This is a genomic window from Klebsiella sp. 64 (assembly GCF_018223915.1).
Lineage (GTDB): Bacteria > Pseudomonadota > Gammaproteobacteria > Enterobacterales > Enterobacteriaceae > Klebsiella > Klebsiella pneumoniae.
Window position 1 is genome coordinate 1 of the sequence record NZ_JAGRQZ010000028.1, and the last position, 56876, is coordinate 56876.

Genomic DNA, 56876 nt, shown 5'->3' on the forward strand with positions numbered 1-56876 from the left:
ACGACAGAATAACTCGCCGGCCGCTGCGGCCGGCGAGTTATTCTGTCGTCTCGCTCTCACCCTCACCCTCACTCTCACTCTCCTCCCTGCTGGCCAGCCACGCCGGGAACGCCTCCACCGGCATCGGCCGCGCATAATAAAACCCCTGCAGCACATCGACGCCGTGGCTACGCAGGTAGCTTTCCTGCTCCAGCGTCTCCACCCCTTCGGCAACGGTAACAATATGCAGGCGGTTGGCGAGGGCGATAATAATATCTGTCACCGTCGCGTTCACGCTATCTATGCCGACCGAGCTGGTGAACGAGCGGTCGATCTTCAGGACGTCCGGGCGCAGCTTTTCCAGCCATGAGAGCGAAGTATTGCCGGTACCAAAATCATCGATCGCCAGCTGTACGCCCTTAAAGTGCAGATGTTCGGCCATATGCTGGTCGCCATCCTGCAGGACATCGCGTTCGGTTAGCTCGACCACCAGCTGCTGCACCGGATCCACGCTGAACCAGTAATTGTGCAGGTCGCGCAGCAGGAGTCCGTTAGCGAAATGGCGCGCGGCGACATTGATCACGATGTGAAAATGGCGGTCGCGAGGAAAAGCGTCCAGGCGGCGAGCGGTTTCGGCAATCACATAGCGGGTGAGAGGGATGATCAGATTATTGCCTTCGGCGATGGGGATAAATACCTCCGGCGAAATCGTCCCACGGCGGGGATTATTCCAGCGCAGCAGGATCTCCACCCCGCAGCAGCGGCCGCTGCGCGCATCCTGCAGCGGCTGGCACCAGAGGGCAAACTCCCGGGCCGAAATGCCAAGGCTTATTTCCCGCGAGAAACTCATTCTGCCGGCGGTGGCCAGCCAGGCGATGCCGGTCATTAGCAGGCTAAAAATCAGCGCCAGCGGCAGCTCGCCGGGCAGCTCCTCAAGCGCAATCGCCGAGGCGCCAGGGCCGTTAATATTGACAGTAAACGGAAACTCCGTAGAGCGCTGGCGATAAATCACCGTGCCCTGCGGGACATGCGTTTTTTCGAGAAGCCCATGGCGGCTGCTAAAATAACGATCGCCAACCTGCAGGCTGACGTCGCTGATCAGGGCCGATTTTTCATTAAGAATTAAGGTTCCCAGCAGCTCAATATTCACCACCAGCATCACGCCGTCCAGGCCGCTCTCCGCGGCTGGATACCATTGGATCAGTACCGGCGAGCCTTTGAGCAAGGAGCTGTCGTTCGAGAAGAGCAGCAGAGGGCGGGGCGCAGGAAGCGCGGGCTGCAGGCGATGTAAGTCTGCCTGTCGCGGGCCAAAAATACTGGAACAGTAAACGATACCTGACGTGACGAGGGCGACGGAACGAATGGTTTGCAACGAGGCCGCCATTTTGCGCAGCGTCAGATGGATATCAGGGCAGGGTTTGCCCACCAGAGGGAGCAGGGTGGCTCGCTGCGCGCTTAGCGGGCGCAAGATGTCATTGAGCGCCGCCACCCGTTGGGTGGCGGCCGTGCGAATATAATCTTCATTTACGCTGCGCTGCGAAATAAATCGGATGGCTAATGTGGCGCCCAGGGTCGCCAGGGCTACCAGCAGGCAGACAATAATGCGTTTGTGACGATAGGCCGTAATGACTTTTTGTGCAGTCTGCATGTGCGACACCCTGTCGACAGGACGAGTGGTTAAGCGTGGCTTATTTTATAGAGCAAGTGTAGTGGCAGAATATCGCCAGGTATAGAAAAAAGAAAATGCGCCGTTGAAGGCGCATCAGGGAGATTTCAGTCACCAGGGTTAACCCCCTGCGCGCTTTGCAGGCGCAGAGGGACACGAATAGTTTAGTCACACTGAACTTTAATCGCCAGGCCGCCGCGCGAGGTTTCGCGGTACTTGGCGTTCATGTCTTTACCGGTTTCATACATGGTCTCGATCACCTTATCGAGCGAGACGCGCGGTTCGCTGGTGCGGCGCATCGCCATTCGCGCGGCGTTGATCGCCTTGACGGAGGCGATGGCGTTACGTTCAATGCATGGCACCTGCACCTGGCCGGCGACCGGATCACAGGTCAGGCCGAGGTTGTGTTCCATGCCGATCTCCGCCGCCACGCAAACCTGTTCCGGGCTGGCGCCGAGCAGTTCAGCCAGGCCCGCCGCCGCCATCGAGCAGGCGACGCCCACCTCGCCCTGACAGCCGACTTCCGCGCCGGAAATGGACGCATTCATCTTATACAGCGCGCCGATCGCCCCGCAGGCCATAAAGTAGCGAATATAGATCTCCGGGCTGACGGACTCGATAAAGTGATCGTAATAGGCGAGTACCGCCGGAACGATGCCGCAGGCGCCGTTGGTCGGCGCGGTTACCACGCGACCGCCGGCGGCGTTCTCTTCATTGACCGCCAGCGCGAACATATTGACCCAGTCAACAACGTTCATTGGATCGCTGGAGAGCTTATCGCTGGCCACCAGCAGACGACGCAGCGCCGAGGCGCGACGCGGTACGCGCAGCGGGCCGGGCAGCACGCCCTCGGTGTTCATCCCGCGGTCGATACAGGCGCGCATGGTCTGCCAGACGTTGGCGAAATAATCCTCGATCTCTTTTTTGCTGTGCAGAGCCAACTCGTTCTGCATCACCATCCCGGAGAGCGACAGGCCAGTCTCTTTGCAGTAGGCCAGCATTTCCTGCGCCGATTTAAATGGGTAGGGCACCTGCAGTTCGTTGGCGTTTTCCTTGCCGAAGTGCTCTTCGTCGACAATAAAGCCGCCGCCGATCGAGTAGTAGGTCTTGCAGTAGATCTCTTTCTCGCCGGCCCAGGCGTGAATGGTCATGCCGTTTTCGTGCAGCGGCAGGTTGTCGCTGCGAAAACGCATGCCGTCATCCGCCGGGAAGTCGACCTCATGCTGGCCGTTGGCCAGCAGCAGACGACCGCGCGCTTCGACGTCACGGATAAAAGCCGGGATCGCGTCAATATCGACCGTATCGGGCTGATTGCCCGCCAGTCCCATGATAATGGCGATGTCCGTATGGTGGCCTTTGCCGGTTAATGACAGTGAACCGTAGACGTCAACCGCCACACGAGTCACTGCATTAAGCAATCCTTTTTCGACCAGGTCATCGACGAACTGTTTTCCGGCCTTCATCGGGCCAACAGTGTGGGAAGATGAGGGACCAATCCCCACCTTGAACATGTCGAATAGACTAATCACGATAATACTCCTGACAGGGTTACCGCGGGTGCGGTAACGATGTAATAACTGCGCATAGTGTAAGAGGGAAGCGCCCTGTCAGTTCAACTATTCACATGAATTAAACTAATGGCTAACCGCGATTTTACTAATAATGAGAGCGCCCTCTCATTATCAGTATAGCTAAGGACGTGCGCCAATTTGCAGCGCCAGCTCGCGAATGATCCCGGCGGTCATTCCCCAGACAAAATAATGCTGGTACCAGGAGAGCCAGACGCGGTGGTCGTTGCCCCGGCGGTGGATATCGAGCGGATGGTAGCGCCCAAGGCGCAGGGCTTCGGCGAGCGGCATTTCAAATACCGCGGAGACTTCGTCCTGGCTGGCGTGGTAGTGCAGATCCGGGGGAATAATGCCCACCACCGGCGTCACCTGAAAGCCGGTGACGCTGTCCACCGGCGGCAGGACGCCGATCACCTCGACCGCCTCCGGCGGGATCGCCACCTCTTCCTGAGCTTCGCGCAGGGCGGCGGCGATAAGCGTCGCGTCGGTATTATCTACTGCGCCGCCGGGAAAGGCGACCTGGCCGGCGTGCTTGCGCAGCAGCGGCGAACGCTGGGTCAGCAGCAGGCCGGGCTGCGGCCGGCGCACGATCGGCACCAGCACCGCCGCCTGCCGCTGATTGAGCGCATGGCGCGAAGGCTGCGGGCGCAGAAGCTGAAAGCGGGACAGAAAATCATCCAGATTAAGGGCGCGATCCGCCATGGTCTAGTTCTCCAGTTGCTGCAGGATACGATTAACTTTATCAAAAGTTTCCTGATATTCCGCCGCTTCCTCGCTATCCGCCACAATTCCGCCGCCGGCGGAGCAGTACAGCTGTCCCTGCCATGCCGTCAGGGTGCGAATGGTGATGCTGGTATCCATATTGCCGCAATAGCTCAGGTAGCCAATGCTCCCACACCAGGCGTTGCGACGCTGGGGCTCCAGTTCATCGATAATCTCCATCGCCCGCACTTTCGGCGCGCCGGTGATCGAGCCGCCGGGAAAGGCGGCGCGCAGCAGGTCGCTGGCGTGCAGCGTCATTGGCAGGCGGGCGGTGATGGTGCTGACCAGATGATGGACCGCCGGGAACGGCTCCACCACGAACAGCTCGGGGACCCGGACGCTACCCGGGACGGCGACGCGGCCGATGTCGTTGCGCATCAGGTCAACAATCATTAAATTCTCGGCGCGATCTTTCGGCGAATTCGCCAGCTTCTCAGCCTGCTGCGCATCTTCCGGCGGTGAATCGAGCCGCGGTAGGGTGCCTTTTATCGGCCGCGTCTGGATCTCCCCCTGGCGCAGCTGGATAAAGCGCTCCGGCGACAGGCTTAAAATCGCCCCTTCATCGAGGCGAATAAAGGCGCTAAAGGGGGCGCGGTTGACGGTGTTCAGCTGGCGGAAGGCCTGCCATTCATCACCGACGTAGCTGGCCTGAAAACGCTGGGCGAGGTTGACCTGATAGCAGTCGCCGCTGTGCAGATAGGCCTGTACCTGGCGAAATTTTTCGCCGTACTGCTGGCGGCTCATATTTGACTGCCAGGCAGAGGTCAGGGCGAAGGTTTCACCCGGCGTCGGCGTTTGCGCCTCCAGCCACTGTAGACGCTGCTGCGGGTCGTCATAGCTGAGCAGCGATATCTGTTGGCGCTGGTGGTCGACGATAAGCGCCCAGTCATAGATCCCCACCGCCATATCCGCCAGCGCGATATCGGCCTGCGCGTGCGAAGGGAGACGCTCAAAGCGACGGCCCAGGTCGTAACCGAATAATCCCAGCGCGCCGCCGAGAAACGGCAGATCGTCATGGGGTTGCGGCGTGAACGGCTGACGATCCAACTGCTGCTGCAGGAGCTGCAGCGGATCTTCAGCTGAGACAACAACGGTTTCGCCGTCGTCGACCCACGTCTGTTCATCGCGCGTCAGTAGCGTGGCGCGCGGGGCAGCCACCAGAATATCAAAGCGGTTATGCGGATGGTCGGCAAAGCCGGAATGCAGCAGCATCGCCCAGGGCAGGGCGCTTAACGGCGCAAAATAGTGTTCGGCCGCATCCGGGCGCCAGGGCAGGGTAATAATCGCGGGGGACAACATCTTTCTCGATCCTGAACGTTGCCGCCCCTCTGGCGTAGTCGGGGACGGCGTGAAATAATTACGCCCCACAATGTAGCAGGAGTAAAAGATGTTTGCAGGTTTACCTTCGCTGAGCCACGAGCAACAGCAAAAAGCGGTCGAACGTATCCATGAGCTAATGGCTCAGGGGATAAGCAGCGGCCAGGCGATTGCCCTGGTGGCGGAAGAGCTGCGCGCAACGCATACCGGCGAGCAGATCGTCGCGCGCTTTGAAGATGAGGATGAGGACGAGTAATTACACCGCGGCGATAATTTTGATCTCAACTTTATACTGCGGGTTCATCAGCGTCGCTTCCACCGTGCAGCGCACCGGGGCGTGACCAGCCACCACCCACGCGTCCCAGGCTTTATTCATCGCCGCAAAGTCGCTTTTATCGGCGAGGAAGATGGTGGCGTCAAGAATACGCGACTTGTCGCTGCCCTGTTTTTCCAGCACCGCGTCAATCTGCGCCAGGGTATTGGCGGTCTGCTCGAAAGCGTCGGCATCGAGATTTGCCGGCACGCCGGTGTAGTACAGGGTCTGGTTGTGGATCACCACGTCTGACCAACGGGCTTCGGCATCAATACGCGTAATTGTCATTGCTTTTTCCTCTTTAAGCATTCCATTCGGCTGCGGCAAGACTGCCATAATGTGCCGCTCGCGTCACTACCCGGACTGGCGAAACGCCGTCCTCCCTGACATAATCACTGTCCAAATAACCAGGGGGCAATGTGATCGACGATTTTGCAGCAGACGGCCAGCTAGCCAAAGCCATACCGGGATTTAAACCGCGCGAGCCGCAGCGCCAAATGGCGGTGGCGGTCAGCGAAGCGATTGAGGCCTCCCGGCCGCTGGTGGTGGAAGCGGGGACCGGAACCGGTAAAACCTACGCTTACCTGGCGCCTGCGCTGCGGGCGAAAAAAAAGGTGATTATCTCCACCGGCTCGAAAGCGCTGCAGGATCAGCTTTACAGCCGCGATCTGCCCACCGTCGCCAAAGCGCTCAAATTCACCGGGAAACTGGCGCTGCTCAAAGGGCGCTCCAACTACCTGTGTCTCGAACGTCTTGAGCAGCAGGCGCTGGCGGGCGGCGATCTGCCGGTGCAAACCCTCAGCGATGTGATCCTCCTGCGCTCCTGGTCGAATCAAACCCAGGATGGCGATATCAGCACCTGCGCCAGCGTCGCGGAAGACTCTCAGGCCTGGCCGCTGGTGACCAGCACCAACGATAACTGTCTCGGTAGCGACTGCCCACTGTATAAAGATTGCTTCGTGGTGAAGGCGCGTAAAAAAGCGATGGACGCCGACGTGGTGGTGGTCAACCATCACCTGTTTCTGGCCGATATGGTGGTCAAAGAGAGCGGCTTTGCCGAGCTGATCCCCGAGGCGGAAGTGATGATCTTCGATGAAGCCCATCAGCTGCCGGATATCGCCAGTCAGTACTTTGGCCAGTCGCTCTCCAGCCGCCAGCTGCTGGACCTGGCGAAAGACATCACCATTGCCTACCGCACCGAACTGAAAGACACTCAGCAGCTGCAAAAATGCGCCGACCGCCTGGCGCAAAGCGCGCAGGATTTCCGCCTGCAGCTGGGAGACCCGGGCTACCGCGGCAATCTGCGCGAGCTGCTGGCGGACAGCCACATTCAGCGAGCGCTGCTGCTGCTCGATGACGCGCTCGAGCTATGCTATGACGTCGCCAAACTTTCGCTGGGTCGCTCGGCGCTGCTCGACGCCGCTTTTGAGCGCGCCACCCTCTATCGCGGGCGCCTGAAGCTGTTGAAAGAGATCAACCAGCCGGGCTACAGCTACTGGTATGAGTGTACCTCGCGCCACTTTACTCTCGCGCTGACGCCGCTGACCGTGGCCGAGAAGTTTAAAGAGGTGATGGCGCAGAAGTCGGGGAGTTGGATCTTTACCTCGGCGACGCTGTCGGTGAACGACGATCTGCATCACTTTACCGCCCGGCTGGGGATCGACGAGGCGCAGACTCTACTGCTGCCGAGTCCCTTTGACTATCAGCACCAGGCGTTGCTCTGTGTGCCGCGCAACCTACCCCTGCCGAACCAGCCCGGCGCAGCGCGACACCTGGCGGCGATGCTCAAGCCGCTGATCGAGGCCAACGATGGTCGCTGCTTTATGTTGTGCACCTCGCACGCCATGATGCGCGATCTGGCGGAGCAGTTCCGCGCCACCATGACGCTACCGGTGCTGCTGCAGGGCGAGACCAGCAAAGGCCAGCTGCTGCAGCAGTTTGTCAGCGCCGGCAACGCGCTGCTGGTGGCTACCAGCAGCTTCTGGGAGGGAGTCGATGTGCGCGGCGACGCGCTGTCGCTGGTGATTATCGATAAGCTACCGTTCACCTCGCCGGACGATCCGCTGCTAAAAGCGCGGATGGAAGATTGCCGGCTGCGCGGCGGCGATCCCTTTGATGAAGTGCAGCTCCCGGATGCGGTGATCACCCTCAAGCAGGGGGTGGGTCGCCTGATCCGCGATATCGACGACCGCGGGGTGCTGGTGATCTGCGACAACCGGCTGGTGATGCGCCCCTACGGCGCGGTGTTCCTGGCCAGTCTGCCGCCGGCGCCGCGAACCCGCGATATCCGTCGGGCGGTGCGCTTTCTCGCCGTACCGCCGGCAAGGTAATCCGCACTAAAATGTGTTAAGCTGCGCGCCATTTTGTTAATTAGCGGTTCCCAATAGACTTCGGGCGGCATGGCGGCGGGTTGGCCGTTTGCCGGAAATCAGGCTGCCTGAAGGCCTGAACTATGTAACGAGAGCGTGACCACCCATGCGAATTTTGGCTATCGATACCGCCACAGAGGCCTGCTCCGCGGCTCTGTGGAATGATGGCACCCTTAGTGCTCATTTCGAAATTTGTCCCCGCGAACATACCCAACGTATCCTGCCGCTGGTGCAGGAGGTCCTCACCGAGAGCGGCACCACGCTGAGCGAGCTGGACGCGCTGGCCTTTGGCCGCGGTCCGGGCAGCTTTACCGGCGTGCGCATCGGCATCGGTATCGCTCAGGGGCTGGCGCTGGGCGCCGAACTGCCAATGATTGGCGTTTCCACGCTGGCCACCATGGCGCAGGGCGCCTGGCGCAAAACCGGCGCCACCCGAGTGCTGGCGGCCATTGATGCGCGTATGGGCGAAGTCTACTGGGCCGAGTACCAGCGCGACGAGCAGGGCGTCTGGCATGGCGAAGAGACGGAAGCGGTGCTCAAACCGGACGCGGTAGCCGAACGACTGGCACAGCTTTCCGGCGAATGGGCCACCGTCGGCACCGGATGGCAGGCGTGGCCGGATCTGGCGAAAGCGAGCGGACTGACCTTAAGCAGCGGCGAAATTGAATTGCCGGCGGCGGAGGATATGCTGCCGTTAGCCTGTTACCTGCTGGCGGCGGGGAAAACCGTGGCCGTGGAGAAAGCGGAGCCGGTTTATTTGCGAAACGAGGTGGCGTGGAAGAAACTTCCAGGCCGCGAGTGAATCTCAGTAACAAGAAGACTGAGAAAAGGAGTCGCATCATGGCGGGTCAAAAACAGGGCGTTCGCTGGCTGTTAGCCGCGGCGGTTGCCGTTGCGCTAAGCGGCTGCGTGTCAGTGCCGGATGCCATCAAAGGCACCAGCCCGACGCCGCAGCAGGATTTGGTGCGGGTGATGAACGCCCCGCAGCTGTACGTTGGCCAGGAAGCGCGCTTTGGCGGTAAGGTGGTCAATGTGCAAAACCAGCAGGGGAAAACCCGCTTAGAAATCGCCACCGTACCGCTGGACAGCGGCGCGCGGCCAGTGCTGGGCGAGCCGTCCCGCGGAAGGATTTTTGCTGACGTCAATGGCTTCCTCGATCCGGTGGATTTCCGCGGTCAACTAGTGACCGTGGTCGGACCGATCGCCGGGGTGGTTGACGGCAAGGTGGGCAGCACGCCGTATAAATTTATGCTGATGAACGCCACCGGCTACAAGCGCTGGAACGTAGTGCAGCAGGTGGTGATGCCTCCGCAACCTATCGACCCGTGGATGCTGGGTCCGCGCCCCTGGGGCTACGGCTATGGCGGCTGGTACAATCCCGGCCCTGCTGAGGTGAGAAACGTTGTAACCGAATGATTTTGTTGTTTATGTTAGTTCAAAGAAACAGCGGCCGGTCCGCTGTTTCTTTGTTTTCAGTCGAATAAGAAAAAAAATAGTGACGCGCTTCGCAACCTGCTCATTGCCTAATTAATAAACTGGTACGCTGAGTTAATATAATGTTAACAAAATGTATTATCCAGGGGCTGTGATGACGACGAATAACTATTTCAGAGGTGATGCAGTGAAAAAGGTTTGGCTAAACCGTTATCCCGCAGATGTTCCGGCGGAGATAAATCCTGACCGCTATCAATCCCTGGTTGAACTGTTTGAACATGCCACCACCCGTTACGCCGACCAACCGGCGTTTATCAATATGGGTGAAGTGATGACCTACCGTAAGCTGGAGGAGCGTAGTCGCGCCTTCGCCGCTTATCTTCAGGAGGGGTTGGGGTTACAGAAGGGCGATCGCGTGGCCCTGATGATGCCTAACCTGCTGCAGTATCCGGTGGCTCTGTTTGGCATCCTGCGCGCCGGGATGATCGTGGTTAACGTCAACCCCTTATATACCCCGCGCGAACTGGAGCATCAGCTCAACGACAGCGGCGCGGCGGCGATCGTCATAGTCTCCAACTTTGCCCATACCCTGGAAAAAGTGGTGGCGAAAACTCAGGTCCAGCATGTGATCCTGACGCGCATGGGCGACCAGCTTTCCACCGCCAAAGGCACGCTGGTGAACTTTGTGGTCAAGTACATTAAGCGCCTGGTGCCGAAGTACCACCTGCCGGACGCCATCTCGTTTCGCAGCGCGTTGCAGCACGGCTATCGCATGCAGTACGTCAAGCCGGAGATCGTTGCGGAAGATCTGGCGTTTCTGCAGTACACCGGGGGCACCACCGGCGTGGCCAAAGGTGCGATGCTCACCCACCGCAATATGCTGGCTAACCTCGAGCAGGTCAATGCCACCTACGGCCCGCTGCTGCATCGCGGCAAAGAGTTCGTGGTGACCGCGCTGCCGCTGTATCACATTTTCGCCCTGACCATGAACTGCCTGCTGTTTATCGAACTGGGCGGGCAAAATTTGCTGATCACCAACCCACGCGATATCCCCGGGCTGGTGAAGGAGCTGGCGAAGTATCCTTTTACCGCCATGACCGGGGTCAATACCCTGTTCAACGCCTTGCTGAACAACAAAGAGTTCCAGCAGCTTGATTTCTCCTCGCTGCATTTGTCCGCCGGCGGTGGGATGCCGGTGCAGCAGGCGGTGGCCGAGCGCTGGGTAAAACTGACCGGGCAATATCTGCTGGAGGGCTACGGCCTGACAGAGTGTTCTCCGCTGGTCAGCGTTAACCCGCACGATATTGACTACCACAGCGGCAGCATTGGCCTGCCGGTGCCCTCCACCGAAGCCAAACTGGTGGATGATGATGATAACGAAGTGGCGCCGGGTCAGCCGGGCGAGCTCTGTATTAAAGGGCCGCAGGTGATGCTGGGCTACTGGCAGCGCCCTGACGCGACGGATGAGATTATCAAAGACGGCTGGCTGCACACCGGGGATATCGCGGTGATGGATGAAGAGGGGTTCCTGCGCATCGTCGATCGCAAAAAAGATATGATCCTGGTGTCGGGTTTTAACGTCTATCCGAACGAAATCGAAGATGTGGTCATGCAGCATAGCGGGGTGCTGGAAGTGGCGGCCATCGGCGTGCCGTCCGGCAGCAGCGGCGAAGCGGTGAAGATTTTCGTAGTCAAGAAAGATGCTGCGTTAACCGAAGAGGCGCTGATTACGTTCTGCCGTCGCCATTTGACCGGATACAAGGTGCCGAAGCTGGTGGAATTCCGTGATGAACTGCCGAAATCCAACGTCGGGAAAATTTTGCGGCGAGAACTGCGTGACGAAGCGCGCGCTAAAGTGGACAATAAAGGCTAAGTAACGAATGAGTCGCCTGACGCCGGCTACGCCGGCGTTTTTTATGGGCGCAAGTTAAGAGAGTATGCTTTGAACTATCAGATGATCACCACCGACGATGGCCTGCGCGCTGTCTGCGAAGCGGCAAGCACGGCCTCCGCCGTCGCTCTGGATACGGAATTTGTCCGCACCCGCACCTATTACCCGCAGCTGGGCCTGCTGCAGCTGTTCGACGGCCAGCAGGTCTCTCTGATCGATCCCTTGACGATTAACGACTGGGCGCCGATGCGCGACCTGCTGCTCAACCAGGATGTGACTAAATACCTGCATGCCGGCAGCGAAGATTTAGAAGTCTTCCTTAATGCATTTAACCTGATGCCGCAGCCGCTGATTGACACCCAGATCCTGGCGGCCTTCTGCGGCCGCCCAATGTCCTGGGGCTTCGCCTCGATGGTGGAAGAGTATTCCGGGGTAGCGCTGGATAAAAGCGAATCCCGCACCGACTGGCTGGCGCGCCCGCTGACTGAGCGTCAGTGTGAATATGCCGCGGCCGACGTCTGGTATCTGCTGCCGATCGCCAGCCAGTTAATGGCGGAGACCGATCGCGCTGGCTGGCTGCCGGCGGCGCTCGACGAGTGCCGCGTGATGCAGCAGCGTCGTCAGGAGGTGGTCGACCCGGCCGAGGCCTGGCGCGATATCGGCAACGCCTGGCAGCTGCGTACCCGCCAGCTGGGTTGTCTGCAGCTGTTGGCGGAGTGGCGCCTGCGCAAAGCGCGCGAGCGCGACCTGGCGGTAAACTTTGTGGTGCGGGAAGAGCATCTGTGGAGCGTGGCGCGCTATATGCCCACCAGCCTGGGCGAGCTCGACAGCCTCGGGTTATCCGGTAGCGAAATTCGCTTCCACGGCAAAACGCTGATTAGCCTGGTCGAAAAAGCGCAGGCGCTGCCGGAGTCGGCCCTGCCGGCGCCGCTGCAGAACCTGATCGACATGCCGGGCTACCGCAAAGCCTTTAAAGATATTAAAGCGCTGGTGCAGGAAGTGAGCACGGAGAAGGGCGTAAGCGCGGAGCTGCTGGCGTCGCGTCGGCAGATCAACCAGCTGCTGAACTGGCACTGGCAGCTGAAAACGCAAGCCGGTGAACCTGAGCTGATTTCCGGTTGGCGCGGGGAGCTGATGGCCGAGCGGCTGAAGAGGCTGTTAAACGACTATCCGCGCTAGTTCGCGGCCAGGTTCAGACCATTAAAAAACCGGCGGCGCGTGGCGTAGCCGGTTTTTTTCGCGATGGCGCGAAAGGTCAGGATTTCGACTCTTCCGTTTCGGGTAGGGTCACGTTCAGCTCAAGAATGGATATATCCCCGTCCCGCTGCTCCAGCTGCACGCTGACCATCTCCGGGTCGATCTGTACGTATTTACAGATCACTTCCAGGATATCTTTGCGTAACTGCGGCAGGTAATGCGGCTCCGCGTCTCCGCGGCGGCGCTCGGCGACGATGATTTGCAGGCGTTCTTTCGCAATATTAGCCGTGTTCTTTTTTCGCGAGAGAAAAAAGTCGAGTAAAGCCATAATTTATCCTCCGAACAGGCGTTTGAGGAATCCTTTCTTCTCTTCTTCAATGAAGCGGAAAGGGCGTTCTTCTCCGAGCAGACGTTCAACGGTATCGGCATAGGCTTTGCCTGCGTCCGAGGCGGCATCGAGGATCACCGGCTCACCCTGGTTGGATGCGCGCAGGACTGACTGGTCTTCCGGGATCACGCCTACCAGGTTGATGCGCAGAATTTCCAGCACGTCTTCCATGCTCAGCATATCGCCTTTATTAACGCGGCCTGGATTGTAGCGGGTCAGCAGCAGATGCTCTTTGATTGGCTCTTCGCCATTTTCCGCGCGGCGGGATTTAGAGGCGAGAATGCCAAGGATACGGTCGGAGTCGCGAACGGAGGAGACTTCCGGGTTAGTGGTGATGATGGCTTCATCAGCAAAGTAAAGCGCCATCAGCGCACCGGTTTCAATGCCTGCCGGGGAATCACAGACGATGAAATCGAATTCCATTTTCTTCAGTTCTTCGAGAACCTTGTCGACGCCTTCGCGAGTCAGAGCGTCTTTATCCCGGGTCTGGGAAGCCGGGAGAATGTAGAGATTTTCCGTGCGCTTATCTTTAATCAGCGCCTGGTTCAGTGTGGCATCGCCCTGAATGACGTTGACGAAATCATAAACGACGCGACGTTCGCAGCCCATAATCAGGTCGAGGTTACGCAGGCCGATGTCGAAGTCGATAACGACGGTTTTCTTTCCCTTCTGGGCCAAACCTGTAGCGATGGCCGCGCTGGAGGTGGTCTTGCCAACGCCCCCTTTACCCGAAGTCACAACAATAATGCGTGCCATAGAAATTCCTTGTTAAAAAGGGATTAATTTAACGGTTGAATTGCCAAAGCGCTTTCACCTAAACGCAGGCGCGCCGCTTTGCCATAAAATTCGGCCGGGATGTTATCGCTCAGCCAATATTCCCCGGCGATGGAGACCAGCTCCGCCGCAAGGTGGGTACAAAATATCTGGGCGTCTCTGTCGCCACCGGCGCCTGCCAGCGCGCGTCCTCGCATCATGCCATATACATGGATATTTCCGTCAGCGATAAGTTCCGCACCGGCACTCACATGATTTGTAACAATAAGATCACAGTGTGGCGCATAAATGCGCTGACCGGAACGTACCGGCTGATCAATCAAACGCGTTTTTGTGATCTGACTAGCAACTGGCGGCGGCGGGGTGGGTTCGGACGGTGCCGGACGAGAGGCTTTTTCTTTCCCTTCGGTTAATAACGGGATGCCGGCGCGGTCGATTTCGGTTTTCAGGCGCGGAATTTTGCATCCGCTAACGCCCATAATACGTAAACCGGTCGCGGCGATAGCCTCGTTGATGGCGCGCCATTCTACCTCCTCCTCGATGCTGGCGATATTCACCACCACCGGAGCATGACGTAAAAAGGCGGGAGCCTGGGCGATTTTGTCTTCTAACGCCTGACGAATAACCTCGGGATTTGCATCGTGCAAATGAACGACAGATAACGTGAAGCTACTGCCTTTAAGTTCGATTGGCGTATTTGACATCCTGGCCTTACTCAATTTGCTGTTTATCAACCGCCGAAGTGCGGTGATATTCCGAAGACTAAAAGGCATGTTATAGTCACTCATATATTGAGGCAAGTGACCACGGGTCTAATTCCGAGTAAAACTATGTTTTGTGTGATCTATCGAAGTACTAAACGTGAACAAACCTATTTATACGTCGAAAAAAAGGACGATTTCTCGCGCGTTCCTGACGAGCTAATGCGCAGCTTTGGCACGCCGCAAATGGCGATGCTGCTGCCGCTGGATGGGCGCAAAAAACTGGTTAACGCCGATCTGGAAAAAGTGAAACAGGCGTTAAGCGAACAGGGCTATTACCTGCAACTGCCTCCGCCGTCTGAAAATCTACTAAAGAAACACCTGGCGGAACAGGGGAAACAATCCGATTAACCCACGAGGGAAAATAATGTACCAACATCATAACTGGCAGGGTGCGCTTCTGGATTATCCAGTAAGCAAAGTAGTGTGCGTCGGCAGTAATTATGCGAAACACATCAAGGAAATGGGCAGTGCGACGCCGGAAGAGCCGGTGCTGTTTATTAAACCTGAGACTGCGCTGTGCGATCTTCGTCAGCCGTTGGTGCTTCCTGAGGGGCTGGGCTCGGTGCATCACGAAGTCGAGCTGGCGGTGCTTATCGGCAGCACGCTGCGTCAGGCGACGGAAGAGCATGTGCTGAAAGGGATTGCCGGCTATGGTGTCGCGCTGGATCTCACGCTGCGCGACCTGCAGGCGAAAATGAAAAAAGCGGGACAACCCTGGGAGAAGGCCAAAGGCTTCGATAACGCCTGTCCGATCTCCGGCTTTATCCCGGCCGCTGAGTTCCACGGCGACCCGCAGAATACGTCGTTAAGCCTGAAGATTAATGGCGAAGTGCGCCAGCAGGGCACCACTGCCGACATGATCCATAAGATTGTGCCGCTGATCGCCTATATGTCGCGCTTCTTTACCCTCAAAGCCGGGGATGTGATCCTCACCGGCACCCCGGAAGGCGTGGGGCCGCTGCACAGCGGTGACGAGCTGGAGGTCGGCTTCAACGGCCTGGCGCTCACTACCCGCGTGCTGTAAGCGCTATTTGCCGCCTTTTGGGGCGGCAAAACTTGCATCGGCGTGCCAGACTGGTTATAAGGTGCACCCTTAACTGGCAACGACGGACACTCCGATGAGCGAACAACCTTTCTGGCAACAAAAAACACTGGATGACATGAGCGACGCGGAGTGGGAATCGCTGTGTGACGGCTGCGGCCAGTGCTGCCTGCACAAGCTGATGGATGAAGACACTGACGAGATCTACTTCACCAACGTCGCCTGTCGTCAGCTCAATATCAAAACCTGCCAGTGTCGTAACTACGCGCGTCGCTTTGAGTATGAGCCGGACTGCATCAAGCTTACCCGCGAAAATCTGCCGACCTTCGAATGGCTGCCGCCGACCTGTGCCTATCGCCTGCTGGCGGAAGGCAAGCCTCTGCCGGCCTGGCACCCGCTGCTGACTGGCTCAAAAGCGGCGATGCACGGCGAACGCATCTCCGTTCGCCATATTGCGGTGCCTGAGTCCACGGTGGTCGACTGGCAGGACCATATCCTTAATCTGCCTGACAGGGCGCGCTAAGCGCCGTCACGCTTTCTTCGCGTGGAACAGCCCGTTTTCACCGTCGGTTTCTTCCGCCACCCAGAAGTGAATATTGAAGCGGGCGTCGTCACTGAGTTCGACGCGGTGCCAGTACTGCGGCGGACTGGTAGCAAACTGCCCGGCATGAATCACGACTTTTTTCTCCGGCTCCGTCGCCTGTTCATTGGCAAAACCGTAATAGGTCACCGTTCCCTCCATGACGCACAGCTGGCCGAAGACGCCAGCCGCGGTGTTGTGGTGGCTCAGCAGGGCGGCAGGGACATTCTCTTTGGTAAAGAATGGGGTGGAGCGTTTAACTTTCCAGTCTGCGGGGATCAGTAAAGATGACATGTGAGCTCCTGTGGGGTTTTAAAAGATGTATTTAATATGCGCCTTTTGGTGGCTGTGGTCAACCATAGACATGAAACGATTCAGCGATGCGCAGGAGGCATAAAAAAACGCCCCGCAGGGCGTTTCATTGTGGGCTGTACTCGCCGCGGCTTAACGACCAAACAGATCGCGTTTTTTCGCTTTGAAAGGCTGAGCAACGATCACCAGAATAGCGACCAGCAGATAGGCGGCGAAAATCCCCACCAGCCATTGCGGCATCTCCAGCGACAGGAACTGCCACTGACGTACTGAACAGTCTCCGGACGCAACGAAAACCTGCGGCAGCCATTTATCCAGCGGCAGCCAGGTTGGGAAGCGGGCGGCGAAATCGCAGGTCTGGAACGGTGAAGGGTGCAGCTGGATCATCGTATGCTCCCACGCCAGCTGTAGTCCGCGTATCGCGCTGTACAACCAGATTGCCATGGCGACATAGCGCAGCGGCGTTTTGGGGGCGATGGCGCCCACCAGTCCCGCGCCCATGATGCCGAACAGCGCGCAGCGTTCGTAAATACACATGACACACGGCTGCAGCAGCATCACGTGCTGGAACCACAGCGCGACAAGTTCGAGAATAAAAGCGGTCAACGCCATCAGGAGCCAGGCACCGCGTCCTCTTGAGCACTGGTTTAAATATTGCAACATAATCATTTCCCTGGAAGATGCTAAATCATGGCAGTGTAAACGAAAACCGAACCGACGCCAGAGGCGCGGCGGAAAATATTCCGTAACGGGTTATTGATGCGCCCGGGCGAACCCGGGCAAAAACTGACTCAGGGCAGGGTGGGCGTCACCAGCCAGCCGTGCGCCAGCAGCCAGTCGGTGACTGGCATCAGGGTGAACTCGACGCATAACAGGCCGACCAGCGTCAGTACGATGGTGTAGGGCAGCGCCATCCACACCATACGGCCATAGGAGAGCCTAATAAGCGGCGCCAGGGCGGAAGTCAGCAGGAAGAGAAACGCCGCCTGGCCGTTTGGGGTGGCCACCGAGGGCAGGTTGGTGCCGGTGTTGATCGCTACCGCCAGCATCTCAAACTGGGGCAGGCTGATGGCGCCATGTTCGAGCGCCGCTTTCGCTTCGTTGATGTAGACCGTGCCGACAAACACGTTATCCGAAATGGACGACAGCAGGCCGTTGAACAGATAAAACAGCGACAGCTGCGCGTGCGGCGAGGCCTGCAGGACAAACTCGATCACCGGCGTGAACAGCTGCTGATCGATGATAACCGCGACGATGGAGAAGAAGACCGTCAGCAGCGCGGTAAAGGGCAGCGCCTCGGTGAACGCCTTGCCAATGGCGTGCTCATCGGTAACGCCGGTAAAGGTGGTGGCGAGGATGATCACCGACAGGCCAATCAGGCCGACCTCAGCCAGGTGAAAAGCCAGGGCCACGATCAGCCAAACGCCAATGAGCGCCTGGGCAATCAGCCGCAGTCGCTCCTGACGGCTGCGCTGGGCGCGGCTGCGATCGTCAAACTCCTGCAGCACCTTGCGCACCGTCGGCGGTAGCGGTTCGCCGTAGCCAAACAGGCGATACTTTTCGACCAGCAGACAGGTTAACAGACCGCAGACCATCACCGGCAGGGTCACGGGCGCCATGCGAAGAAAGAACTCGCCAAAATGCCAGCCCGCGGCTTTGGCGATAATCAGGTTTTGCGGCTCGCCGACCATGGTCATGACGCCGCCGAGCGCGGTCCCGACGCCGGCGTGCATCATCAGGCTGCGCAGAAAGCCGCGGAACTGCTCCAGCACCTCACGGTAGTGCTGCTCGATATGGCTGTCATCGAGCAGGTCGCTATCGTCCGGGCGCGCCGAGGCGACGCGGTGATAGATGCCGTAGAACCCGACGGCGACGCTGATCACTACCGCCACCACCGTCAGCGCATCGAGAAAGGCCGAGAGGAAGGCGGCCGCCAGGCAGAACGCCAGCGATAGCAGCATTTTGCTGCGGATCCCCAGCAGCAGGCGCGTAAACACGAACAGCAAAAGCTGTTTCATAAAGTAGATACCCGCCACCATGAACATCAGCAGGAGCAGCACCTCCAGATTGCCGGCGATCTCGTCCCGGACGTGCGCCGGGCTGGTCATGCCGATCAGCAGCGCCTCGATAGCCAGCAGACCACCCGGCAGCAGCGGATAGCACTTCAGCGCCATGGCGAGGGTAAAGATAAACTCGACCACCAGCAGCCAGCCGGCGACAAACGGCGCCACGGCGAACACCAGCGGATTTACGATTAAGAAAATGATTAATGCCAGCTTGTACCAGTCCGGCGACTGGCCAAGAAAATTGCGCCACAGCGCGCGGCCATAAGAAATTTCCACGACAGAATCCTTCCCCGTCAATGAGTGCATGGTTTTGTGCATAACGATTGGCAAGAGTACCAGTTGAGCAAAATGAGAAGCAACTTTCTTCGCGCCGCGCTGGCGGTTTGTGAAGATAAGGAAAAGCGCAAAGTAAAAGCGGAAAATGAAACGGCGATCCCTTTTTAATTCACTTGCCATGCTATCTGCGCTATAGCGGCTCTGGTATGATGAGTGCAATTGTAACGCTGTGTAATGGAAATCTTACTATGGTCATTAAGGCGCAGAGCCCTGCGGGTTTCGCGGAAGAGTACATCATTGAGAGTATCTGGAATAACCGCTTCCCTCCCGGATCGATTCTCCCCGCTGAACGCGAGCTTTCTGAGCTGATCGGTGTCACCCGCACAACCCTGCGCGAAGTATTGCAGCGTCTGGCCCGTGACGGCTGGCTGACCATTCAGCATGGTAAGCCCACTAAAGTGAATAACTTTTGGGAAACCTCCGGCCTGAATATCCTCGAAACGCTGGCGCGCCTCGATCACGACAGCGTACCGCAGTTGATTGATAATCTGCTCTCCGTGCGCACCAACATTTCCACGATTTTTATCCGCACCGCGTTTCGCCAGCATCCGGATAAAGCACTGGCGGTCCTGGACAGCGCCCGGGAGGTGGAGGATCACGCCGACGCCTTCGCCGAGCTTGATTATAATATTTTCCGTGGTCTGGCGTTCGCCTCCGGCAACCCGATCTACGGTCTGATCCTCAACGGCATGAAGGGGTTGTATACCCGCATCGGCCGCCACTATTTCTCCAGCCCGGAAGCGCGCAGCCTGGCGCTCGGTTTCTATCATCAGCTGGCAAAAGTGTGTGAGGCCGGTCTGCATGACCAGGTTTACGAGCTGGTTCGTCGCTACGGCCATGACAGCGGCGAGATCTGGCACCGGATGCAGAAATCGCTGCCCGGTGATTTAGCCATGAATATGCGTTAAGCAGGCTTTTCGCGATCGATAAACAGAACAAGGGGGCCAATGGCCCCCTTGTTATTTTACTCGCCCCGCAATGCTATAGCGCGTTCGGCCGCGCCGGGCAGCGGTCCAACAGCTCAATGCTGCCGTCGGCGTTCTGCTGCTCCAGCAGCACATCGAACCCCCACAGACGATGCACATGCTTCAGCACTTCGCGCCGGCCTTTGTCCAGCGGGACGCGGTTGTGCGGCACATAGCGCAAGGTCAGCGATCGGTCGCCGCGCAGGTCAACGTTCCACACCTGGATGTTCGGCTCAAGATTGCTGAGGTTATACTGCGCGGAGAGCTTATTGCGGATCTCGCGATAACCCTCTTCGTTGTGAATCGCCGAGATCTCCAGATAATTGTTGTGATCGTCGTCGAGCACGGTAAAGAAGCGGAAATCGCGCATGATCTTCGGCGACAGGAACTGACTGATAAAGCTTTCATCCTTAAAGTCGCGCATGGCGAAATGCAGCGTTTCCAGCCAGTCAGAACCGGCGATATCGGGGAACCAGTACTTATCCTCTTCCGTGGGCGACTGACAGATGCGCTTGATGTCCTGGAACATGGCGAAGCCCAGCGCGTAGGGGTTAATCCCGCTGTACCACGGACTGTTGTACGGCGGCTGGAACACCACGTTGGTATGGCTGTGGAGAAACTCCAGCATAAAGCGCTCAGTCACTTTCCCTTCATCGTAGAGATGGTTGAGGATGGTGTAGTGCCAGAAGGTGGCCCACCCCTCGTTCATCACCTGGGTCTGTTTCTGCGGGTAGAAATACTGGCTGACTTTACGCACGATGCGCAGGATCTCGCGCTGCCACGGTTCGAGCAGCGGGGCGTTCTTCTCCATAAAGTACAGCAGGTTCTCCTGCGGTTCGGAAGGGTAGCGACGAGCGGATTCAATCGCTTTTTCTTCCTCGCGCTTCGGCAGGGTGCGCCACAGCATATTCACCTGGCTTTGCAGATACTCTTCCCGGCTTTTCTGCCGCGCTTTCTCCTCCTGCAGAGAGATTTTTTGCGGACGTTTATAGCGGTCGACGCCGTAGTTCATCAGCGCGTGGCAGGAGTCGAGCAGTTTCTCTACTTCGTCGACGCCATAGCGCTCTTCGCACTCGGTGATGTACTTACGGGCAAAGATCAGATAGTCGATGATCGAGCTGGCGTCGGTCCAGCTGCGAAACAGATAGTTATTTTTAAAAAACGAGTTATGCCCGTAGCAGGCATGGGCCATCACCAGCGCCTGCATGGTGATGGTGTTTTCCTCCATCAGGTAGGCGATACAGGGGTTGGAGTTGATGACTATCTCATACGCCAGACCCTGCTGACCGTGCTTATAGGCCTGCTCGGTCTCAATAAATTTTTTGCCAAACGACCAGTGCGGATAGTTGATGGGCATGCCGACGCTGGAGTAGGCGTCCATCATCTGCTCGGAAGTAATGACTTCGATCTGGTGCGGGTAGGTGTCAAGACGATAGAGCTTGGCGACCCGGTCCACTTCGGCCAGGTAGGTTTCCAGTAACTCGAACGTCCAGTCGGGTCCATCGCTTAAACGGGTGGTGTCCCTGTTCATGGAGTCAATCGTAGCCATTAGCGCGCCCTCGTTGTTGTTGGTTTTCTCTGAACGGAAAACCTCTAAACAAGCATAGAACACGGTGCAGCAAACTGTGCTGTACGCCAATCGCTTTTCTTCGCGATTTCCCCATCTCAAAGCCGTTTTTTTGCCTTGTTTGCAGAATTTAATGCTGGGTAAAAATAAAGCGCAGCATGAGATCGTAAATCTCACAGCGCAGGGCTGGTGCGGTTTGCTGTGAGTTAAGTCACCATAAATAAAGCGTATGTTGAATAATATTTTCAACTGAGTTATCAATTTGTAATTAGATGATTGTTCTTTAACTGTTACGGAGTCGCTATGCGTGTCGTCATACTGGGAAGTGGGGTGGTTGGGGTAGCCAGCGCGTGGTATTTGAGTCAGGCGGGTCATGACGTGACGGTCATCGACCGTCAGCCCGGTCCGGCAGAGGAGACCAGCGCGGCCAACGCCGGGCAGATTTCTCCCGGCTATGCGGCGCCCTGGGCGGCGCCGGGGGTGCCGCTGAAGGCGATCAAATGGATGTTTCAGCGCCATGCGCCGCTGGCGATCGGTCTTGACGGCACCTCGTTCCAGTTGAAGTGGATGTGGCAGATGCTGCGCAACTGCGACACCCGCCACTATATGGAGAACAAAGGCCGTATGGTGCGCCTGGCGGAGTACAGCCGCGACTGCCTGAAGGCGCTGCGCGACACCACCGGCATTCAGTATGAAGGGCGCCAGGGCGGGACGCTGCAGCTGTTCCGTACCGCCAAACAGTATGAAAATGCCACCCGCGACATCGCGGTGCTGGAGGACGCCGGCGTGCCGTATCAGCTGCTGGAAGCGAAGCGGTTGGCGGAGGTGGAGCCGGCGCTGGCGGAGGTCAGCCACAAACTGACCGGCGGCCTGCGTCTGCCAAATGATGAAACCGGCGACTGCCAGCTGTTTACCACCCGTCTGGCGGCGATGGCGGAGCAGGCCGGCGTGACCTTCCGCTTCAACACCGCAGTGGATGCGCTGCTGCACGAGGGCGATCGCATTGCCGGGGTGAAATGCGGCGATGAGATTATCAAGGGCGATGCCTATGTGATGGCCTTCGGCTCCTACTCGACGGCGATGCTTAAAGGGCTGGTGGATATACCGGTCTACCCGCTGAAAGGCTACTCATTAACTATTCCGATCGCTCAGGAGGACGGCGCGCCGGTTTCAACTATCCTTGATGAGACTTACAAAATCGCCATCACCCGCTTCGATCAGCGCATTCGGGTCGGCGGCATGGCGGAGATCGTCGGTTTTAACAAAGCGCTGCTGCAGCCGCGTCGCGAAACCCTGGAGATGGTGGTGCGCGATCTGTTCCCGCGCGGCGGCCACGTGGAGCAGGCGACTTTCTGGACGGGCCTGCGGCCGATGACGCCGGACGGCACGCCGGTGGTCGGCCGCACAGCGTATAAAAATCTGTGGCTCAACACCGGCCACGGCACGCTTGGCTGGACCATGGCCTGCGGCTCCGGGCAGCTTATCAGCGATCTGATCTCCGGCCGCACGCCGGCGATCCCTTACGACGATCTGGCGGTTGCCCGCTACAGCCCCGGTTTTACCCCGGCGCGCCCGCAGCACCTGCACGGCGCACACAACTAAGGAGCTTGCATGACCCGTCCGGTAGTGGCCAGCATCGACCTGCTGGCCTTGCGGCAGAATTTACAGATAGTGCGTCGCGCGGCCCCCGGGTCGCGCCTGTGGGCGGTGGTCAAGGCCAACGCCTACGGCCACGGCGTGGCGCGCGTATGGAGTGCGTTAAGCGCGGCGGATGGTTTCGCCTTACTCAACCTGGAAGAGGCGATCTTGCTGCGCGAGCAGGGCTGGAAAGGCCCGATCCTGCTGCTGGAGGGCTTCTTCCATGCCGATGAGCTGGCGGTGCTGGATCAATATCGTTTAACCACCAGCGTCCACAGCAACTGGCAGATTAAGGCCCTGCAGCAGGCGAAGCTGCGCGCGCCGCTGGATATCTATCTCAAGGTGAACAGCGGCATGAACCGGCTGGGCTTTATGCCTGAGCGGGTCCACACCGTCTGGCAGCAGCTGCGGGCGATAAGCAACGTCGGCGAGATGACGCTGATGTCGCATTTCGCGGAGGCGGAGAACCCGCAGGGAATTGTCGAGCCGATGCGCCGTATCGAACAGGCGGCGGAGGGGCTGGATTGCCCGCGCTCGCTGGCCAACTCGGCGGCGACCCTCTGGCATCCGGAAGCGCATTTTGACTGGGTTCGTCCAGGCATCGTGCTGTATGGCGCGTCGCCTTCCGGGCAGTGGCAGGACATCGCCAACACCGGGCTGAAGCCGGTGATGACGCTGCGCAGCGAGATCATCGGCGTGCAGAACCTGCGTCCCGGCGAGGCGATTGGCTATGGCGGCCTGTACCGCACCACCCAGGAGCAGCGGATCGGCATCGTCGCCTGCGGCTATGCCGACGGCTACCCGCGGGTGGCGCCGAGCGGCACGCCGGTGCTGGTGGATGGCGTACGTACCACCACCGTGGGACGCGTGTCGATGGACATGCTGGCGGTCGATTTAACGCCCTGCCCGCAGGCCGGGATCGGCGCGCCGGTCGAGCTGTGGGGCAAAGAGATTAAAATCGACGACGTGGCGGCCAGCAGCGGCACCGTCGGCTATGAGCTGATGTGCGCCCTGGCGCCGCGGGTGCCAGTTGTGACCCTGTAACCTATTCCGGGGCGGATCACTCCGCCTCGTCTTCCGCGACCCGCACCCCAACCTTCAGCACGTGATCGTTCTCTTTTTCAGCTACCGTCCATACCATCCCGGCGAACTCCACCTGGTCGCCCACCACCGGCGCCGCGCCCAGCAGCTGCTGCACCACTTCCCCGAGCGACTGCTGATGCTCGCGGAACTCCTCACCGCCGTCGAGACCGTAGATTTGCGCCACATCGGCGAAGCGGGCCTCAGCATCAAGAATGAAATCGCCGAAAAAGCGCTGATCGAGCGCCACCGGCGGCGACTGGCTGAACATTTTGCCGAGCGCCGGCAGGTCGTGCTCCCGACCAATAACGCACAGGATATCGCCTTCCCGCAGGCGGGTGCTGCCGGTGGGGTGCAGCAGGACATTGTTGCGAAACAGCGCGGCAATCCGCGTCTCCGGTGGCATGTGCAAGTCGCGCAGCGCCGCGCCGATGCACCACTTATCGGCCCCCAGCTGGTAGACAAACTGCTCCCACGGGTTTTCCGGGTGAATATCCAGCCCGACGCGGGAGATGGGCCAGCTGATGGGCGGCACCACCACTTTGGCTTTTTTCGCCGCCCACGACAGCGAAGTGCCCTGCAGCAGCAGCGACACCAGCACCACGAAGAAGGCGACATTGAAGAACAGGCGGGCGTTGTCCAGGCCGGCCATCATCGGGAACACCGCGAGAATAATGGGCACCGCGCCGCGCAGGCCAACCCAGCTGATAAACACCCGTTCGCGCAGGTTAAAGCCGCGAAACGGCAGCAGGCCGGCAAACACCGACAGGGGCCGGGCAATGAATATCATCCACATCGACAGCAGCAGCGCCGGGATAGCGATCGGCAGCAGGTCGGAGGGCGTCACCAGCAGGCCCAGCACCAGGAACATGGCGATCTGCGCCAGCCACGCCAGGCCGTCGAAGTTCTGCAGGATGCCGTGCCGGTTGCGGATCGGCCGGTTGCCCAGCAGAAAGCCGCAGAGATAGACGGCGAGGATACCGCTGCCGTCGAGGGAGGTGGTGACGGCAAAAATCATGATCCCGCCGCTCAGCGCCAGCAGCGGATAGAGGCCGGCAGGCAGCACGATGCGGTTAATCATCTGCAGCAGCAGGTAGCCGCCGCCGAGGCCGATGGCGATCCCGAGGCCGAACTGCTGAATGATATGCACGGCGAACATCCAGCTGAGGCCGGTTTGGTGCTGCTGGATCATTTCGATCAGGGTGATGGTCAGGAAGACCGCCATCGGGTCGTTACTGCCTGACTCTATCTCCAGCGTCGAGCCGACGCGCTCGTTGAGCCCCTTGCCGCCGAGCAGCGAGAAGACCGCCGCGGCGTCGGTGGAGCCGACAATGGCGCCGATCAGCAGGCCTTCGATCAGATCCAGCTTGAACAACCAGGCCGCCATCATCCCGGTCAGCGCCGAGGTGATCAGCACCCCAACCGTCGCCAGCGACAGCGCGGGCCACAGCGCGACGCGAAAGGAGCTGGCCTGGGTGCGCATCCCGCCGTCCAGTAGGATCACCGCCAGCGCCAGGTTACTCACCATATAGGCGAAGGGGTAATTGTCGAAGGGGATGCCGCCGATGCCGTCAATGCCTGCCAGCATCCCGATGGCCAGAAAGATGACCAGAATCGGGATGCCAAGGCGCGAAGAAAAGGAGCTCAATAAGATACTGCAGGTTACTAAAACAGAACCCAGAATAAACAGACTAATGACCGCAGCGGCGTCCAATGTTCACGTACTCCCTGACTGGCGTGAAAAAATGGCTAAAAGTGACACTATTTTAACAATTCGCAGGGGATCCGCCTATGCGTTCGGGAAATTTATTCTGTCAGCACCGGATGGCCGCCGATCGTCAGGGTGGTGGCCGTCGCCTGATTCACCAGGCGCGCGCGGGCGCCCAGCGGCAGGGTCACCGTGCGCTGCTCGTGGCCAAACTCCAGTCCGCTAATCAGCGGCAGGGGGAGCTGCTGGCGCAGATAATCAAAGACCTGCGGCAAATCGTATCCCGCGTCATAGTCGTTCGGCGAGCTGCCGGTGAAGCTGCCGAAGATCACCGCTTTCTGCGCCGCCAGCACGCCGCTGTGCAACAGCTGAAGCAGCATGCGCTCGACGCGGAACGGGTGCTCGTTGATATCCTCCACCACCAGGATGCCGTCGCGGACCACCGGCAGCCACGGCGTGCCGATAAGCGAGGTCAGCATCGCCAGATTTCCCCCCCACAGGGTGCCTTCCACCCGGCAGTTCGGCCCTTCGCCCGGCCATTCGAGGGTGAATTCCGGCTGGCGTAGCGCCTGCCAGAAATGGTGCTCGGTAAACGGGTCGAGGGTCTCCGCGCCGAAGTTGCCGGCGAGCATTGGCCCGCTGAAGGTGATGACGTTGCCCATGGCCAGCAGGCCTGACTGGATAGCGGTGAAATCGCTGTGGCCGCAAATCAGCAGCGGGTCGCGCTGCTGGCGGGCAACCAGTCCCTGCCAGTCGATATGCGGCAGCAGGCGACTGGCGCCGTAGCCGCCGCGCACGGCGAGGACGATCCGGTTGCGGCCGGGCAACTGGGCCAGCTGGTTAATATCGGCCAGCCGTTCATGTTCAGTCCCGGCGAAACGCTGCTGCCGGCGGGGAATGACCTGCTGGTGGGCCACCTCGTGTCCGGCCTGCTGCAGACGCTCGACGCCGCGGGCTGCCGCCTGCTGGTTGATGCAATAACCGGATGGCGCGACCAGATAAAACTGAGACATGATAATTCCTTGCTATGAATGAAAGGGTTATGATGCCGCCTGGAATGGCGATTGTCATCTCCAGGTGGCTAACTTCAGTCCGCACCCGTCATCCTTCAGGTTGTCGGCAGGCGGGAGACGTACCGCGGCCGTCGTTCTGTAGCATGATGGCGTTTGGGTAGATAAGGATAGATGTGTGAAATTGAGATGGTTGCTTATTTTAGTCGTTTTTCTGGCCGGTTGTAGTTCGAAACATGATTACACCAATCCGCCGTGGAACCCTGAGGTCCCGGTGAAGCGGGCGATGCAGTGGATGCCGATCAGTGAAAAAGCCGGCGCCGCCTGGGGCGTGGATCCGCAGCTGATCACGGCGATCATCGCCATCGAGTCGGGCGGTAATCCTGCGGTGGTGAGTAAATCCGGCGCCGTCGGGCTGATGCAGCTCAAGCCGTCGACCTCCGGACGCGATGTCTATCGGCGGATGGGGTGGCGCGGCGAGCCGTCGGTCAGTGAGCTGAAAAACCCGGAACGTAATATCTCGATGGGGGCCGCCTATCTGAGCATTCTGGAGAACGGTCCGCTGGCGGGGATCAAAGACCCGCAGGTGATGCGCTATGCGGTGGTGGTCTCCTATGCCAACGGCGCTGGCGCGCTGCTGCGTACCTTCTCCTCGAACCGCCAGGACGCCATCGAGGAGATTAACGATCTCGACGCCGATGAGTTCTTCGAACATGTGGTGAAAAAACACCCGGCACCGCAGGCGCCGCGCTATATCTGGAAACTACAGAAAGCGCTGGACGCCATGTAATCCCTCGTTTGGCCTCCGGTAGTCTCCCGGAGGCCACGTCCTCAGAAATCGTAGCCCACGGTGGCTATAACGCTGCGCTCTGCTCCCCAGTAACAGTTGCCGGTGCCATAGCAGCCGGAAATATACTCGCGGTCGCCGATATTGTTGGCGTTAACCTGCACATAAGCGCCTTTCAGCGTTGGCGACCAGACGCCGAGGTCGGCCCGCATCATGGCGTCCATCAGCGTGACCGACGGCAGCCGCGCGGTGTTGGCATCATCCGCCCACTGTTTACCGATGTAGCGGACGCCGGCGCCAACGGAGATCCCCGCCGGGAACTGATAGCGCGCCCAGAAGGAGGCCATCTGATCCGGGGACAGCTGCGGCGTGTTATTGTCGGTCCCGTCTTTGGTGTCCTGGAAACGCAGACGATTCCAGGTATACGAGGCGATAGTACTCAGCTGCGGGGTGATCTGGTGGTGCGCTTCCAGCTCAACGCCCTGGGAATGGACCTTACCCGCCGGAATATAGGTGGCGGTGGCGATGTTCGGGTCGCGAGTGGCGACATCCTTTTGCGTCAGGTCGTAAATCGCGATGCTATAGAGATCGCTGCTGCCCGGCGGCTGGAACTTCAGGCCGGCTTCAACCTGTTCGGCGGTGGTCGGTTTCAACGGTTTGCCGTCCGCGCCCGGCAGCATCGCCGGAGTGATCGCCTGGCTGTAGCTCAGGTAGGGCGACAGACCGTTGTCCAGGGCGTACAACAGCGAGGCGCGGCCGCTGATATGGTCGTCTGAACGGCGGTTTGAGGTCCCCTGGGTATCGCTGACCTGCTGGGAAACGATGCGGTCGTAGCGGGCGGAAACATCCACATGCCAGCGGTTCCAGACCATCTCATCCTGCAGATACAGCCCGGTCTGGTAATAGCGGCGATTATTGTCGTCGCTGTAGGTGACGGTATGTCCGGTCTGCGCGGTATAGCCGCTAAACGGGTTAAGGGGCGCCGCGCCGCCGGCGCCGGTCCACAGGTCGTTACGGAAGCGATGATATTCGGCGCCGAGGATCAGGGTGTGCGCCAGGTCGCCTGTATTGAAATCGGCGCGCAGGCGGTTATCGGTTGACCAGCCGTCCAGCGAACCGCGCGAACCGCTGTAGCCGCGGGCCAGCATGTCGCTGTCATCTATCCAGCCGACCTGGTAGACCTGATCGAGGGAGACGTTGGTATGGGTGTAGCTCCCGGCGGAATAGACCGACCAGACGTCGGTGAACTGGTGGTCAAACTCATAGCTGTAGATCTGCTGGCGGCGCTGATAGCCATCTCCCGGATCGCCTTCGTTGGTGCTGGGGGAGAGCTTACGGCCATTGTGCGCGTAGCGGGTGCCGTCCAGCGGCAAAGAGCCGTGGTAGCCGCCGGAAGGATCTTTTTGCAGATAGGCGCGCAGCAGCAGCGAGGTGTCGCTGTCCGGCTGCCACAGCAGGGAAGGCGAAATCGCGTAGCGCTCTTCGCGGGTATGGTCATACTGCGTGTCGCTGCTGCGGGTCATCCCGATCAGCCGCCATGCCCACTGGTCATTGATGGCGTCGGTGTAATCGAAGGCCGCGCCTTTGGTATTTTGCGTGCCGCCGGTCAGGCGGATGTGGCCCTGCTGGCTGAACTGCGGACGTTTGGAAGTCAGGTTGACCACGCCGCCCGGCACGCTCTGCCCGTAGAGCGCGGAGGAGGGGCCGCGGATCACATCCACGCGTTCGATAAACCACGGGTCGATTTGCAGTACGTTATGGCTGCCGCCGTCGCTCATCAGGCGCATGCCGTCGAGGAACAGGTTATCGACGTCGCCGCCGTGGTAGCCGCGCAGGGAGATGGCGTCGAACCGGGTGGCGCCGCCGCCGAAGCTGGAGTAGACCCCCGGGGTATATTCCAGCGCCTGGCTGATGGTATTCGCCCCCTGATCCGCCATCTGCTGGCGGGTGACCACCGACACCGACTGGGCGGTAGTGATTAACGGCTGGTCGGTTTTCGTCGCCCCGAGCGAGGTGCTGGCGCTGTAGCCCTCCGTCGGCGCGCTGGCGGACGCCGGCGGGGTGGCAGTGACCACCACCGTCTCTTCGGCTTGCGCGGTGAAGGGGAGTGCGACCGCAAGGGCATACAGCAGCCCCGGGCGTTTTCGAGAAATAGCCACGTTCATAAGATCATCCTGAACCAACGCGGTCTGGTACTCCTGTACGCCGCCGCGTGAAAAACGAATCTGTCATTATTCGTTAAAAAGTAATGCGAATTATTATTGTTTGTATTTGTGCGATCAAGCGAAAAGGTGACCTGTTCAACGCGAGGGGGTGGGGAAGTGTTTCCCGCGAGCCGCAGAATGGGTCTGCACGGGACGGTAGTGACCAGGGAGACCGCTTCCCCCTACCGATTTTGGTAGGGGGCGGCAAAGCGTCAGGAGCCGGTCTTTTGCGGTTCCGCAGGGGCGGGGTCGTTAGCGGCGGGCGCCGCAACAGGTTTGTCCTGCGGTGAAGGGGTTGTCGCTGGACGGGTAGCGGGCAGCGCATCGCAGGGTTTCTCCTGCGGGCAGATCAGATCCAACATCTTCAGGGTGACGCCGTTGGTCCAGCCAAAGCCGTCCTGCAGCGGATATTCCCCGCCGCCGCCGCCGGTGCCGGTCGAACTCACGTCATACTTCTCCACCAGCTTTTGCTTACTGTCATAGGTATGCTGCACGTTGGTCAGGAAGCGCCAGGTGACCTCCATGGCGATCTTCTGCTGACCATAGTTTTGCAGCCCCTCGACCGCCACCCACTGCAGCGGCGCCCAGCCGTTGGGAGCGTCCCACTGCTGGCCGCTGTTGACGGTGGTGGTGGTCAGCCCGCCGGGTTTAAGCAGGCGCGACTCGGCGGCGGCGGCCACTTTCGTCGCCCGCTCGCGTGACGCGGCATTAACGTACAGCGGGAACAGCGCCGCCGCGGTCAGTTGATTGCGCACCTTGTGGCTTTTCAGATCGAAGTCGGCGTACCATCCCTCTTTATCATTCCACAGGTATTTCTCGATGGCCTGCTGGCGGGCGTTAGCCAGCGCATCGTACTGCGTAGCGCCAGCGCTGTCCCCGGATGCCTTGCTGGCGCGGGCGAGGGTTTTCTCCAGATGGAACATCAGGGCATTGAGATCGACCGGGACAATCGAGGTGGTGCGAATGGTGGCGAGCTGCTGCGGATTGTCCATCCAGCGGGAGCTGAAATCCCAGCCGGAGGCGGCGGCGGAGCGCAGGTCGCGATAGATCTCGGTTGCCGGACGATTCGGGTTGCTTTTGGCGGTTTTGACGTCGTCAAGCCAGGACTCGGGACGCGGGGTGTCGCTATCGTCCCAGTAGCGGTTGAGCAGCGCGCCGTCCGCCATCCGCACCGCCCGTTTGTCGGCGCTGCCGGGAGCCAGCGCGTCCGCTCCGGCCATCCAGTAGCGATACTCTTTCTCCAGCTGCGGCTGGTAGGTTTTCAGCACCTGGTCGCCATCGTGCGTCGCCAGCAGGCTCACCATAAAGGAGAAGAAGGGGGGCTGCGAACGGCTGAGATAATAGGTGCGGTTGCCGTTGGGGATATGGCCCCAGGCGTCAATTTCCGCGGCGAAGTTGGCGACCATATCCTCGACTTTATCCCAGTGACCGCTTTCGGCAAGACCCAGCATGGTGAAATAGCTGTCCCAGTAATAGACTTCGCGGAAACGTCCTCCGGGCACCACGTAGGGCTTAGGCAGCGGCAGCAGCGAGTCCCATTTTTCCACCTCGACGGTGCTGCGGGTCAGGACCGGCCACAGGCCATCGATATGTTGACGCAGAGTTTGCCCTTTGGGCGGCACATAGGTGTCGTTCTCTTTCGGCAGCGTGAAGTTCAGTTCGACGAAGTGGCGCAGGTCGAAGCTGGCCTGGTTTTTTTGCATCCGGTAATCGGCAAGGATCATCAGCGGATCGCTGTTAGGGATAGCGTCGGCGAAGGTTTTCTGATCGGCAAACAGCTTCGCGCTCTGGACATCATTGAACAGCGGGCCCAGCAGAATATCCGGCGAGGGGGGCGGCGCGGTTTTGCCGTCTTCCGCCTGAGCGTTCAGGCTCATCAGGGCGATCAGAGCGCCGCCGATCGCCAGGCGCAGGGAACAGGGCAAAGCAGCGGGACGACGTGCATCAGTACTCGTCATGGGGAGTTCTCCTTATCATTATCGACTGCGGGCCACGACGTTTGGCCATCCAAAAACCTTAGACGAATATCTGCCGCTGCGCGTGTCAGGGGTAACATTTTGCGTGAAAACAGAGGATTTACCTGCCAGGTCTCCTGAGACCGCCGCGGGCTGGGCCGCCTGGCTGAGGGCGCTGGCGTCCACGATGGCGCAAAAAACGTCGCCCTGCCTCACGACGGTGCAGCCGCCGCCGGGCGCGGGCGGCTGTTTTGGCGATTTTTTGCACAACCAGACGGCGGGGCTGAACCGATTTGCACAACGCCGCGGCGGCAGAGGACCTGGCATAATTAATGCTTATCTCTTAGCGGGATTACCACAAAGTGAGTACAACCGGAGGGGATAGCCATGATTAAAATTACGCTACCTGACGGGCATTATTATGACGAGATGCTGACCGCGCAGGGTGAACAGCGGCCGCACTATAATGCCTGGTGGCAATGGTTTCGCAACACCGATCAATTCTCTATCCGGCAGAAAAAAGCGCAAGCGGAACTGCTTTTTCACCGTATCGGCATCACCTTTAACGTGTATGGCGAGGATGAGGGAACCGAGCGGCTGATCCCGTTTGATAGCGTGCCGCGGATCATACCCGCCGGGGAGTGGCAGCGCATTGACCGCGGTATACGCCAGCGGGTGAAAGCGCTGAACGCCTTCCTCTATGACATCTATCATGAGCAGAATATCCTGCGCGCGGGGCTGATCCCGGCCGAGCAGGTGCTGGCCAACGAGCAGTATCAGCCGTGCATGCAGGGCATCAACCTGCCAAACAATACCTATGCCCATATCACCGGCGTCGATATGGTGCGCAATAACGACGGTCAGTACTACGTGCTGGAGGATAATCTGCGCACGCCGTCCGGCGTCTCCTACATGCTCGAAAACCGTAAGATGATGATGCGCCTCTATCCGGAGATGTTCGAGCAGCATCATATTGCGCCGGTGGAGCGCTACCCGAGCTACCTCCTGCAGACCCTGCGCGAAAGCTCGCTGGTGGATGATCCCTGCGTCGTGGTGATGACCCCGGGTCGCTTCAACAGCGCCTACTTCGAGCACAGCTTCCTGGCGCAGCAGATGGGGGTCGAGCTGGTGGAGAGCGCCGATCTGTTTATTAAAAACGGCGCGGTGTATATGCGCACCACCGAGGGGCCGCGGCGGGTGGATGTGATTTATCGCCGCATCGACGACGCCTGGCTCGACCCGCTGGCCTTCCGCGCCGATTCGATGCTCGGCGTCCCGGGGCTGCTGTCCGTCTATCGCGCCGGCGGCGTAGTGCTGGCCAACGCCATCGGCACCGGGGTGGCTGACGACAAATCGATCTATCCGTACGTCCCGGAGATGATCCGCTTTTACCTCGGCGAACAGCCGATCCTCAGCAATATCCCCACCTGGCAGTGCCGGAAAGCGGAGGACCTGCGCTACGTGCTGAGCAATCTCGAGCTGATGGTGGTCAAGGAGGTCCATGGCGCCGGGGGCTACGGCATGCTGGTTGGCCCGCGTTCGACTAAAGAGGAGCGGGAGGCCTTCCGCCAGCGCCTGCTGGCCAATCCGGCCAACTATATCGCCCAGGACACCCTTGCGCTGTCGACCTGCCCCACCTTCGTTGAGGAAGGTCTGTCGCCGCGGCATATCGATTTACGGCCCTACGTGCTGTCCGGGCAGGAGATGCGGCTGGTGCCCGGCGGCCTGACCCGCGTGGCCCTCACCGAAGGGTCGCTGGTGGTCAACTCGTCGCAGGGCGGCGGAACCAAGGATACCTGGGTGATGGAGGATGACGCATCATGCTAAGTCGTACGGCGAGTGAACTGTTCTGGATGGCCCGCTATCTCGAGCGGGCGGAGAGCTACGCCCGGGTGCTGGACGTGACCTGGAAATTATCAATGATCCCCCGCCACAGCCAGCAGTCGCGGGATCTGGCGCTACCGCTGAATTTGTCGATGACCCACGAGTTGTTTCAGGCGCGCCATGCCCGCTTTACCATGAGCAATCTGCTCAACTTTTTTGCCCTTGATGGCAACAACCCCTGCAGTATTTACAGCTGCGTGGAGATGGCGTGGAACAACGCGCACGCGGTGCGCGGCAGTCTGTCGGCCGAAGTGTGGGAGAGCATCAATGCCACCCGCATTGAGCTGCGGACCCTCCGCCAGCAGGGGCTGGGCGAGCTGGGGAGCGACGGCTTTTTTGAGTGGGTGAAAGAGCGGGTGCATCTGTTTCGCGGGGCAGTGATCGGCACGCTGCTGCGCAACGACGCCCTGAGTTTTATCGGTATCGGCACCCTGATTGAGCGCGCCTTCGCCACCACCCAGCTGCTGCTGATTAAGGATCAACAGCTGACCAACGACCCGGATCCGGTGCGGGAATACTACCGGCTGGATACCCTGCTCAATGCGGTCAGCGCCCGCGAAGCCTACAACAGCCTCTACCGCCAGCCGGTCAGTCGCGAAACGGTGATGGAGCTGCTGATCCTGCGGAACGATATTCCGCGTTCGCTGCGCGCCAGCATTGCCGATCTGGTGGGCGAGCTGGAGAAGATCGCTAACGACCGCTCCTATCAACCGCTGCGCCTCGCCCATCAGCTCAACGTTGATCTGCGCTTCAGCACCCGTGACGACCTGGCGCAGGCGGACCTGCAGACCACCCTTAACGGGCTGCTGGCGAGAATTAACGCGCTGTCCGACAGCATCAGACAAACCTATCTGGAGGCCTTATGAAACTGGTCATCGATCATCTCACCCGCTATGGCTACGATGAAGAAGTGAAGTTTTCCACCCAGTATCTGCGCCTGACGCCGCGCAGTACCGCCCGGCAGACGATCACCGCCTGGACGCTGACCCTGCCGGACGGCGCGGCGGTGACCACTACCGACGGCTGGGGCAATGTGCTGCATGTGCTGACGCTGGATAACCCGCACAAGGAGATCACCATCCGCGCCAGCGGGATTGTCGATATCGCCGACGAAGGGGAGGAGACGCGTGATGAAGAGGCCGAGCTGCTGTCGCCGCTGGTTTTTCTGCGCTGTACGCCGCTAACCCGCGCCGATACGGCGATCCGTGAGTTTGCCCAGCGCCTCTATCGTCCCGATGCGGCGGAAGAGAGTCTGAATCAACTGATGGCGGATCTGCTGTTAAGAATGCCATACTCCCCCGGCGCGACCCAGGTGCAGGACTCCGCCGCCGACGCCTTCGCCCGCGCGAAGGGGGTGTGCCAGGATCATACCCATGTTTTTCTCGCCTGCTGCCGCGCGCTGGAGATCCCGGCGCGCTACGTCAGCGGCTATGTCTACAGCGATAACGCCCAGCATGTGGCGATGCATGCCTGGGCGGAAGTCTGGCTCGACGGCCGCTGGCTGTCGTTTGATATCACCAATAATACCCGTCGCCTGAATCAGCATTTACGGCTGGCGACCGGGCTGGATTATCTCGACGCCTGCCCGGTACGGGGCACCCGGCTGGGCGGCGGCGGGGAGATTATGTTAACTAACGCTGAAGTGCGCGAACACAGCCAGCAGGCGCAGCAGCAATAATACGGGAATAACCGCAATGACCTACTGTGTGGCCATGTGCCTGGCGGATGGACTGGTGTTTGCTTCCGACTCCCGCACCAACGCGGGCGTCGACCATATTGCCACTTTTAAAAAGCTGCACGTTTTCCATCAGGAGGGGGAACGGGTGCTGGTGCTGCAATCCGCCGGCAATCTGGCCACCACCCAGAGCGTGATAAGCCTGCTCAGCGCGCGCATCCGTACCCAGCAGGAGCCGAATCTGATGCAGGTCACTTCCCTCTACGACGCCGCGATGCTGATCGGTAAAACGCTGCTGGAGGTGATCCAGCGCGACAGCAGCAACCAGCAGACCTGCAGTAACACCAACTTCAACTGCAACCTGCTGCTTGGCGGCCAGATCGCCGGCGAAACCCATCGTCTGTTCCATATTTATCCGGAGGGCAACTTTATTGAAGCCACCCGCGACACGCCTTATTTCCAGATTGGCGAAAGCAAATACGGCAAACCGATCATCGATCGGGTGCTGACCATCGACACGCCGCTGGAGCAGGCGATGTGCTGCGCGTTGATCTCCATTGACTCGACGCTGCGCAGTAATCTGTCCGTCGGCCTGCCGCTGGATACGCTGCTCTACCGCAGCGGCAGCTTCAGCAGTGCCGGGCAGCATCGCATCACCGACAGCGATCCCTACTTCAACCGCATTCGCAAGGCGTGGTCCGAAGGGCTGTTGCACACCTTCCAGACTCTGCCGACCTGGGCGCCAGCGGAGCGGGAAGAGGAGTAGTCGCTGTGACGCTCCGCCGGTATCGTCGGCGCGAAGGCGGGTAAGGCGCTGGAGTCCTTAAGTATCCTCGACCTGGCGGTAAAATTTCAGCAATAGCGGTAAATAAATTAACGACAGGCCGCACGGATCGTAGGCCGGGCAAGGCGTCGCCGCCGCCCGGCACAAAAGCGGCGCCGCCGGGCGATGGACCTGTTTAAACACCGCCAACCTGTTGCGCCATGGACGGTATTCTCTTTGCCCTGTTGAACACAAACGCGCTTTTTGGCAAAGCTAAGTCAATTAAATACTTTGTTATTTAACGTGTTATCTCACATCTTCGGTGGGAATGAGGCAACACGGCAAGGTATCGGAAGTGACGGAAAAGAAGACGGCTGTCTATGTGGATGACCAACAGCGCATCCTGATCCGCCAGCTGGCGCGCAGCTGGCTGTGGCGCAGCGAGCTGCCGACCTGGCTGCTGATTGTGACGGTTTACGGCGGCTGGTTTGCCTGCGTGGCGGGCTGGCGGACGCTGGGACTGTTTCCGGCCACGCTGCTGTTGATCTGGTTTACCGCCTGGTATATGTCCTTACAGCATGAGCTGATCCATGGGCATCCCACCCGGCTGGCATGGTTTAACCAGCTGTTGGGGACGCTGCCGCTGGCGGTCTGGTATCCCTATGGCGTCTACCGCGACAGCCACCTGGCGCACCATCGCAACCATCTGCTGACGCACCCTGAGGATGACCCCGAATCGTACTACGTAACGGCGGAAAGCTGGCAGCGCTTCTCAGCCTGGCAGCGCCGCCTTATCCACCTGCGCAACACCTTCTGGGGGCGTCTGCTGCTGGCGCCGATGATGGATATTATTCACACCCTGAACAGCGCGCTGCGGGCTTTCCGCGAGGGCGACCGCCGCGCTATCGCCATGTGGAGTCTGCATCTGTTGCTGCTGACGGGCCTGCTGACCTGGATGGCGGCGCAGGGTTTTTCTCCGCTGTGGTTTGTGCTGGCGGTGAGCTACCCGGCGCTGGCCCTGACCAAAGTACGCTCTTTTCTCGAACACCGCGCCGCGGATGACCCGCTGGCCCGCTCGGTGATCAACGAGGCCGGGCTCCCCTGGCGGGCGCTGTTCCTCAATCTCAACTACCATGCGGTGCATCATGATCTGCCAGGGGTCCCCTGGTACGCTTTACGTCAACTGTATCTGCATCGCCAGGCGGCGTATCTGCAGCGTAATCAGGGGTTCCTGGTGCGCGGGTACGGCGAGTGGCGACGCCATTTTAGCCGCCGGGCGGTAGCGGTGAACGCCCATCCGGGCTTTGGCGAGCAGGCGCAGGCGGGAGGAGAATATGGCTGAACGCATGACTTTTCCGATGTATGCCATCCACCGTCAACAGACCCAGGCCCTGTGGCAGGCGGTGCAGTCGCTGCTGGACGAACGCGGCGTGATGGTGGCGGGGGACCCTCCGGCGGCTGACCCCGGGGATCTGCTGGCTCACTGGCGCCAGCCGACGCTGTTGCTGAGCCAGACCTGTGGCTACCCGCTGGTGACCCAATTGCCGGAGGTGCAGACGGTGGGCTGCTTCCACTACGCTGCGCCCGGTTGCGAAGGGCGCCGCTATCGCAGCCTGCTGGTGGTCCGCGAAGCGGATAGTCACCGGATGCTGGGGGACTTTTTTGGCCGTCGGGCGGTGTGCAATGCCGAGCACTCGCAGTCCGGCTACAACGTACTGCGTAAAATGGTCGCGCCGCTCTCCCGGGAGGGGCGTTTTTTTTCAGCGGTGATGTTCAGCGGCAGCCATCGGCAATCGCTGCGCGAACTGCAGCAGGAAAACGCCGATATCGCCGCTATCGACTGCGTGACCTACGCTCTGCTGCAGCGCCATCAGCCGCAGGCTCTGGCTGGCCTGGTGGCGATCGGCTGGAGCCCGGCCGCGCCAGGGCTGCCGCTGATCACCGCCGGCGCCACCCCGGCGGCAACGCTGAATAGCCTGCGCGAGGCGCTCCAGCAGCTGGTAAGCGATGATCGCTATCGTTCCCTGTGCGACGCCTTGCTGATCTGCGGCTATAGCGATATGTCGCGGGAGGCCTATGCGCCGCTGCTGGCGTGGCGGGATGAGGCCGCGGCGCTGGGGGTCAGCCAGCTATAGGCGAAATGCCCGGGCCAGCGATCTGCGCCGGGGCGGGCTATAGCGGCTGGTCCCACGGCTGGGCGCTGAGATCCATTCGCAGATAGGAAGAGAGCAGGTCGACAGCCAGCTGGTCGCTCATCAGCTGCTCGTTAAGCTGCTGGCGCAGCCGCGGGATCATCTCTTCACGATAGGCCGGGTCGTTGTTTTATGGATTTGTGATCGGCAACACAAATGACTCTCCAATGGCCGTCGTAAAAGATAAATTACCAGGGTTGATTTTAATCAAAGTATGACCAACTGCGCTATGGCGGAAAAAAGATCGCTGCCTATCGCGACCCAAAAGAAAAATTGTGAATTTAATGTTTCTTTGGTGTAAATAATGACCGTGCATTTTCCCCAACCGCCGGGGATAAAATGTGATGCCCGACCGGCTTGTCGTTAAATAATGGCGTTTATTACGTCTGCTTTTTATTCTTTACAGCATTAATTTAATTTTCGGCTTTCTTCTCACCCTGATAGCGCGGGTCGAATAACGTACAAAAGGCGTATTTTTTATCGCCATTTCGCCGTCGATGTTATCGCCATCAATTATTTTTATCCCCGCATTCGGCCACGGCAAAAGGCGCGCAAATAGCGTTCATGATGCTTTTAATATATTGATTTTACTTTACTTATCCTGGCTCGTGGATCCTGCTTATCCGCCGCGGCGGAGCCTTTGTGAGAGCTCTCACATAACCCGGCAATTGCGATTTGTTACACTTTCCGCCGTCAACAAAGGAATGAAAGTGAGACGCGATGAATACTTTTTCTCTGCCTAAAACACAGCATCTGGTAGTTTTCCAGGAAGTGATCCGCAGCGGGTCAATCGGGGCCGGAGCAAAAGCGTTAGGACTCACTCAGCCGGCGGTCAGTAAAATTATTGGCGACATGGAGAGTTATTTTGGCAGCGAATTAATCGTCCGGCGAAATACCGGCGTCTCGCTCACCGAGGCCGGGCAGGTATTTCTCAACTGGTCAGAAGCGATCACCCGTGAAATGAAAAATATGGTCAATGAAATGAATGCTCTGACCAACAGCGCGGTGGTGGATGTCTCCTTTGGTTTCCCTTCGCTGGTCGGGTTTACCTTTATGTCGGAGATGGTGCATCAGTTTAAAATGACTTTCCCCAAGGCGCGGGTCTCGATGTATGAGGCGCAGCTCTCCGCCTTTTTGCCGGCAATCCGCGACGGGCGCCTCGACTTCGCCATCGGGACGCTGAGCGATGAGATGAAACTGCAGGACCTGCACGTCGAGCCGCTGTTTGAGTCTGAGTTTGTGCTGGTGGCGAACCGGGCGCGGATCGGCAACGGCACCGTCCGCCTGGCCTCGCTCCAGCACGAGCAGTGGGTGCTGCCGGAGACCAATATGGGCTACTACAGCGAACTGCTGACCACCCTGCAGCGCAGCGGTATCCGCCGTGAAAATATCGTTAATACCGATTCGGTGGTGACGATCTATAACCTGGTGCTCAATGCCGATTTTCTGACGGTGATCCCCTGCGACATGACCACGCCGTTTGGCTCGAGCCAGTTTGTCACCATCCCCATTAAAGAGGCCTTGCCGGTGGCGCGCTATGCGGCGGTATGGTCGAAAAATTACCGGTTAAAAACCGCCGCGGCGTCGCTGGTGGAGATGGCGAAACACTATTCCTCGGGGCAGGGCAACCGCCACTGGCAGCCATTACAAATTATTGCGTAACTGAAAGTCGTTAAATAATCCAACACACGTCCTCGCTGTTATCAGCAGGATGACGCCCGGTCATTGACTTTATATTAAGATACAGAGGCCATAATGCATATTACCTACGATCTTCCGGTATCTATTGACGATATTCTCGAAGCGAAACAACGCCTCGCGGGAAAAATATATAAAACAGGCATGCCCCGTTCGAATTATTTTAGCGAGCGCTGCCAGGGCGAAATATTTCTTAAATTCGAAAATATGCAGCGCACGGGTTCATTTAAAATTCGCGGCGCCTTTAATAAACTGTGCGGTTTAACCGCGGCGGAAAAACGCAAAGGGGTGGTGGCCTGCTCAGCGGGCAACCACGCCCAGGGCGTCTCGCTCTCCTGCGCCATGCTCGGCATCGACGGGAAAGTGGTGATGCCGAAAGGGGCGCCGAAATCGAAAGTTGCCGCCACCTGTGATTATTCGGCGGAAGTGGTGCTACATGGCGATAATTTTAACGATACCCTCGCCAAAGCCAGCGATATTGTTGAACTTGAGGGCCGCATTTTTATTCCCCCCTATGACGACCCGCAGGTTATCGCCGGGCAGGGGACGATTGGACTCGAAATATTAGAAGATCTGTATGACGTGGATAATGTCATCGTGCCCATTGGCGGCGGCGGCTTAATTGCCGGTATCGCGATTGCGATTAAATCCATTAACCCGACAATCCGCATTATCGGCGTGCAGTCGGAGAATGTTCACGGCATGGCCGCCTCCTGGTATGCCGGGGAAATCACCAGCCATCGCCACGCCGGCACCTTAGCCGATGGTTGCGACGTCGCCCGCCCGGGGAAACTGACCTATGAAATCGCCCGCCAGCTGGTGGATGACATCGTCCTGGTGAGTGAGGATGACATTCGCCAGAGCATGGTCGCCTTAATTCAGCGCAATAAAGTGATCACCGAAGGGGCCGGGGCGTTAGCCTGCGCCGCGTTATTAAGCGGCAAACTCGACAGCTATATCCAGAACCGCAAAACGGTCAGCCTGATTTCCGGGGGCAATATCGATCTCTCCCGGGTATCGCAAATTACCGGTTTTGTTGACGCTTAATTCAATACATAAGTGAGGACAGGATATGAGTACGACTGAGAGCATTGCATCCAGCCAGACAAGCCTTTCGTCCTGGCGTAAATCTGACACCACCTGGACCCTGGGCCTGTTTGGCACCGCTATCGGCGCCGGGGTGCTGTTTTTCCCGATCCGCGCCGGCTTCGGCGGGCTGATCCCGATCCTGGTGATGCTGGTGCTGGCCTATCCCATCGCCTTTTATTGCCATCGGGCGCTGGCCCGGCTATGCCTGTCGGGGGCTAACCCCTCCGGCAATATCACCGAAACGGTGGAAGAGCATTTTGGCAAAACCGGCGGGGTGGTGATCACCTTTCTGTACTTCTTCGCCATCTGCCCACTGCTGTGGATTTATGGCGTCACGATCACCAATACCTTTATGACTTTCTGGGAGAACCAGCTGCAGATGCCGGCTCTCAACCGCGGGGTGGTGGCGCTGCTCCTGCTGCTGCTGATGGCGTTTGTCATCTGGTTTGGTAAAGACCTGATGGTCAAGGTGATGAGCTATCTGGTGTGGCCGTTTATCGCCAGCCTGGTGGTGATCTCCCTGTCCCTGATCCCCTACTGGAATAGCGCGGTGATTGACCAGGTCAACCTCAGCGATATCGCCTTAACCGGTCACGACGGCATTCTGGTGACGGTATGGCTGGGCATCTCCATCATGGTGTTCTCCTTCAACTTCTCGCCGATCGTCTCCTCGTTTGTGGTCTCCAAACGCGAAGAGTATGAAGCGCAGTTTGGCCGCGAGTATACCGAACGCAAATGCTCACAGATCATCTCCCGGGCCAGCATGCTGATGGTGGCGGTGGTGATGTTCTTCGCCTTCAGCTGCCTGTTTACCCTCTCACCGCAGAACATGGCGGACGCCAAGGCGCAGAATATCCCGGTGCTCTCCTATCTGGCGAACCACTTTGCCTCGATGTCGGGCACCAAATCCACCTTTGCCACCCTGCTGGAGTATGGCGCGTCGATCATCGCCCTGGTGGCCATCTTCAAATCGTTTTTCGGCCACTATCTCGGCACGCTCGAAGGGCTGAACGGTCTGATCCTGCGCTTTGGCTATAAAGGGGATAAAACCCGGGTCTCCAGCGGCAAGCTCAATACCCTGAGCATGGTGTTCATCATGGGATCGACCTGGGTGGTGGCGTATGCCAACCCCAATATCCTCGACCTGATTGAGGCCATGGGCGCGCCGATTATCGCCTCGCTGCTGTGCCTGCTGCCGATGTACGCCATTCGTAAAGCGCCTTCGCTGGCCAAATACCGTGGCCGTCTCGATAACCTCTTTGTGACCGCTATCGGTCTGCTGACCATCCTCAACATCGTTTACAAACTGTTCTAATCCGGCTCAGGCCACGCGGAGTACAACATGACTGAATTTCCGGTAGTACTGGTGATTAACTGCGGCTCGTCGTCAATCAAATTTTCCGTCCTGGACGCCGCCAGCTGCGACTGCCTGCTCAACGGCGTGGCCGAGGGCATCAACGCGGAACGGGCGTTTCTCTCGCTCAACGGCGGCGAGCCGGTGGCGCTGGCGCAGCGCGGCTACGAAGGCGCCCTGCAGGCGATTGCCGGGGCATTAGCCCAACGCGACCTCATCGACAGCGTGGCCCTGATTGGCCACCGCGTCGCCCACGGCGGCGACCTGTTCACCGAGTCGGTCATTATTAGCGAGGAGGTTATCAATAACATTCGCCAGGTATCGTCCCTGGCCCCGCTGCATAACTACGCCAGTCTCAGCGGCATTGCTTCGGCGCAGCGGCTGTTCCCGGAGGTGATGCAGGTGGCGGTCTTTGATACCAGCTTTCACCAGACCCTGGCCCCGGAAGCTTTTCTCTATGGTCTGCCGTGGGAGTATTACCAGAATCTCGGGGTACGCCGCTACGGTTTCCACGGCACCTCGCACCGCTATGTGTCCCAGCGCGCCCTGGCGCTGCTCGGGTTGCCGGAGCAGGAGAGCGGCCTGGTGATCGCCCACCTGGGCAATGGCGCCTCGATCTGCGCGGTGCGTAACGGCCGCAGCGTGGACACCTCGATGGGGATGACGCCGCTGGAGGGGCTGATGATGGGCACCCGCAGCGGCGATGTCGACTTCGGCGCCATGGCGTGGATTGCCGGGGAAACCCGGCAGACCCTCAGCGACCTGGAGCGGGTAGCCAACACCGCCTCCGGCCTGCTGGGGATCTCCGGTCTTTCCTCCGACCTGCGGGTGCTGGAGCAGGCGTGGCATGAGGGCCATGCCCGCGCCCGCCTGGCGATTAAAACCTTTGTCCATCGTATCGCCCGCCATATTGCCGGCCACGCCGCGGCGCTGCAGCGTCTCGACGGCATTATTTTCACCGGCGGGATTGGCGAGAACTCGGTGCTGATCCGTCGGCTGGTGAGCGAACGGCTGACGGTCTTTGGCCTTGCGATGGACGCCGCCCGCAATCAGCAGCCCAATTCGGCCGGCGAGCGCCTGATCTCCGCCGACGGCAGCCGGGTGCGCTGCGCGGTTATTCCTACCAATGAAGAGCGCATGATTGCCCTCGATGCGATCCGCTTAGGCCGGATCCACACCGCGGCGGCGCTGGCCTGACTTTTTATTCTGTAGAGAGACGATGTTCATGAAAGTAGATATCGATACCCAGGATGTACGATACGCCGACGCCTGGCAGGGCTTTCGCGGTACGGCGTGGCAAACGCAGATCGACGTTCGCGACTTTATTCAGCATAACTACACCCCTTACGAGGGCGATGAGTCTTTCCTCGCTAACGCGACGCCAGCGACCACCGCCCTCTGGGAGCAGGTGATGGCCGGGATCCGCGTCGAGAACGCCACCCATGCGCCGGTGGATTTCGACACCAATGTCGCCACCTCCATCACCGCCCACGCGGCGGGCTATATCAACCAGCCGCTGGAAAAGATCGTCGGCCTGCAAACGGACCAGCCGCTGAAGCGCGCCCTGCATCCTTTTGGCGGCATCAAGATGATCAAAAGCGCCTTCGAGGCCTATGGTCGCGAAATGGATCCTGACTTTGAGTATCAGTTTACGGCGCTGCGTAAGACCCACAATCAGGGCGTTTTTGACGTCTATTCCCCGGATATGCTGCGCTGCCGCAAATCCGGGGTGCTGACCGGGCTACCGGACGGCTATGGCCGCGGACGGATCATCGGCGATTACCGCCGCGTGGCGCTGTACGGCATTCGCTACCTGGTCCGCGAACGTGAGCTGCAGTTTGCCGACCTGCAGCCGGCCCTTGAGCGCGGCGAGGCGCTGGAGGCCACCCTGCGCCTGCGCGAAGAGCTGGCCGAACAGCGGCGCGCGCTGCTGCAGATGCAGGAGATGGCGGCCCGCTACGGCTGCGATATCTCTCACCCGGCGCGCACTGCCCGGGAGGCCGTGCAGTGGCTCTACTTCGCCTACCTGGCGGCGGTGAAGTCGCAGAACGGCGGCGCCATGTCGCTGGGGCGCACGGCTACCTTCCTCGACATCTATATCGAACGCGATCTGCGCGCCGGTTTATTGAATGAGGAGCAGGCCCAGGAGCTCATTGATCACTTCATCATGAAGATCCGCATGGTGCGTTTCCTGCGCACCCCGGAATTTGATTCGCTGTTCTCCGGGGATCCCATCTGGGCGACGGAGGTGCTGGGCGGCATGGGGCTGGATGGTCGCACCCTGGTCAGCAAAACCACCTTCCGCTATCTGCATACTCTGCACACCATGGGCCCGGCGCCGGAGCCGAACCTGACCGTGCTCTGGTCGCAAGCGCTGCCGGCGGCGTTTAAAAAATATGCCGCCCGGGTCTCTATCGCCACCTCGTCGCTGCAGTATGAGAACGACGATCTGATGCGCAGCGATTTTCACAGCGACGACTACGCCATCGCCTGCTGCGTCAGCCCGATGGTGATCGGCAAGCAGATGCAGTTCTTCGGCGCCCGCGCCAATCTCGCCAAAACGCTGCTCTACGCGATTAACGGCGGGGTGGATGAGAAACTGAAGATTCAGGTGGGGCCGAAAACCGCACCGTTGCGCGATGAGGTGCTGGACTACGGCACCGTGATGGCCAGCCTCGACCACTTTATGGACTGGCTGGCGGTGCAGTACATCAGCGCGCTGAACATCATCCATTGCATGCATGATAAGTACAGCTACGAGGCGGCGCTGATGGCCCTGCACGACCGCGACGTCTACCGCACGATGGCCTGCGGCATCGCCGGCCTGTCGGTGGCGGCGGATTCGTTGTCGGCGATAAAGTACGCCCGGGTGAAGCCGGTGCGCGATCACCACGGGCTGGCGGTGGACTTTGTCATTGAAGGCGACTATCCGCAGTACGGCAACAACGACGATCGGGCCGATGCCATCGCCTGCGACCTGGTGGAGCGCTTTATGCGCAAAATTCAGGCGCTCCCCACCTGGCGTCAGGCGGTGCCGACCCAGTCGATCCTGACCATCACCTCCAACGTGGTATACGGCCAGAAAACCGGCAACACCCCGGACGGACGTCGGGCGGGGACGCCGTTCGCTCCGGGGGCCAATCCGATGCATGGCCGCGACCGGAAAGGGGCGGTGGCGTCGCTGACCTCGGTGGCGAAACTGCCGTTTACCTACGCCAAAGATGGCATCTCGTATACCTTCTCCATCGTGCCGGCGGCGCTCGGCAAAGCCCCGTCAGCGCAGGAAAACAACCTGGTGGGCCTGCTGGACGGCTACTTCCACCACGAGGAGACGGTGGAGGGGGGACAGCATCTCAACGTCAATGTGCTGAACCGGGAAAAGCTGCTCGATGCGATAGAACACCCGGAGCAGTATCCGAATCTGACGATCCGCGTCTCCGGCTATGCGGTCCGCTTTAACGCGCTGACCCGCGAACAGCAGCAGGATGTGATCTCCCGAACGTTCACCAGTCAACTCTGAGCGGCCACCGGGTCACAGGAGAGCCTTTAACGGGCTCTCCTGTTATCATCTTCACATTACCGCAACAAAATATTCACCACTGTTGATCATATTCGCATTTTTGCACCACGCTGGCGCGCAGCGACCGCTAACTGCATCTATGTTTAGCTCACGGGCCGGTACGGATACCGCGTTGTCCGGCTCGCCACGTGATGGCAACCGATCTCCTGACCTGAAAGGGAATGCGCCCTTGCCGGATGCGGCACGGGTTGCCGTCGCGTGCGTACCGACCGGGGCGACTGTTCTCCGGTGTTCCACTCCTTCCTGGCGGGATTTTTGCTTCTTCCACCCTGGCCGTCCTGGCGCTGCGCCAACGTCGGCACCACACGGTAAGTGATATTTTCTGCGTCATTCCATGACGCCAGGCTTTACATCGCTGAGGAATATCCGAATGTCTTTGAAACTGAAAACAATGACGCTTCATGTTGTGATAGCAGGTTGTATGAGCATGGCCTTTTACGCCTAGGCAGACGTGAAGATCGGCGTCGCCGGGCCCTTTACCGGCCCCAACGCCACCTACGGCGCCCAGTACTGGAAGGGGGCCTCGCAGGCGGTGGCCGATATCAATGCCGCCGGCGGCATCAAAGGCGAAAAGATTGTGCTGGTGCAGGGGGATGACGCGTGCGAACCGAAGCAGGCGGTGGCGGTGGCCAACCGGCTGGTGGATGAAGCGAAAGTCTCCGCCGTGGTGGGGCACTTTTGCTCTTCCTCAACGATGCCGGCCTCCGAGGTATATGACGAAGCCGGGATCCTGACCATTACCCCCGGCTCGACCAACCCGCAGATCACCGAGCGCGGCATGAAAGATCTCTTCCGCATGTGTGGTCGTGACGATCAGCAGGGGGCGATCGCCGCCAACTATATGCTGGACGTGCTGAAGGCGAAGAAAATCGCCGTCATCCACGATAAAGACACCTATGGTCAGGGGCTGGCCGATGCCACCCGCGCGGCGCTGGCGAAGCGGGGTACCAAAGAAGTGTTGTACGAAGGCCTTTCCCGCGGTGAAAAAGACTTTAACGCCCTGGTGACCAAGATCGGCGCCCTCAAGCCGGACGTGGTCTACTTTGGCGGCTGCCATCCGGAAGCGGGCCCGCTGGTGCGCCAGATGCGCGAGCAGGGGGTGCAGGCCAAATTCTTCTCCGGCGACTGTATCGTCACCGAGGAACTGGTCACGGCCGCCGGCGGGCCGCAGTTCACCAACGGCGTGCTGATGACCTTTGGTCAGGATCCGCGCACCCTCCCGGACGGCAAAGCGGTGATCGAGAAGTTCCGCGCCAGCGGCTTTGAGCCGGAAGGTTATACCCTCTACGCCTACGCCTCTATTCAGGCTATCGCCGCGGCCTAGAACGCCGTCGGTATCGATAACGCCAAAGCCAGCGACTGGCTGAAGAGCCACGACGTCGAGACGGTGATGGGCAAGAAAGCCTGGGATGGCAAAGGCGACCTCAAGGTGTCCGACTACGTGGTCTATCAGTGGGACGACAAGGGCAAATATCACCAGCTCTGATCGGCCACGACCTGAGGACGCTCTGTCCTTTTGACTTGCGAATTGTCACATGACGGCGGTTGACCGGGAACGGAACCCGGCGGCCGTCTGCCTGGCGGCTGGAGGGGCTATGACGGCGTTTTTTCTGCAACAACTGATCAATGGGCTGACGCTGGGCGCGGTGTACGGCTTAATCGCCATCGGCTACACCATGGTGTATGGGATCATCGGCATGATCAACTTCGCCCACGGCGAGGTGTATATGGTCTCCGCCTACCTGTGCGCCATCGGCCTGGCGCTGCTCTCTTTCTTCGGGATCCACTCCTTTCCGCTGCTGATTTTCGCCACCCTGGTGTTCACCATTGTGGTCACCGGCGTATACGGCTGGGCGATCGAGCGCATCGCCTACCGGCCGCTGCGCAACTCGACGCGGCTGGCGCCGCTGATCTCGGCTATCGGGATGTCGCTGATCCTGCAGAACTATGTCCAGCTGAGCCAGGGGCCGAACCAGCAGGGGATCCCGACGCTGCTTAGCGGCGCGTTGCGCATGACGGTGGGCGATGGGGTGGTGCAGATCACCTGGACCAAGGTGTTTATTCTCGTCGCGGCGCTGGTGGGGATGCTTATCCTGACCTGGATTATTCAGTATACCCGGCTGGGGCGCATCTGCCGCGCCACCCAGCAGGACCGGCGCATGGCGGCGATCCTTGGCATCAATACCGACCGGGTGATCTCCCTAGTGTTTGTCATCGGCGCGGCGATGGCCGGTCTGGCCGGCGTGCTGGTGACCATGAACTACGGCACCTTCGACTTCTATATCGGATTTATTATCGGCATCAAAGCCTTCACCGCCGCGGTGCTGGGCGGGATCGGCTCGCTGCCTGGCGCGATGCTGGGTGGTCTGCTGCTTGGGGTGGCCGAAGCCCAGTTCGCCGGGCTGGTGAATTCGGATTACAAAGATGTCTTTTCCTTTGCGCTGCTGGTGGCGATCCTGATTTTTCGCCCGCAGGGGCTGCTGGGACGTCCGCTGGTGGCCAAGGTCTAAGGAGGCTTTATGGGTGAAATTACGCGCCAGCCTGCGCGGGCTATCCAAAACGCGCTGATCGACAGCGTACTGGCCGGCCTTTGCGCGTTAATTGTCTTTGGCCCGATCGTCGGCGTGGTGCTCAAAGGGTATGGTTTTACCCTCGCGCCTGCGCGGGTGGCGATTCTGGTGGCGGTGGTGATGGCCGGCAGGCTGGCGCTCAGTCTGCTGCTGCAGAGCCACAGGGGAAAAGCCTTTATTGCCCGCTTTGAGGGGGCGGATGACGGGGTGTACGTCCGGCCGCCGGGCTACCGCTCGCGGCTGCGCTGGATAATACCGCTGCTGGTGGGGCTGGCCATTGTCTTTCCGTTTCTCGCCACAAAATATCTGCTGACCGTGGCCATTCTTGGGCTGATCTACGTTCTGCTTGGCCTGGGGTTGAATATTGTGGTGGGTCTCGCGGGCCTGCTCGATCTGGGCTATGTGGCGTTTTACGCCATCGGCGCCTACGGCCTGGCGCTGGGCTACCAGTACCTGGGACTTGGCTTCTGGGCGATGCTGCCGCTGGGGGCGGTGATGGCGGCTCTCGCCGGGGCGTTGCTGGGCTTTCCGGTGCTGCGTATGCATGGCGACTATCTGGCCATCGTCACCCTCGGCTTTGGCGAAATTATCCGCCTGGTGCTCAACAACTGGGTGAGCTTTACCGGCGGCCCTAACGGCGTACCGGTGCCATCCCCCACGCTGTTTGGCCTCGAGTTTACCCGCCGGGCCAAGGATGGCGGCATCCCCATCCATGAGTTTTTCCACGTCAGCTACAACCCCAACCTGAAATTCATCTTTCTCTACGCCGTGCTGTGCCTGGTGGTGATGCTGGTGCTGCTGGTGAAGCATCGCCTGACGCGGATGCCCATCGGCCGCGCCTGGGAGGCGCTGCGAGAGGATGAGATCGCCTGTCGGGCGATGGGGCTCAACCACGTGCTGGTGAAGCTCTCGGCGTTTATGCTCGGCGCGTCGACGGCCGGCATCGCCGGGGTGTTCTTCGCCAGCTATCAGGGGTTTGTTAACCCGACGTCGTTCACCTTTTTTGAGTCGGCGCTGATCCTGGCGATTGTGGTGCTCGGGGGAATGGGCTCCACCCTGGGAGTGGTACTGGCGGCGTTTGTTCTGACGGTCACCCCGGAACTGCTGCGCGGTTTTGACGAATATCGGGTGCTGCTGTTCGGCGTGCTGATGGTGATGATGATGATCTGGCGGCCGCGCGGCCTGGTGCGCACCAGCCGCAGCGGGGTTGCGTTGCGAAAAGGAGTCGCGCCATGACCGACAGCATCTTACGCGTTGAGCATCTGATGATGCATTTCGGCGGCATCAAAGCGCTGAATGATGTCAATCTGGAGGTGGAGCGGGGGTCGATCACCGCCCTGATCGGCCCCAACGGCGCGGGCAAGACCACGGTGTTTAACTGCCTGACCGGTTTTTATCGGGCGACGGGGGGCAGTATCGTGCTGCGGGCGCGGGAAAAGGTCACCGATGTTATTCAGGTGCTGGGGCAGAAGCTTCACCCGGACGATTTTCTCCACCCGGCGCAGCTGGGGAGGCGGATCTATTACAAGATGTTCGGTGGCACCCATCTGGTGAACCGCGCTGGCCTGGCGCGCACCTTCCAGAATATACGTTTATTCCGCGAGATGTCGGTGATCGAGAACCTGCTGGTGGCCCAGCATACCCAGGTCAACCGCCATCTGCTGGCCGGGATCCTCAATACCCGTGGGTATCGGCAGGCGGAGAATCAGGCGCTGGATCGCGCTTTTTACTGGCTGGAGGTGGTGGAGATGGTGGACTGCGCCAACCGTCTGGCGGGGACCCTCTCCTACGGACAGCAGCGGCGGCTGGAGATCGCCCGCGCCATGTGCACCCGTCCGGAGATGATCTGTCTGGACGAGCCGGCCGCCGGCCTCAACCCGGTGGAAACCCAGGCGCTGAGCCGGATTATTCGCTTTCTGCGCCAGCAGCACGGCATTACGGTGCTACTGATCGAGCATGATATGGGGATGGTGATGGAGATTTCGGATCATATCATCGTCCTCGATCACGGGGACGTCATCGCCCGCGGCGCGCCGCAGGCGATCCAGGCCAACGCCAGTGTGATTGCCGCCTATCTTGGCGCTGAGGAAGAGGAGACGCGCCGATGAGCCAGCCTTTGCTTGCCTTTAATGAGGTGGATGTCTTCTACGGGCCGATCCAGGCCCTGAAGCAGGTCTCCCTCACCGTCAACGAGGGGGAGACGGTGGCGCTGATCGGCGCCAACGGCGCCGGTAAATCAACGCTGCTGATGTCGGTCTTCGGCCAGCCGCGCATTGCCGGCGGGGAGATTTTCTATCGCGGGGAGGCGATCAGCCGGAAATCGACCCACTTTATCGCCAGCAACGGCATCGCCCAGGCCCCGGAAGGGCGGCGCATCTTTCCCGATATGACCGTCGAGGAGAATCTGCTAATGGGGACCATTGCCATTGGCAACCGCTATCAGGCCGAGGACAAGGCGCGAATGTACCAGCTGTTCCCCCGGCTGGAAGAGCGGCGGGGACAGCGGGCGATGACCCTCTCCGGCGGCGAGCAGCAGATGCTGGCCATCGCCCGGGCGCTGATGAGCCGACCGCGCCTGCTGCTGCTGGATGAGCCGAGCCTGGGGCTGGCGCCGCTGGTGGTGAAGCAGATTTTTCAGATCCTGCGCGAGCTGACGGCCCAGGGGATGACGCTGTTTCTGGTGGAGCAGAATGCCCGCCATGCCCTCAACCTGTCGGACCGCGCCTACGTGATGGTGAACGGCCAGATCCGCCTGAGCGGTAGCGGCCAGACGCTGCTCAACGACCCGGAGGTGCGTAAGGCATATCTGGGGATCAGCGGCTGAGGGGGTTATTCCCGCGGTTCGTTACGGGTTTTAATGTGCTGCCAGAAACGTTCGGCGGCCTGGTTAAGCCGCGAGCCGGAGCGGTAGAGCCAGGCGCCGATCGGCAGCGACAGGCTCTCATCGAGGATCGTCAGCCGGCCTTCGTCCAGCTCGCGCTGAATAGAGTATTGCGGCAGCCAGCCCACGCCGTCGCCATTGAGGATCATGCGCTTGAGCAGCTCGCTCATGGAAGAGACAAAGGTGAGAGAGAAGGTAATCTCCGGCGTGCGGTCGATCACCTGGTTCACCTGGCGCCCCATATAGCTGTCGTTGGCGTATTTCATCAGCGGCAGCACGCCGCGATGTAAATGAAACAGCGGGCGGCCATGTTCGTCGCAGGGAGAGACCAGGTGCAGGTAAGAATCAAAAATTTTATGATTAATAAACGGATAGTTCATTAATTCTTCATTATAGAAGGAGAGGATAAAATCGCTTTTTCCCTCTTTCAGGTTAAATACGGCGTCGTTGACGTTAATCGATTCAACATGAAAAGTCTTATTTTTACGGTCGGTGTAACCGGCGATGATCTCCGGCAGTAATAACACCGACAGCGAAGGGGCGGCGTCGATTCTTATTTTCTGGGTAGTGTTATTTAAGCCTTTAATACGGCTGATCTGAAAATCCATGTCATCGAGCATATTTCGCGCATAGCCGACAAAAATTTTCCCGCGGTTGGTCAGCTGCAGAGGGTTGGCGCTACGATCGAAGATGCTGAATCCGAGGGAAGCCTCCAGCGACTGGATGCGTCGGCTGAACGAAGACTGAGAGATGTTGCGGGCTTTGGCCGCCAGGGTAAAGCTGCGCGACTCCTCAAGGGCAATCACATCATACAGCCATTTTACTTCCAGATTTGCCAACACCGATCCAGTCCTCAAAAACGCAATAAAGGCTATGCAATTTTAGCATAGCGCATAGAAACTATGCAATTAACATAATTATCGACAGGTGTTAACATTTTTTGGAAAGTTGAGATTTATGAATGCATATCGGCGACCCTACATGAGCACGATATGAAATCGCGACTCACGGTTATTTATTGCTTTATTTCATTGTCCAGGACTTATCTTATTAAATATCCGGCGACGATGACGAAAGCAATGAATAACCCAGGCCTCTTACCTTAAATAGTTTGTCAGGAGTTCCATGTCACAACAAATTGAATCAGTTAAAATGGCTCTGCAGGAGCTGGGGATTAATGCAAGCGGCGAATTCTTTTACAACCCTGATTACGATTTGCTTATTGCACATGAAACCGCTCCTGAACTGACCGGCGCGGCCCGCGGCGTGATGACCGACTCTGGCGCTGTGGCTGTTGATACCGGGATCTTCACCGGCCGTTCACCGCGCGATAAATACATCGTCCGCGACGAACAGACTCGCGACACCGTCTGGTGGGCAGACTCCGGCCTCGGCCGCAATGACAACAAACCGTTATCGCCAGACGTGTGGCGCAGCCTGAAAAGCCTGGTCGCGGGCCAGCTGAGCGGCAAAAAACTGTACGTCATCGACGCCTGGTGCGGCGCCAGCCCGGACACCCGTCTTGGCGTACGCTTCGTTACCGAGGTGGCGTGGCAGGCCCACTTTGTCAAAAACATGTTTATCGTGCCAAGCGCCGACGAGCTGGCCAGCTTTACGCCAGACTTCGTGGTGCTCAACGGCGCGGGCTGCACCAATGCCAACTGGCAGGCGCAGGGGATGAACTCCGAGAACTTTGTCGCCTTTAATCTGAGCGAGCGTATTCAGCTCATCGGCGGTACCTGGTACGGCGGCGAAATGAAGAAAGGGCTGTTCTCGGTCATGAACTACCTGCTGCCGCAGAAAAGCATCGCGTCGATGCACTGCTCGGCCAACCGTGGCGAAGCAGGGGACGTGGCGCTGTTCTTCGGCCTCTCCGGGACCGGGAAAACCACCCTGTCGACCGATCCGCATCGTCAGCTGATCGGCGATGATGAGCACGGTTGGGACGATGACGGCGTGTTTAACTTCGAAGGCGGCTGCTACGCTAAGACCATCAATCTCGATCCGCAGGCGGAGCCGGAGATTTATGGCGCCATCCGCCGCAATGCGCTGCTGGAAAACGTGGTGGTGCGCGCTGACGGCAGCGTGGATTATGCCGACGGCAGCAAAACCGAAAACACCCGCGTCTCCTATCCGCTGTCGCATATCGACAATATCGTCAAGCCGGTGTCCCGCGCGGGCTATCCGTCGAAGGTGATTTTCCTTGCCGCCGATGCGTTTGGCGTTCTGCCGCCGGTCTCCCGTCTGACCACCGAGCAGATGCAGTACCATTTCCTGTCGGGTTTCACCTCGAAGCTGGCGGGCACCGAGCGCGGCATTACCCAGCCGACGCCGACCTTCTCCGCCTGCTATGGCGCGGCGTTCCTGCTGCTTCACCCGACCCAGTACGCCAGCGTCCTGGCGGCGAAGATGGCGGAATCCGGCGCCGAAGCCTGGCTGGTCAACACCGGCTGGAACGGCGAGGGTAAACGCCTGTCGCTGCGCGATACCCGCAGCATCATTAGCGCGATCCTCAACGGCACTACCGGCCCGCTGCGCGAGGAGACCATCCCGGTGTTCGGTCTTGCGATCCCGCAGAGCATTCCAGGGGTAGACAGCGCGGCGCTGGATCCGCGTAATGGCTGGAGTTCAGCGGATAAATGGCAGGAGAAGGCCGAGAGCCTGGCTCAGCTGTTTATGGATAACTTCAAGCAGTACAGCGATACCGAAGCGGGTGCGCGTCTGGCGCTGGCCGGTCCGCAGCTGCAGAAGAGCGCGGTCGAAGCCTGATCCGCGGCCAGCAGGTCGACGCCTGGCGCCGACCTGCTGGCGAGCCGCTTTACTCCGCAAAGGCCCGCAGCGCATCGCCAGTGAGGCGATAACGCACCCACTCATCCTGCGGCTGCGCGCCAATGCTCAGATAGAAATCAATCGCCGGCTGGTTCCAGTCGAGCACGCTCCACTCCAGACGCCCGCACTGACGTTGTACAGCATATTGCGCGATGGTTTTCAGCAGCGCTTTTCCGGCGCCGATCCCGCGATAGTCGGGGGTGACGTACAGATCCTCCATATAGATACCATTGCGTCCAAGCCAGGTGGAGTAGCTGGTGAAGAACACCGCGTAGCCCACCGCTTTGCCTGCCACCTCGCAGATCAGCGCTTCGGTTTTGCTGCCGCTGGCAAACAGCGTCTCTCTGATCTCCTCTGGCGTCGTCACTACCTCTTCGGGGGCTTTCTCGTAGACCGCGAGTTCATAAATCATGTCGTAGATAGCGGTGGCGTCGTCCGGGGTGGCCTGGCGGATTGTGATGCTCATGGGGTGTCCTGTATCCATAGTCAAAAGAGAGCAAAATTGCTGACCCTGAGGATAAGCGGTATTGTGAAAAGAATTAAGTGCAATGAAATCAGCAAACGATGAATATTATGCATCCTGTCCTGCGCCGGATTGACCTCAACCTGTTGCCGGTCTTTGACGCGGTCTATCGCTCCCGCTCGGTACGCCTGGCGGCGGAAGAGCTGGCGATGAGCACCTCGGCGCTGAGCCATGCGCTTTCCCGGCTGCGCAGCGCCCTCAACGATCCGCTGTTCTACCGCGAAGGCCACCGGATGTGCCCCAGCGTCTATGCCAGCCAGCTGGCGCCCTCTATCGCTTCGGCGCTGAAGTTTCTCAACCAGGAGCTGACGCCGCCGGCGGCGTTTGTGCCGGCCGCCAGCACCGACTGCATGCAGATTGCGATCACCGATTTCACCGCGTTCTGCGTCTTTCCGACGCTGTTGCATCACCTGCAGCGTGAGGCGCCCGGGCTGCGGTTTGAGCTCCGTTATCTGCCCCACAGCCCGGCGCTGACCGAGCTGCTGGCGGGCGAGGTCGACCTGGCCCTCGGGTTCAATACCCCTGACGAGCCAGCCCATCCCGATCTTGAGGAGATTAACTGGCTGCGGGACGAATATGTGGTCATCAGCCAGGCCAACCGGACGGCGCTGACCTTGGACGCCTACCTTGCGGCCCGTCATCTGGTGGTGACCCCGTGGAATGAGCGGCAGGGGGTGCTGGACTGTGAGCTGGAGCGACAGGGCTATTCGCGGCAGGTGGCGATGAAAACCCCCTCGATGCTGAGCGCGCCCTTTATTATTGAGCAGAGCGACCTGTTGATGGCGCTGCCCCGGCGGGCGGCGGAGACGATGGCCCGCGCCGCCCGGCTGACCATTTTCCCGCTGCCGTTTCCGGTTCCGCCGTTTGACGTCAAGATTTACGCCCACCAACGCAGCGGGAAACGCGAGGCTACCCGCTGGCTTATCTCCCTGTTGCAGACGCTGGTGGGGGAGTCCACCGCTTCCTGACGCGCTTTCCAGCCGGCAGGGTATTTTGTTACCCCAGGCCAGGTTTTATGCCTTCAACCCACGGCGACATATCCTGGCCCCGGTCACAAAACGGAAAACTGACTTTTTCGCCGTCACCCGCGGCGTGGTTAGGACGGTGTGTGTTAAACGATTGTATGTAAAAGTAATGTTAATTAATTAAATGTTATTCATGCGTAAAATGCATTAGTGGATGCGTTTATTACGCTTATTTCGTTCCCGGTTCTGTTTCAGTCTTCAGCGACAGGCGCGCGACAACGCGTGGATAACAAACTGGAGACCTGCATGCATTCAACAACCTCACAGATGAGTACCCGTGACCGGATCGGCGCCATTCTGCGCGTCACGTCCGGTAACTTTCTCGAACAGTTCGACTTTTTTCTGTTCGGGTTTTATGCCACCTACATCGCCCATACCTTTTTTCCGGCGAGCAGTGAATTCGCCTCGCTGATGATGACCTTCGCAGTCTTTGGCGCCGGCTTTTTGATGCGCCCCATCGGCGCTATCGTACTTGGCGCCTATATCGACAAGGTGGGGCGGCGCAAGGGGCTGATCGTCACCCTGTCGATCATGGCCACCGGCACCTTCCTGATCGTGCTGATCCCCTCTTATCAGACCATTGGCCTGTGGGCGCCGCTGCTGGTGCTGATCGGCCGTCTGCTGCAGGGCTTTTCCGCAGGCGCCGAGCTGGGCGGGGTGTCGGTCTATCTGGCCGAGATCGCCACCTCGGGCCGCAAAGGCTTTTACACCAGCTGGCAGTCGGGCAGTCAGCAGGTTGCCATCATGGTGGCAGCCGCAATGGGCTTTGCCCTCAACGCGGTACTGGAGCCGAGCGCTATCAGCGACTGGGGCTGGCGTATTCCGTTCCTTTTCGGCTGCCTGATTGTTCCGTTCATTTTTATCCTGCGCCGTAAGCTGGAGGAGACCCAGGAGTTTACTGCCCGCCGCCATCATCTGGCGATGCGCCAGGTATTCGCCACCCTGCTGGCGAACTGGCAGGTGGTTATCGCCGGGATGATGATGGTGGCGATGACCACCACCGCGTTCTACCTGATCACCGTCTATGCCCCGACCTTTGGTAAAAAGGTGCTGATGCTCAGCGCCTCTGACAGCCTGCTGGTCACGCTGCTGGTGGCGATTTCCAACTTCTTCTGGCTGCCGGTGGGCGGGGCGCTGTCCG

Annotated in this window: 55 protein-coding genes and 2 pseudogenes (1 of these 57 running past the window's edge); 35 read left to right on the top strand and 22 right to left on the bottom strand. The window is 59.5% G+C overall.

Annotation, left to right across the window (positions count from 1 at the left end; all coding sequences use genetic code 11):
- Nucleotides 1-37: 37 nt before the first annotated feature.
- The 4 genes from KHQ23_RS19545 to pabB form a co-directional block, all read right to left on the bottom strand.
- Nucleotides 38-1627 (bottom strand): EAL domain-containing protein, encoded by a 1590-nt coding sequence (locus tag KHQ23_RS19545; RefSeq protein ID WP_211776881.1) that lies wholly within the window; start codon nt 1625-1627, stop codon nt 38-40.
- A gap of 182 nt (nt 1628-1809) precedes the next feature.
- Nucleotides 1810-3174, bottom strand: a complete 1365-nt coding sequence (gene sdaA / locus KHQ23_RS19550; RefSeq protein ID WP_004151445.1) for an L-serine ammonia-lyase — start codon at nt 3172-3174, stop codon at nt 1810-1812.
- A 162-nt stretch (nt 3175-3336) separates the two neighbouring features.
- Nucleotides 3337-3915, bottom strand: coding sequence for a CoA pyrophosphatase (locus tag KHQ23_RS19555; RefSeq protein ID WP_004180429.1), 579 nt, complete (start codon nt 3913-3915; stop codon nt 3337-3339).
- Between the two features lie 3 nt (nt 3916-3918).
- Nucleotides 3919-5274, bottom strand: coding sequence for an aminodeoxychorismate synthase component 1 (pabB, locus tag KHQ23_RS19560; RefSeq protein ID WP_023313377.1), 1356 nt, complete (start codon nt 5272-5274; stop codon nt 3919-3921).
- A gap of 88 nt (nt 5275-5362) precedes the next feature.
- Between pabB and KHQ23_RS19565 the strand changes: the two genes are divergently transcribed.
- The gene (locus KHQ23_RS19565; RefSeq protein WP_004145519.1) at nt 5363-5548 is read left to right on the top strand and encodes a YoaH family protein; all 186 of its coding nucleotides are present in this window, start codon (nt 5363-5365) and stop codon (nt 5546-5548) included.
- Here the strand turns inward: KHQ23_RS19565 and KHQ23_RS19570 are convergent, their stop codons facing one another.
- Nucleotides 5549-5893, bottom strand: a complete 345-nt coding sequence (locus tag KHQ23_RS19570) for a RidA family protein (RefSeq protein WP_002910910.1) — start codon at nt 5891-5893, stop codon at nt 5549-5551. It abuts the gene before it with no gap.
- A gap of 131 nt (nt 5894-6024) precedes the next feature.
- Here KHQ23_RS19570 and KHQ23_RS19575 point away from each other — a divergent pair, with 131 nt between their 5' ends.
- The 5 genes from KHQ23_RS19575 (at nt 6025) to rnd (ending at nt 12478) form a co-directional block, all read left to right on the top strand.
- Nucleotides 6025-7935 (top strand): ATP-dependent DNA helicase, encoded by a 1911-nt coding sequence (locus KHQ23_RS19575; protein WP_032434774.1) that lies wholly within the window; start codon nt 6025-6027, stop codon nt 7933-7935.
- A 145-nt stretch (nt 7936-8080) separates the two neighbouring features.
- Nucleotides 8081-8776: a tRNA (adenosine(37)-N6)-threonylcarbamoyltransferase complex dimerization subunit type 1 TsaB gene (gene tsaB, locus KHQ23_RS19580; RefSeq protein ID WP_004151443.1), complete on the top strand. Its 696-nt coding sequence runs from the start codon at nt 8081-8083 to the stop codon at nt 8774-8776.
- 38 nt (nt 8777-8814) lie between these two features.
- Complete coding sequence (locus KHQ23_RS19585) at nt 8815-9390, top strand: Slp family lipoprotein (protein ID WP_211776880.1); 576 nt, start codon at nt 8815-8817, stop codon at nt 9388-9390.
- 205 nt (nt 9391-9595) lie between these two features.
- On the top strand, nt 9596-11281 hold the full coding sequence (gene fadD, locus KHQ23_RS19590) for a long-chain-fatty-acid--CoA ligase FadD (RefSeq protein WP_002910904.1): 1686 nt from the start codon (nt 9596-9598) through the stop codon (nt 11279-11281).
- Between the two features lie 81 nt (nt 11282-11362).
- Entirely contained in the window at nt 11363-12478 is a 1116-nt protein-coding gene (rnd, locus tag KHQ23_RS19595) for a ribonuclease D (protein ID WP_014343235.1), read from the top strand.
- A 76-nt stretch (nt 12479-12554) separates the two neighbouring features.
- Here the strand turns inward: rnd and minE are convergent, their stop codons facing one another.
- Genes minE through minC form a run of 3 tightly spaced genes read right to left on the bottom strand, consistent with a single transcriptional unit; the run spans nt 12555 to nt 14362 of the window.
- Nucleotides 12555-12824 (bottom strand): cell division topological specificity factor MinE, encoded by a 270-nt coding sequence (gene minE, locus KHQ23_RS19600; RefSeq protein ID WP_002910902.1) that lies wholly within the window; start codon nt 12822-12824, stop codon nt 12555-12557.
- 3 nt (nt 12825-12827) lie between these two features.
- Entirely contained in the window at nt 12828-13640 is an 813-nt protein-coding gene (gene minD / locus KHQ23_RS19605) for a septum site-determining protein MinD (RefSeq protein ID WP_002910900.1), read from the bottom strand.
- A gap of 23 nt (nt 13641-13663) precedes the next feature.
- Entirely contained in the window at nt 13664-14362 is a 699-nt protein-coding gene (gene minC / locus KHQ23_RS19610; protein ID WP_002910899.1) for a septum site-determining protein MinC, read from the bottom strand.
- Nucleotides 14363-14488: 126 nt separating this feature from the next.
- Here minC and KHQ23_RS19615 point away from each other — a divergent pair, with 126 nt between their 5' ends.
- From KHQ23_RS19615 to KHQ23_RS19625, 3 genes are all read left to right on the top strand, one after another.
- Nucleotides 14489-14770, top strand: coding sequence for a YcgL domain-containing protein (locus KHQ23_RS19615; RefSeq protein ID WP_002910898.1), 282 nt, complete (start codon nt 14489-14491; stop codon nt 14768-14770).
- A 16-nt stretch (nt 14771-14786) separates the two neighbouring features.
- Nucleotides 14787-15446, top strand: coding sequence for a fumarylacetoacetate hydrolase family protein (locus KHQ23_RS19620; RefSeq protein WP_004189297.1), 660 nt, complete (start codon nt 14787-14789; stop codon nt 15444-15446).
- 94 nt (nt 15447-15540) lie between these two features.
- Nucleotides 15541-15987, top strand: coding sequence for a YcgN family cysteine cluster protein (locus KHQ23_RS19625; protein ID WP_002910896.1), 447 nt, complete (start codon nt 15541-15543; stop codon nt 15985-15987).
- Between the two features lie 6 nt (nt 15988-15993).
- Here the strand turns inward: KHQ23_RS19625 and KHQ23_RS19630 are convergent, their stop codons facing one another.
- The 3 genes from KHQ23_RS19630 to nhaB all read right to left on the bottom strand — a co-directional run bounded on the left by KHQ23_RS19630 (nt 15994) and on the right by nhaB (nt 18698).
- Complete coding sequence (locus KHQ23_RS19630) at nt 15994-16338, bottom strand: DUF1971 domain-containing protein (RefSeq protein ID WP_002910895.1); 345 nt, start codon at nt 16336-16338, stop codon at nt 15994-15996.
- A 150-nt stretch (nt 16339-16488) separates the two neighbouring features.
- Nucleotides 16489-17019, bottom strand: a complete 531-nt coding sequence (gene dsbB / locus KHQ23_RS19635; protein ID WP_002910894.1) for a disulfide bond formation protein DsbB — start codon at nt 17017-17019, stop codon at nt 16489-16491.
- 128 nt (nt 17020-17147) lie between these two features.
- Nucleotides 17148-18698: a sodium/proton antiporter NhaB gene (nhaB, locus tag KHQ23_RS19640; RefSeq protein ID WP_004151442.1), complete on the bottom strand. Its 1551-nt coding sequence runs from the start codon at nt 18696-18698 to the stop codon at nt 17148-17150.
- A 36-nt stretch (nt 18699-18734) separates the two neighbouring features.
- Between nhaB and KHQ23_RS26480 the strand changes: the two genes are divergently transcribed.
- Entirely contained in the window at nt 18735-18866 is a 132-nt protein-coding gene (locus KHQ23_RS26480) for a hypothetical protein (protein ID WP_004163532.1), read from the top strand.
- Between the two features lie 80 nt (nt 18867-18946).
- Nucleotides 18947-19666 carry a fatty acid metabolism transcriptional regulator FadR gene (gene fadR, locus KHQ23_RS19645; protein WP_002910890.1) on the top strand — a complete coding sequence of 240 codons (720 nt, stop codon included), beginning with the start codon at nt 18947-18949 and terminating at the stop codon, nt 19664-19666.
- A 73-nt stretch (nt 19667-19739) separates the two neighbouring features.
- Here fadR and KHQ23_RS19650 read toward each other — a convergent pair whose 3' ends face one another.
- Nucleotides 19740-21272, bottom strand: coding sequence for a SpoVR family protein (locus tag KHQ23_RS19650; RefSeq protein WP_002910889.1), 1533 nt, complete (start codon nt 21270-21272; stop codon nt 19740-19742).
- Nucleotides 21273-21348: 76 nt separating this feature from the next.
- Between KHQ23_RS19650 and KHQ23_RS19655 the strand changes: the two genes are divergently transcribed.
- The 3 genes from KHQ23_RS19655 (at nt 21349) to dadX (ending at nt 23972) form a co-directional block, all read left to right on the top strand.
- On the top strand, nt 21349-21495 hold the full coding sequence (locus tag KHQ23_RS19655) for a hypothetical protein (protein WP_004145506.1): 147 nt from the start codon (nt 21349-21351) through the stop codon (nt 21493-21495).
- Nucleotides 21496-21593: 98 nt separating this feature from the next.
- Nucleotides 21594-22892, top strand: a complete 1299-nt coding sequence (locus KHQ23_RS19660) for a D-amino acid dehydrogenase (RefSeq protein WP_004175465.1) — start codon at nt 21594-21596, stop codon at nt 22890-22892.
- Nucleotides 22893-22901: 9 nt separating this feature from the next.
- Nucleotides 22902-23972, top strand: coding sequence for a catabolic alanine racemase DadX (gene dadX / locus KHQ23_RS19665; protein ID WP_002910887.1), 1071 nt, complete (start codon nt 22902-22904; stop codon nt 23970-23972).
- A 16-nt stretch (nt 23973-23988) separates the two neighbouring features.
- On the opposite strand, the gene KHQ23_RS19670 is transcribed toward dadX, so the two are convergent.
- Entirely contained in the window at nt 23989-25722 is a 1734-nt protein-coding gene (locus KHQ23_RS19670) for a potassium/proton antiporter (RefSeq protein WP_002910885.1), read from the bottom strand.
- A gap of 92 nt (nt 25723-25814) precedes the next feature.
- On the bottom strand, nt 25815-26729 hold the full coding sequence (gene ldcA, locus KHQ23_RS19675; RefSeq protein ID WP_032434772.1) for a muramoyltetrapeptide carboxypeptidase: 915 nt from the start codon (nt 26727-26729) through the stop codon (nt 25815-25817).
- A 175-nt stretch (nt 26730-26904) separates the two neighbouring features.
- Between ldcA and emtA the strand changes: the two genes are divergently transcribed.
- Nucleotides 26905-27516: a membrane-bound lytic murein transglycosylase EmtA gene (gene emtA / locus KHQ23_RS19680; protein ID WP_002910846.1), complete on the top strand. Its 612-nt coding sequence runs from the start codon at nt 26905-26907 to the stop codon at nt 27514-27516.
- A gap of 41 nt (nt 27517-27557) precedes the next feature.
- On the opposite strand, the gene KHQ23_RS19685 is transcribed toward emtA, so the two are convergent.
- Nucleotides 27558-29678, bottom strand: coding sequence for a TonB-dependent siderophore receptor (locus tag KHQ23_RS19685; protein WP_032434771.1), 2121 nt, complete (start codon nt 29676-29678; stop codon nt 27558-27560).
- Nucleotides 29679-29929: 251 nt separating this feature from the next.
- Nucleotides 29930-31675 (bottom strand): alpha,alpha-trehalase, encoded by a 1746-nt coding sequence (locus tag KHQ23_RS19690; RefSeq protein ID WP_032434770.1) that lies wholly within the window; start codon nt 31673-31675, stop codon nt 29930-29932.
- A 184-nt stretch (nt 31676-31859) separates the two neighbouring features.
- Here KHQ23_RS19690 and KHQ23_RS19695 point away from each other — a divergent pair.
- From KHQ23_RS19695 to KHQ23_RS19715, 5 genes and pseudogenes are all read left to right on the top strand, one after another.
- Nucleotides 31860-31988: pseudogene (locus KHQ23_RS19695) on the top strand (biopolymer transporter TonB); the annotation flags it as partial.
- Nucleotides 31989-32059: 71 nt separating this feature from the next.
- Nucleotides 32060-33499 (top strand): circularly permuted type 2 ATP-grasp protein, encoded by a 1440-nt coding sequence (locus KHQ23_RS19700; protein WP_004211064.1) that lies wholly within the window; start codon nt 32060-32062, stop codon nt 33497-33499.
- Nucleotides 33493-34422: an alpha-E domain-containing protein gene (locus KHQ23_RS19705; RefSeq protein ID WP_002910835.1), complete on the top strand. Its 930-nt coding sequence runs from the start codon at nt 33493-33495 to the stop codon at nt 34420-34422. Before KHQ23_RS19700 ends, KHQ23_RS19705 begins: the two co-directional genes overlap by 7 nt.
- On the top strand, nt 34419-35234 hold the full coding sequence (locus KHQ23_RS19710) for a transglutaminase family protein (protein ID WP_002910832.1): 816 nt from the start codon (nt 34419-34421) through the stop codon (nt 35232-35234). The genes KHQ23_RS19705 and KHQ23_RS19710 overlap by 4 nt, the downstream gene beginning before the upstream one ends.
- A 16-nt stretch (nt 35235-35250) precedes the next feature.
- The gene (locus KHQ23_RS19715; RefSeq protein ID WP_004175481.1) at nt 35251-35997 is read left to right on the top strand and encodes a proteasome-type protease; all 747 of its coding nucleotides are present in this window, start codon (nt 35251-35253) and stop codon (nt 35995-35997) included.
- Between the two features lie 57 nt (nt 35998-36054).
- On the opposite strand, the gene KHQ23_RS19720 is transcribed toward KHQ23_RS19715, so the two are convergent.
- On the bottom strand, nt 36055-36198 hold the full coding sequence (locus tag KHQ23_RS19720; protein WP_153676868.1) for a hypothetical protein: 144 nt from the start codon (nt 36196-36198) through the stop codon (nt 36055-36057).
- A 151-nt stretch (nt 36199-36349) separates the two neighbouring features.
- On the opposite strand from KHQ23_RS19720, the gene KHQ23_RS19725 reads away from it, so the two are divergent.
- Together KHQ23_RS19725 and KHQ23_RS19730 are read left to right on the top strand one after the other, a co-directional pair.
- Nucleotides 36350-37336: a fatty acid desaturase gene (locus KHQ23_RS19725; protein WP_014343225.1), complete on the top strand. Its 987-nt coding sequence runs from the start codon at nt 36350-36352 to the stop codon at nt 37334-37336.
- The gene (locus tag KHQ23_RS19730; protein ID WP_004189318.1) at nt 37329-38129 is read left to right on the top strand and encodes a phosphate/phosphite/phosphonate ABC transporter substrate-binding protein; all 801 of its coding nucleotides are present in this window, start codon (nt 37329-37331) and stop codon (nt 38127-38129) included. Before KHQ23_RS19725 ends, KHQ23_RS19730 begins: the two co-directional genes overlap by 8 nt.
- A gap of 37 nt (nt 38130-38166) precedes the next feature.
- On the opposite strand, the gene KHQ23_RS19735 is transcribed toward KHQ23_RS19730, so the two are convergent.
- Together KHQ23_RS19735 and KHQ23_RS19740 are read right to left on the bottom strand one after the other, a co-directional pair.
- Entirely contained in the window at nt 38167-38289 is a 123-nt protein-coding gene (locus KHQ23_RS19735) for a nitrilotriacetate monooxygenase (RefSeq protein WP_004145488.1), read from the bottom strand.
- Nucleotides 38290-38586: 297 nt separating this feature from the next.
- Complete coding sequence (locus KHQ23_RS19740; protein WP_004219597.1) at nt 38587-38730, bottom strand: hypothetical protein; 144 nt, start codon at nt 38728-38730, stop codon at nt 38587-38589.
- Nucleotides 38731-38906: 176 nt separating this feature from the next.
- Here KHQ23_RS19740 and tdcA point away from each other — a divergent pair, with 176 nt between their 5' ends.
- The 5 genes from tdcA (at nt 38907) to pflB (ending at nt 45847) form a co-directional block, all read left to right on the top strand.
- Nucleotides 38907-39848: a transcriptional regulator TdcA gene (gene tdcA, locus KHQ23_RS19745; protein ID WP_002910764.1), complete on the top strand. Its 942-nt coding sequence runs from the start codon at nt 38907-38909 to the stop codon at nt 39846-39848.
- A gap of 93 nt (nt 39849-39941) precedes the next feature.
- Nucleotides 39942-40931, top strand: a complete 990-nt coding sequence (gene tdcB, locus KHQ23_RS19750; protein WP_002910762.1) for a bifunctional threonine ammonia-lyase/L-serine ammonia-lyase TdcB — start codon at nt 39942-39944, stop codon at nt 40929-40931.
- Nucleotides 40932-40956: 25 nt separating this feature from the next.
- Entirely contained in the window at nt 40957-42288 is a 1332-nt protein-coding gene (gene tdcC / locus KHQ23_RS19755) for a threonine/serine transporter TdcC (RefSeq protein WP_004200322.1), read from the top strand.
- Between the two features lie 27 nt (nt 42289-42315).
- Complete coding sequence (gene tdcD, locus KHQ23_RS19760; RefSeq protein ID WP_004200321.1) at nt 42316-43524, top strand: propionate kinase; 1209 nt, start codon at nt 42316-42318, stop codon at nt 43522-43524.
- Nucleotides 43525-43552: 28 nt separating this feature from the next.
- On the top strand, nt 43553-45847 hold the full coding sequence (gene pflB, locus KHQ23_RS19765; protein ID WP_004200320.1) for a formate C-acetyltransferase: 2295 nt from the start codon (nt 43553-43555) through the stop codon (nt 45845-45847).
- Nucleotides 45848-45898: 51 nt separating this feature from the next.
- Here pflB and KHQ23_RS19770 read toward each other — a convergent pair whose 3' ends face one another.
- The gene (locus KHQ23_RS19770) at nt 45899-46045 is read right to left on the bottom strand and encodes a hypothetical protein (RefSeq protein WP_032409494.1); all 147 of its coding nucleotides are present in this window, start codon (nt 46043-46045) and stop codon (nt 45899-45901) included.
- A gap of 313 nt (nt 46046-46358) precedes the next feature.
- Here KHQ23_RS19770 and KHQ23_RS19775 point away from each other — a divergent pair.
- From KHQ23_RS19775 to KHQ23_RS19795, 5 genes and pseudogenes are all read left to right on the top strand, one after another.
- Nucleotides 46359-47393, top strand: a pseudogene (locus tag KHQ23_RS19775) (branched-chain amino acid ABC transporter substrate-binding protein).
- Between the two features lie 109 nt (nt 47394-47502).
- A complete protein-coding gene (locus KHQ23_RS19780) occupies nt 47503-48417 on the top strand; it encodes a branched-chain amino acid ABC transporter permease (protein WP_004175489.1) in 915 nt (304 codons plus the stop codon).
- A gap of 9 nt (nt 48418-48426) precedes the next feature.
- Nucleotides 48427-49713, top strand: a complete 1287-nt coding sequence (gene livM / locus KHQ23_RS19785) for a high-affinity branched-chain amino acid ABC transporter permease LivM (protein WP_004148804.1) — start codon at nt 48427-48429, stop codon at nt 49711-49713.
- On the top strand, nt 49710-50585 hold the full coding sequence (locus tag KHQ23_RS19790; RefSeq protein WP_004200318.1) for an ABC transporter ATP-binding protein: 876 nt from the start codon (nt 49710-49712) through the stop codon (nt 50583-50585). Before livM ends, KHQ23_RS19790 begins: the two co-directional genes overlap by 4 nt.
- Entirely contained in the window at nt 50582-51301 is a 720-nt protein-coding gene (locus KHQ23_RS19795) for an ABC transporter ATP-binding protein (RefSeq protein ID WP_004175491.1), read from the top strand. Before KHQ23_RS19790 ends, KHQ23_RS19795 begins: the two co-directional genes overlap by 4 nt.
- Nucleotides 51302-51306: 5 nt before the next feature.
- Here KHQ23_RS19795 and KHQ23_RS19800 read toward each other — a convergent pair whose 3' ends face one another.
- A complete protein-coding gene (locus tag KHQ23_RS19800) occupies nt 51307-52200 on the bottom strand; it encodes a LysR substrate-binding domain-containing protein (RefSeq protein ID WP_002910720.1) in 894 nt (297 codons plus the stop codon).
- Nucleotides 52201-52483: 283 nt separating this feature from the next.
- Here KHQ23_RS19800 and pckA point away from each other — a divergent pair, with 283 nt between their 5' ends.
- Nucleotides 52484-54127, top strand: coding sequence for a phosphoenolpyruvate carboxykinase (ATP) (gene pckA, locus KHQ23_RS19805; RefSeq protein ID WP_211776879.1), 1644 nt, complete (start codon nt 52484-52486; stop codon nt 54125-54127).
- Nucleotides 54128-54176: 49 nt separating this feature from the next.
- Here the strand turns inward: pckA and KHQ23_RS19810 are convergent, their stop codons facing one another.
- Nucleotides 54177-54653, bottom strand: coding sequence for a GNAT family N-acetyltransferase (locus KHQ23_RS19810; protein WP_002910717.1), 477 nt, complete (start codon nt 54651-54653; stop codon nt 54177-54179).
- Between the two features lie 98 nt (nt 54654-54751).
- On the opposite strand from KHQ23_RS19810, the gene KHQ23_RS19815 reads away from it, so the two are divergent.
- Nucleotides 54752-55678 carry a LysR family transcriptional regulator gene (locus KHQ23_RS19815; protein WP_032434765.1) on the top strand — a complete coding sequence of 309 codons (927 nt, stop codon included), beginning with the start codon at nt 54752-54754 and terminating at the stop codon, nt 55676-55678.
- Between the two features lie 303 nt (nt 55679-55981).
- A protein-coding gene (locus tag KHQ23_RS19820) for an MFS transporter (RefSeq protein WP_004152313.1) crosses the window boundary here: on the top strand, nt 55982-56876 show its 5' portion. Its footprint extends 401 nt past the window's final position; the window shows 895 of its 1296 coding nt (coding positions 1-895); it begins with the start codon at nt 55982-55984; its stop codon lies beyond the right edge, outside the window.

Coding starts and splice junctions, on each gene's coding strand:
- dadX (WP_002910887.1), top strand. CDS start 22,902: ATGACCCGTCCGGTAGTGGCCAGCATCGACCTGCTGGCCTTGCGGCAG.
- KHQ23_RS19790 (WP_004200318.1), top strand. CDS start 49,710: ATGACCGACAGCATCTTACGCGTTGAGCATCTGATGATGCATTTCGGC.
- KHQ23_RS19620 (WP_004189297.1), top strand. CDS start 14,787: ATGTACCAACATCATAACTGGCAGGGTGCGCTTCTGGATTATCCAGTA.
- pflB (WP_004200320.1), top strand. CDS start 43,553: ATGAAAGTAGATATCGATACCCAGGATGTACGATACGCCGACGCCTGG.
- KHQ23_RS19780 (WP_004175489.1), top strand. CDS start 47,503: ATGACGGCGTTTTTTCTGCAACAACTGATCAATGGGCTGACGCTGGGC.
- KHQ23_RS19700 (WP_004211064.1), top strand. CDS start 32,060: ATGATTAAAATTACGCTACCTGACGGGCATTATTATGACGAGATGCTG.
- rnd (WP_014343235.1), top strand. CDS start 11,363: ATGATCACCACCGACGATGGCCTGCGCGCTGTCTGCGAAGCGGCAAGC.
- KHQ23_RS19565 (WP_004145519.1), top strand. CDS start 5,363: ATGTTTGCAGGTTTACCTTCGCTGAGCCACGAGCAACAGCAAAAAGCG.
- minD (WP_002910900.1), bottom strand. CDS start 13,640: ATGGCACGCATTATTGTTGTGACTTCGGGTAAAGGGGGCGTTGGCAAG.
- KHQ23_RS19615 (WP_002910898.1), top strand. CDS start 14,489: ATGTTTTGTGTGATCTATCGAAGTACTAAACGTGAACAAACCTATTTA.
- fadR (WP_002910890.1), top strand. CDS start 18,947: ATGGTCATTAAGGCGCAGAGCCCTGCGGGTTTCGCGGAAGAGTACATC.
- tdcA (WP_002910764.1), top strand. CDS start 38,907: ATGAATACTTTTTCTCTGCCTAAAACACAGCATCTGGTAGTTTTCCAG.
- KHQ23_RS19625 (WP_002910896.1), top strand. CDS start 15,541: ATGAGCGAACAACCTTTCTGGCAACAAAAAACACTGGATGACATGAGC.
- tdcB (WP_002910762.1), top strand. CDS start 39,942: ATGCATATTACCTACGATCTTCCGGTATCTATTGACGATATTCTCGAA.
- KHQ23_RS19630 (WP_002910895.1), bottom strand. CDS start 16,338: ATGTCATCTTTACTGATCCCCGCAGACTGGAAAGTTAAACGCTCCACC.
- KHQ23_RS19690 (WP_032434770.1), bottom strand. CDS start 31,675: ATGACGAGTACTGATGCACGTCGTCCCGCTGCTTTGCCCTGTTCCCTG.
- pabB (WP_023313377.1), bottom strand. CDS start 5,274: ATGTTGTCCCCCGCGATTATTACCCTGCCCTGGCGCCCGGATGCGGCC.
- ldcA (WP_032434772.1), bottom strand. CDS start 26,729: ATGTCTCAGTTTTATCTGGTCGCGCCATCCGGTTATTGCATCAACCAG.
- KHQ23_RS19735 (WP_004145488.1), bottom strand. CDS start 38,289: ATGATCCCGCGGCTGCGCCAGCAGCTTAACGAGCAGCTGATGAGCGAC.
- tdcC (WP_004200322.1), top strand. CDS start 40,957: ATGAGTACGACTGAGAGCATTGCATCCAGCCAGACAAGCCTTTCGTCC.
- tdcD (WP_004200321.1), top strand. CDS start 42,316: ATGACTGAATTTCCGGTAGTACTGGTGATTAACTGCGGCTCGTCGTCA.
- pckA (WP_211776879.1), top strand. CDS start 52,484: ATGTCACAACAAATTGAATCAGTTAAAATGGCTCTGCAGGAGCTGGGG.
- KHQ23_RS19555 (WP_004180429.1), bottom strand. CDS start 3,915: ATGGCGGATCGCGCCCTTAATCTGGATGATTTTCTGTCCCGCTTTCAG.
- minE (WP_002910902.1), bottom strand. CDS start 12,824: ATGGCTTTACTCGACTTTTTTCTCTCGCGAAAAAAGAACACGGCTAAT.
- KHQ23_RS19810 (WP_002910717.1), bottom strand. CDS start 54,653: ATGAGCATCACAATCCGCCAGGCCACCCCGGACGACGCCACCGCTATC.
- KHQ23_RS19815 (WP_032434765.1), top strand. CDS start 54,752: ATGAATATTATGCATCCTGTCCTGCGCCGGATTGACCTCAACCTGTTG.
- KHQ23_RS19660 (WP_004175465.1), top strand. CDS start 21,594: ATGCGTGTCGTCATACTGGGAAGTGGGGTGGTTGGGGTAGCCAGCGCG.
- KHQ23_RS19685 (WP_032434771.1), bottom strand. CDS start 29,678: ATGAACGTGGCTATTTCTCGAAAACGCCCGGGGCTGCTGTATGCCCTT.
- minC (WP_002910899.1), bottom strand. CDS start 14,362: ATGTCAAATACGCCAATCGAACTTAAAGGCAGTAGCTTCACGTTATCT.
- KHQ23_RS19705 (WP_002910835.1), top strand. CDS start 33,493: ATGCTAAGTCGTACGGCGAGTGAACTGTTCTGGATGGCCCGCTATCTC.
- dsbB (WP_002910894.1), bottom strand. CDS start 17,019: ATGTTGCAATATTTAAACCAGTGCTCAAGAGGACGCGGTGCCTGGCTC.
- KHQ23_RS19730 (WP_004189318.1), top strand. CDS start 37,329: ATGGCTGAACGCATGACTTTTCCGATGTATGCCATCCACCGTCAACAG.
- KHQ23_RS19545 (WP_211776881.1), bottom strand. CDS start 1,627: ATGCAGACTGCACAAAAAGTCATTACGGCCTATCGTCACAAACGCATT.
- KHQ23_RS19570 (WP_002910910.1), bottom strand. CDS start 5,893: ATGACAATTACGCGTATTGATGCCGAAGCCCGTTGGTCAGACGTGGTG.
- livM (WP_004148804.1), top strand. CDS start 48,427: ATGGGTGAAATTACGCGCCAGCCTGCGCGGGCTATCCAAAACGCGCTG.
- KHQ23_RS19585 (WP_211776880.1), top strand. CDS start 8,815: ATGGCGGGTCAAAAACAGGGCGTTCGCTGGCTGTTAGCCGCGGCGGTT.
- KHQ23_RS19650 (WP_002910889.1), bottom strand. CDS start 21,272: ATGGCTACGATTGACTCCATGAACAGGGACACCACCCGTTTAAGCGAT.
- KHQ23_RS19710 (WP_002910832.1), top strand. CDS start 34,419: ATGAAACTGGTCATCGATCATCTCACCCGCTATGGCTACGATGAAGAA.
- KHQ23_RS19715 (WP_004175481.1), top strand. CDS start 35,251: ATGACCTACTGTGTGGCCATGTGCCTGGCGGATGGACTGGTGTTTGCT.
- KHQ23_RS19795 (WP_004175491.1), top strand. CDS start 50,582: ATGAGCCAGCCTTTGCTTGCCTTTAATGAGGTGGATGTCTTCTACGGG.
- tsaB (WP_004151443.1), top strand. CDS start 8,081: ATGCGAATTTTGGCTATCGATACCGCCACAGAGGCCTGCTCCGCGGCT.